At 68.4% G+C, this 42,306-nt stretch carries 35 protein-coding genes and 9 pseudogenes; 23 read left to right on the top strand and 21 right to left on the bottom strand.

Annotated features, from left to right (window positions below):
- A partial coding sequence (locus ACWDEN_RS43465; RefSeq protein ID WP_450863505.1) for a PhzF family phenazine biosynthesis protein occupies positions 1-502 on the bottom strand: 502 nt, incomplete at its 3' end.
- Between the two features lie 661 nt (positions 503-1,163).
- Between ACWDEN_RS43465 and ACWDEN_RS43460 the strand changes: the two genes are divergently transcribed.
- Complete coding sequence (locus ACWDEN_RS43460; RefSeq protein ID WP_450863503.1) at positions 1,164-1,958, top strand: PIG-L deacetylase family protein; 795 nt, start codon at positions 1,164-1,166, stop codon at positions 1,956-1,958.
- An 84-nt stretch (positions 1,959-2,042) separates the two neighbouring features.
- On the opposite strand, the gene ACWDEN_RS43455 is transcribed toward ACWDEN_RS43460, so the two are convergent.
- Complete coding sequence (locus ACWDEN_RS43455; RefSeq protein ID WP_450863502.1) at positions 2,043-2,405, bottom strand: transposase; 363 nt, start codon at positions 2,403-2,405, stop codon at positions 2,043-2,045.
- Positions 2,406-2,687: 282 nt separating this feature from the next.
- On the opposite strand from ACWDEN_RS43455, the gene ACWDEN_RS43450 reads away from it, so the two are divergent.
- Positions 2,688-3,527 (top strand): rRNA adenine N-6-methyltransferase family protein, encoded by an 840-nt coding sequence (locus tag ACWDEN_RS43450; protein WP_450863500.1) that lies wholly within the window; start codon positions 2,688-2,690, stop codon positions 3,525-3,527.
- 479 nt (positions 3,528-4,006) lie between these two features.
- On the opposite strand, the gene ACWDEN_RS43445 is transcribed toward ACWDEN_RS43450, so the two are convergent.
- The 4 genes from ACWDEN_RS43445 to ACWDEN_RS43430 all read right to left on the bottom strand — a co-directional run bounded on the left by ACWDEN_RS43445 (position 4,007) and on the right by ACWDEN_RS43430 (position 5,921).
- Positions 4,007-4,444 carry a VOC family protein gene (locus ACWDEN_RS43445; RefSeq protein WP_450863498.1) on the bottom strand — a complete coding sequence of 146 codons (438 nt, stop codon included), beginning with the start codon at positions 4,442-4,444 and terminating at the stop codon, positions 4,007-4,009.
- A gap of 372 nt (positions 4,445-4,816) precedes the next feature.
- Positions 4,817-5,089 carry a hypothetical protein gene (locus ACWDEN_RS43440; RefSeq protein ID WP_450863496.1) on the bottom strand — a complete coding sequence of 91 codons (273 nt, stop codon included), beginning with the start codon at positions 5,087-5,089 and terminating at the stop codon, positions 4,817-4,819.
- Positions 5,090-5,325: 236 nt separating this feature from the next.
- Positions 5,326-5,700, bottom strand: coding sequence for a fic family toxin-antitoxin system, toxin component (locus tag ACWDEN_RS43435; protein ID WP_351218044.1), 375 nt, complete (start codon positions 5,698-5,700; stop codon positions 5,326-5,328).
- A complete protein-coding gene (locus ACWDEN_RS43430) occupies positions 5,700-5,921 on the bottom strand; it encodes a hypothetical protein (protein WP_351613088.1) in 222 nt (73 codons plus the stop codon). The genes ACWDEN_RS43435 and ACWDEN_RS43430 overlap by 1 nt, the downstream gene beginning before the upstream one ends.
- Before the next feature lie 415 nt (positions 5,922-6,336).
- Between ACWDEN_RS43430 and ACWDEN_RS43425 the strand changes: the two genes are divergently transcribed.
- Positions 6,337-8,883 (top strand): Helicase associated domain protein, encoded by a 2,547-nt coding sequence (locus tag ACWDEN_RS43425; RefSeq protein WP_450863494.1) that lies wholly within the window; start codon positions 6,337-6,339, stop codon positions 8,881-8,883.
- Positions 8,884-9,123: 240 nt separating this feature from the next.
- Here the strand turns inward: ACWDEN_RS43425 and ACWDEN_RS43420 are convergent, their stop codons facing one another.
- The 3 genes and pseudogenes from ACWDEN_RS43420 to ACWDEN_RS43410 form a co-directional block, all read right to left on the bottom strand.
- Positions 9,124-9,456 carry a hypothetical protein gene (locus tag ACWDEN_RS43420; RefSeq protein ID WP_450863492.1) on the bottom strand — a complete coding sequence of 111 codons (333 nt, stop codon included), beginning with the start codon at positions 9,454-9,456 and terminating at the stop codon, positions 9,124-9,126.
- Positions 9,457-9,914: 458 nt separating this feature from the next.
- Positions 9,915-10,109: pseudogene (locus ACWDEN_RS43415) on the bottom strand (IS5 family transposase); the annotation flags it as partial.
- Positions 10,110-10,164: 55 nt separating this feature from the next.
- Positions 10,165-11,277 carry a glycosyltransferase family 4 protein gene (locus ACWDEN_RS43410; RefSeq protein WP_450863490.1) on the bottom strand — a complete coding sequence of 371 codons (1,113 nt, stop codon included), beginning with the start codon at positions 11,275-11,277 and terminating at the stop codon, positions 10,165-10,167.
- A gap of 66 nt (positions 11,278-11,343) precedes the next feature.
- Between ACWDEN_RS43410 and ACWDEN_RS43405 the strand changes: the two genes are divergently transcribed.
- Together ACWDEN_RS43405 and ACWDEN_RS43400 are read left to right on the top strand one after the other, a co-directional pair.
- Positions 11,344-12,147 carry a PIG-L family deacetylase gene (locus ACWDEN_RS43405; RefSeq protein WP_450863488.1) on the top strand — a complete coding sequence of 268 codons (804 nt, stop codon included), beginning with the start codon at positions 11,344-11,346 and terminating at the stop codon, positions 12,145-12,147.
- Entirely contained in the window at positions 12,141-13,202 is a 1,062-nt protein-coding gene (locus ACWDEN_RS43400; protein WP_450863487.1) for a lysylphosphatidylglycerol synthase transmembrane domain-containing protein, read from the top strand. The genes ACWDEN_RS43405 and ACWDEN_RS43400 overlap by 7 nt, the downstream gene beginning before the upstream one ends.
- Before the next feature lie 10 nt (positions 13,203-13,212).
- Here the strand turns inward: ACWDEN_RS43400 and mptB are convergent.
- A pseudogene (gene mptB / locus ACWDEN_RS43395) lies at positions 13,213-14,547 on the bottom strand (polyprenol phosphomannose-dependent alpha 1,6 mannosyltransferase MptB); the annotation flags it as partial.
- A gap of 88 nt (positions 14,548-14,635) precedes the next feature.
- Here mptB and ACWDEN_RS43390 point away from each other — a divergent pair.
- Both ACWDEN_RS43390 and ACWDEN_RS43385 read left to right on the top strand, forming a co-directional pair.
- Positions 14,636-14,905 (top strand): annotated as a pseudogene (locus tag ACWDEN_RS43390) (DUF3631 domain-containing protein); the annotation flags it as partial.
- A 421-nt stretch (positions 14,906-15,326) separates the two neighbouring features.
- Positions 15,327-15,858 (top strand): annotated as a pseudogene (locus ACWDEN_RS43385) (TetR/AcrR family transcriptional regulator).
- Between the two features lie 81 nt (positions 15,859-15,939).
- Here the strand turns inward: ACWDEN_RS43385 and ACWDEN_RS43380 are convergent.
- The 3 genes and pseudogenes from ACWDEN_RS43380 to ACWDEN_RS43370 form a co-directional block, all read right to left on the bottom strand.
- The gene (locus ACWDEN_RS43380) at positions 15,940-16,509 is read right to left on the bottom strand and encodes a TetR/AcrR family transcriptional regulator (protein ID WP_351601865.1); all 570 of its coding nucleotides are present in this window, start codon (positions 16,507-16,509) and stop codon (positions 15,940-15,942) included.
- Between the two features lie 245 nt (positions 16,510-16,754).
- Entirely contained in the window at positions 16,755-18,053 is a 1,299-nt protein-coding gene (locus ACWDEN_RS43375; protein WP_450863484.1) for a DUF3533 domain-containing protein, read from the bottom strand.
- A 230-nt stretch (positions 18,054-18,283) separates the two neighbouring features.
- Positions 18,284-18,553, bottom strand: a pseudogene (locus ACWDEN_RS43370) ((4Fe-4S)-binding protein); the annotation flags it as partial.
- A 220-nt stretch (positions 18,554-18,773) separates the two neighbouring features.
- On the opposite strand from ACWDEN_RS43370, the pseudogene ACWDEN_RS43365 reads away from it, so the two are divergent.
- From ACWDEN_RS43365 to ACWDEN_RS43355, 3 genes and pseudogenes are all read left to right on the top strand, one after another.
- A pseudogene (locus ACWDEN_RS43365) lies at positions 18,774-19,444 on the top strand (enoyl-CoA hydratase-related protein).
- 230 nt (positions 19,445-19,674) lie between these two features.
- Entirely contained in the window at positions 19,675-21,780 is a 2,106-nt protein-coding gene (locus ACWDEN_RS43360; protein WP_450863482.1) for a SpoIIE family protein phosphatase, read from the top strand.
- 160 nt (positions 21,781-21,940) lie between these two features.
- Positions 21,941-22,660: pseudogene (locus tag ACWDEN_RS43355) on the top strand (TrmB family transcriptional regulator); the annotation flags it as partial.
- A 139-nt stretch (positions 22,661-22,799) separates the two neighbouring features.
- On the opposite strand, the gene ACWDEN_RS43350 reads toward ACWDEN_RS43355, so the two are convergent.
- The 4 genes and pseudogenes from ACWDEN_RS43350 to ACWDEN_RS43335 all read right to left on the bottom strand — a co-directional run bounded on the left by ACWDEN_RS43350 (position 22,800) and on the right by ACWDEN_RS43335 (position 27,829).
- Positions 22,800-25,271 (bottom strand): SpoIIE family protein phosphatase, encoded by a 2,472-nt coding sequence (locus tag ACWDEN_RS43350; protein WP_450863481.1) that lies wholly within the window; start codon positions 25,269-25,271, stop codon positions 22,800-22,802.
- A gap of 44 nt (positions 25,272-25,315) precedes the next feature.
- Positions 25,316-26,011 carry an SDR family oxidoreductase gene (locus ACWDEN_RS43345; RefSeq protein WP_351601875.1) on the bottom strand — a complete coding sequence of 232 codons (696 nt, stop codon included), beginning with the start codon at positions 26,009-26,011 and terminating at the stop codon, positions 25,316-25,318.
- 364 nt (positions 26,012-26,375) lie between these two features.
- Positions 26,376-26,996, bottom strand: a complete 621-nt coding sequence (locus ACWDEN_RS43340; RefSeq protein ID WP_450863479.1) for a CocE/NonD family hydrolase — start codon at positions 26,994-26,996, stop codon at positions 26,376-26,378.
- A pseudogene (locus ACWDEN_RS43335) lies at positions 26,950-27,829 on the bottom strand (IS5 family transposase). Before ACWDEN_RS43335 ends, ACWDEN_RS43340 begins: the two are co-directional and overlap by 47 nt.
- On the opposite strand from ACWDEN_RS43335, the gene ACWDEN_RS43330 reads away from it, so the two are divergent.
- The 12 genes from ACWDEN_RS43330 (at position 27,789) to ACWDEN_RS43275 (ending at position 37,632) form a co-directional block, all read left to right on the top strand.
- Positions 27,789-28,421 (top strand): alpha/beta fold hydrolase, encoded by a 633-nt coding sequence (locus ACWDEN_RS43330; protein WP_351601877.1) that lies wholly within the window; start codon positions 27,789-27,791, stop codon positions 28,419-28,421. The pseudogene ACWDEN_RS43335 and the gene ACWDEN_RS43330 overlap by 41 nt on opposite strands.
- A 719-nt stretch (positions 28,422-29,140) precedes the next feature.
- On the top strand, positions 29,141-29,842 hold the full coding sequence (locus ACWDEN_RS43325) for an SDR family oxidoreductase (RefSeq protein WP_351601880.1): 702 nt from the start codon (positions 29,141-29,143) through the stop codon (positions 29,840-29,842).
- A gap of 30 nt (positions 29,843-29,872) precedes the next feature.
- Positions 29,873-30,904 (top strand): alpha/beta fold hydrolase, encoded by a 1,032-nt coding sequence (locus ACWDEN_RS43320; RefSeq protein WP_450863476.1) that lies wholly within the window; start codon positions 29,873-29,875, stop codon positions 30,902-30,904.
- 276 nt (positions 30,905-31,180) lie between these two features.
- Positions 31,181-32,203 (top strand): NmrA family NAD(P)-binding protein, encoded by a 1,023-nt coding sequence (locus ACWDEN_RS43315; protein ID WP_351601885.1) that lies wholly within the window; start codon positions 31,181-31,183, stop codon positions 32,201-32,203.
- A 92-nt stretch (positions 32,204-32,295) separates the two neighbouring features.
- A complete protein-coding gene (lipB, locus tag ACWDEN_RS43310; RefSeq protein ID WP_450863474.1) occupies positions 32,296-32,886 on the top strand; it encodes a lipoyl(octanoyl) transferase LipB in 591 nt (196 codons plus the stop codon).
- A gap of 19 nt (positions 32,887-32,905) precedes the next feature.
- Positions 32,906-34,255, top strand: coding sequence for an SCP2 sterol-binding domain-containing protein (locus ACWDEN_RS43305; protein ID WP_450863473.1), 1,350 nt, complete (start codon positions 32,906-32,908; stop codon positions 34,253-34,255).
- Between the two features lie 56 nt (positions 34,256-34,311).
- Positions 34,312-35,274, top strand: a complete 963-nt coding sequence (locus ACWDEN_RS43300; RefSeq protein WP_450863471.1) for a PDR/VanB family oxidoreductase — start codon at positions 34,312-34,314, stop codon at positions 35,272-35,274.
- 370 nt (positions 35,275-35,644) lie between these two features.
- Positions 35,645-36,223 carry a hypothetical protein gene (locus ACWDEN_RS43295; RefSeq protein ID WP_450863470.1) on the top strand — a complete coding sequence of 193 codons (579 nt, stop codon included), beginning with the start codon at positions 35,645-35,647 and terminating at the stop codon, positions 36,221-36,223.
- A 29-nt stretch (positions 36,224-36,252) separates the two neighbouring features.
- On the top strand, positions 36,253-36,435 hold the full coding sequence (locus tag ACWDEN_RS43290; protein ID WP_351601900.1) for a hypothetical protein: 183 nt from the start codon (positions 36,253-36,255) through the stop codon (positions 36,433-36,435).
- A gap of 101 nt (positions 36,436-36,536) precedes the next feature.
- The gene (locus tag ACWDEN_RS43285) at positions 36,537-36,863 is read left to right on the top strand and encodes an ArsR/SmtB family transcription factor (protein ID WP_351601903.1); all 327 of its coding nucleotides are present in this window, start codon (positions 36,537-36,539) and stop codon (positions 36,861-36,863) included.
- Positions 36,860-37,210, top strand: a complete 351-nt coding sequence (locus ACWDEN_RS43280) for a VOC family protein (protein ID WP_450863467.1) — start codon at positions 36,860-36,862, stop codon at positions 37,208-37,210. The genes ACWDEN_RS43285 and ACWDEN_RS43280 overlap by 4 nt, the downstream gene beginning before the upstream one ends.
- A complete protein-coding gene (locus tag ACWDEN_RS43275) occupies positions 37,207-37,632 on the top strand; it encodes a DUF3052 domain-containing protein (RefSeq protein ID WP_351601909.1) in 426 nt (141 codons plus the stop codon). Before ACWDEN_RS43280 ends, ACWDEN_RS43275 begins: the two co-directional genes overlap by 4 nt.
- Before the next feature lie 188 nt (positions 37,633-37,820).
- Here the strand turns inward: ACWDEN_RS43275 and ACWDEN_RS43270 are convergent, their stop codons facing one another.
- Positions 37,821-38,336: an EF-hand domain-containing protein gene (locus tag ACWDEN_RS43270; RefSeq protein ID WP_450863466.1), complete on the bottom strand. Its 516-nt coding sequence runs from the start codon at positions 38,334-38,336 to the stop codon at positions 37,821-37,823.
- Between the two features lie 216 nt (positions 38,337-38,552).
- On the opposite strand from ACWDEN_RS43270, the gene ACWDEN_RS43265 reads away from it, so the two are divergent.
- Positions 38,553-39,113, top strand: coding sequence for a hypothetical protein (locus tag ACWDEN_RS43265; protein WP_351601915.1), 561 nt, complete (start codon positions 38,553-38,555; stop codon positions 39,111-39,113).
- A gap of 718 nt (positions 39,114-39,831) precedes the next feature.
- On the opposite strand, the gene ACWDEN_RS43260 is transcribed toward ACWDEN_RS43265, so the two are convergent.
- The 3 genes and pseudogenes from ACWDEN_RS43260 to ACWDEN_RS43250 form a co-directional block, all read right to left on the bottom strand.
- Positions 39,832-40,224, bottom strand: coding sequence for a hypothetical protein (locus ACWDEN_RS43260; protein ID WP_351601917.1), 393 nt, complete (start codon positions 40,222-40,224; stop codon positions 39,832-39,834).
- 448 nt (positions 40,225-40,672) lie between these two features.
- Positions 40,673-41,274, bottom strand: a pseudogene (locus ACWDEN_RS43255) (transposase); the annotation flags it as partial.
- 82 nt (positions 41,275-41,356) lie between these two features.
- A protein-coding gene (locus tag ACWDEN_RS43250; protein WP_450863463.1) for an IS5 family transposase occupies positions 41,357-42,174 on the bottom strand; the annotation gives its coding sequence in 2 pieces (ribosomal slippage) (positions 41,357-41,823 and positions 41,823-42,174; 819 coding nt in all).
- Positions 42,175-42,306 lie beyond the last annotated feature (132 nt).

Raw genomic sequence — 42,306 nt, 5'->3', positions numbered from 1 at the left:
CGACACGGGGCGGGAAGGCCGGGTCGAGATCGGCGGCTGGCCAGCCGAGCGCGGCGAGCGCCTCTGTGAGGTCGGCGTCGGCGATCTCCTCGATGTGCGGCTCGACACTGGTGAGTGTGGCCCTGACAGTCCCGCTCTCCTGGGCCACCTCCACCTCCACCGGCACGGCGCCGGCGCGCGTCGCGAAGACCAGTTCTCCGGGGCCTATCCGCTCGGCGAGGGCGATGGCGGCCGCGACGGTGGCGTGCCCGCAGAACGGCACCTCGGCTCTGGGGCTGAAGTAACGGATGCTGTACGCCCGCCCCTCGTGGCCGCCGAGGCCCTGCGGAAGCGCTGTCAGGAATGCGGACTCCGAGTATCCAAGGTCGGCGGCGATGGCCAGCATGTCGCTGTCGTCCAGGGCGGTGGCGTCCAGAACAACACCAGCCGGGTTTCCGCCATCGGGGGCGCTGGAGAAGGCGGTGTATCGCAGCACCTCGGGCCGCGGCGCATTCGTCGTCATGCTCGTAGCAACGAGAGCCGGCCAGCGGCTATTTCACAGGAGCCGCCGAATCGAGGACCTGCGCGCGCGGCGGACTCCGGCCGGAATCAGTGACGGGCAGATCGGCCCTTCGCATCTACCGGGTCTGTCTCGCTCGCTCATACAGTCGGGCGCGAAGGAGGGCCTCAGCCCTCCGGTTCTCCCACGGCACGAGACGCGACAATGGGCGGGCAAGGCCTGTCGGCAAGCGCTCCTCCGCGGATAACCGGTGCCACGGCCGGCTCGGGGACCGGCCACAGCACCGCTACGACCAGAACACCACCAAGATGAAGTTCCCGCCCGGGCACGCAGCTGCGCATCACCGAATTGCCGCATCGCGACGCCGCCAGCCGGGTGCTGTCGACGGTCATGCAATTCCTCAGGTGGGTTCGGCGTCAGCTAATTCGGCTCTGTCGGAGATCTTGTGACGGAGTCGGTCTGAACTGGGCATCAACTGGGTTAGCGGTGCAGGGGATTTGGGGCGGTTGCTGCCGCATTTACCCGGTGTGGTGGTGGAGTCGGTGGAGCGGGCTGCTGGGGTGGTCACGTCTATATCGCTCCGCCTCCGCTGGGGCCTGGCCGGCGGATCATGTGCGAGGTGGGGTGGGAGACACCGATGAGTGCCGTGGTCCAGGATGGGTCCATGGCAACTGTCTTGGCCTTTCACGCCCACCCGGACGACGAGGTGTTCCTAACAGGTGGCACGCTCGCGCGGGTCGCTGCCGAGGGACACCGCGTGGTGATCGTGGTCGCCACGGATGGCCTCTTGGACGCCGCGCCGGAGGGCGGAGCGCCGCGCCTGAGTGAACTGCGGGCGAGCGCGGCCGTGCTGGGGGTGGCACGCGTCGTGCACCTGGGGTATGCGAGCAGCGGCCATGGTGCCGTGCTCTATCCGGATCCGCCGGATCGGGCACGCTTTGTAAGGGCAGACACGGAGGAGGCGGCCGAGCGGCTGGCCGCTGTCCTGCGCGAGGAAGACGTGGACCTGCTTATCAGCTACGACGCCAATGGCGGATACGGCCATCGCGATCACGTCAAGGTGCACGACGTCGGCAAGCGTGCCGCCGAGCTGGCCGGGGTGCATCGAGTGCTGGAGGCGACCATGCCGCGTGACGTCGTGGCTCGCCTGGTGAAGCTTGTCCGTCTGCTGAGGATCCCGTTTAGGTTCGACGCGGATGCGCTGCGCACCGCCTACAGTTCGCGCGCGGCCATCACCCACACCATCGATGTCCGACGGTTCGCTGGCCGGAAACAGGCGGCTCTTGCCGCCCACCGTTCGGAGGTGTCAGGGACGGGCCGGCTTGCTCCCGTGATGAGGGTGCTGGTTCGTCTTCCGGCCCCTGTCTTCGGTTGGTTGTTCGGTCGGGAATGGTTCGTCGAGGCCCGGGCAACAGCCCCGTCCAAGTCCTTCGCTGACATCTTCCAGCCGGCCCCATAGCGTCGTGTTCGCTCGATGGGGCCTGCCCGGGCGCATCGTGAGATGAGGCGACGCGTTGCCGGAGATCTTGTGACCGATGCACGGTCATGGGCTGTGAAGGATGCGTTTACGGAGAAGCGGGAGGTGTGCGCGACCGAAGCCCATGCGCTTGAGGAGCTTGGCTCTCGTGACGTGACCTTCGACCTGGCCCGAGCTCCAGGGCGTGGCGAAGGCAGCAGTGACGGCATCGAGGTCGCGGTGGAAGCCGTTGACCAGCGAGTGCAGGGCGGGCAGGTCGTCGGCCTTGACCCGGTCCATCCAGGCGGGAAGGGCCTCGGCGTTCTGGTCTCGCATCATCGCGGCGAAGTCGCGGACGTGCCGGACGGTGAGGTCCAGGTGCGGACAGCCGGTGCGGATCTCCTTGAGCTCTGCAGCGTCGGCCTCTGGGAGCCGGTCGGGGGCGGTCATGATCCAGCGGACCACGCGCCGGGGCTTGGGAGGGGTCCTGACCGGGGGCTGCGGCGCGGGCGGTGACTTCGGCAGCGGACTGTGCGGCTTCTCCCCGGCGGCTGGTGGCCCGTACCACGGAGCGCTACGAGGCCGTCCAGCAGCGCCTCTCCGAGGGGAAGTCCCGCCTGGACCCCGGTCCTGGAGGACGGGGACGGCTGGCTCGAGGCCTGCTACGCCGATGAGTCCCGGGTTACGCAGATCGCAGGCACGATCAAGCCGACGGACATCCGCGGCGAGATCATGCGGGAACCGACCAGCTCGAGCACGCTCCCCTCGCTCGTGCTGCGCATGCCCGAGGACCTCGAGGTGAAGCCGGACATGAAGGTGCTGGAGATCGGCACCGGCACCGGCTACTCGACCGCGGTGCTCTGCGCGCGCATCGGCGCCGGCCGCGTCACCTCGATCGAGTACGACGAACAGGTGGCTCTGCGGGCCCGGGAGGCTCTCGGCCGGCTGGGCACGTACCCCAACCTTCTGATCGGTGACGGCCTCCTGGGTGGCCAAGAGGGCGCACTGTACGACCGGGTTATCGCCACGTTCGCCGTACGCACCGTGCCCGCGGTCTGGCTCGAGCAGACGCGGCCGGGCGGGCAGATCCTGACGACCATCGGTGGCTGGCTGAACGCATCCGAGCTGGTGCGCCTGACGGTCCACGACGGCACAGCCTCCGGACCAGTACTGGGCGGACAGGTCAGCTTCATGCTCGCCCGGCCCCACCAGGCGCCGCCACTCGGCCTGCTTCCTGACCTCAGCCGGGGCACGCAACGCGAGGCCATCATCGACGCCGACGTCCTGAACGACTGGACAACCCGCTTCGTGACACAGTTCGCCGTGCCGAACGCGCAGCACCTGAAACTGCAGCACGACCAGCACGACAAGGACCTGCTCATCGACGTCGACAGCAGATCATTCGCCGCGCTCCACGAAGAAGACGGCCACTGGATCGTTCGGCAGGAGGGCCCTAACCTGCTCTGGGATGCCGTCGAGGAGCACCTCGGCCGCTGGCATACCGCAGGGACGCCAGCAGTGGAAGAGGCCACCATCCATGTCACTCCGGAGGGCCAGAGCATCCACTGGTAGACCTCACGACCGGCCCCGCTCGTCCGTCTCCCCCGTGGCGGACGGGCGGGGCCTTCCGCTGCGCGCGGCGCCCTTACGCCCAACTGCTGCGCGAGCGGACCGCCCGCCATCACCGCCTGGACGGCATCCTTCGTGGCGGCGACACCTACAGGCCCTACGTCGGCGAGTACCAATACACGAAGGCATTCATCCGCAACCGCAGCCACACCGAAGCAACGGAGCGCGCCCTGCTGTCGGTGCTGGCCGAACAAGCTCAGCACGCAGGATGGACAGCCTTTGGCACACGGTGCCCAGCAGATCCCCGCCAGCCTGGACGAGGCCACCACGCTGCCACCAAGCCGGAGATGCAGCGCTCGCCGGAAACGCCCTCTCCTACCAGACACGCAATCCGCAAGCCGGGATACGGACGGCAGCGGTGCCCGTGAACTCAACGGATCAGCAGCACACCGGCCACCGATACAGGCGGTCTCGGGCCGGCCTCACCCGGGGTGCTGGTCGTCCTGCACATCGTGCAAGCAAGGGGCGTAGGAGATCCCGACGATCAAGCCGTCCGCTGTGAGAAGTCTGGCCACCGTCTGGCCCCACGGCTCGGTGCGGGCCTGATGCACCAGCTCGAAGCCCGCGCGCTGCAGCTCGCCACCGGCAGCTGTGACGGCTTCCGCACTCGCCACCTCGAACTCGATCGATGCCTGCGGGACCACGCGGTCGGCGGGCCACTGGGTCGTGCCGAAGCATGCTTCGGCGGCCTGTGAGAGCGGCCACAGGCCGAAGTGCTTGCTGCCCGGGATGCTCCCGCTGGAGTAGTAACCGTTGCCTTCCCCCTCCAAGGGCAGACCGAGCGCGTCGATGAACAGCTTCCGGCTCAGCGGCGGGTCGGCGACGACCACCGCCACGCTCGTGATGAAGAGAACGTCCATGCCGGTGGAGACACTCCCTGCTGCGACTGGACTCTGCGGGCCACAGATGCGGCCTCCTCGGCACCGCTTTCAGCAGCCGGATCCCACTCAAACTATCCGCCTGCTCCCCAAGGGCCAAGACCCCGCGCCAACACGAAACTTGAGTCCCCCGATCAGTCCGGCTCATCTTCGCACTGCCGATCAAGACCGTGCCGTCGTGCCGCCGATCCCCGGACGGCCTACCGGGCGCGTTCTGGCAGCACCGTAAATCGGATCGTCCGCCACCGCGGCATTTTCCGGGTCGAGCAATCGAGCCGAGCCACTGGTTAGCGAAACCCCGCACAATGCCGCCGTGAGGACAGGCGCCAGGGCGCTCGGTCCCGCGCCCGCCCGTCAGGGCCGGTCCAGCCGCCGAGAGCCTTCCAGCGGCTCCGGCGCCAACGGCGCCAGGAGCTTGTACAAGTCGCGGTAGAGCCTGTGGGCGTCGAGGTCGTACGCCCGGCCGCGGCCGCACGCGAAGAACACGGTCAGCGCTCTCATCACCGGAGTCGCCACCAGGCCAATGACCAGCGGCGGAATGGTGACGGTCAGTGCCCCGGGAAGGAAGATGCCGAGCGTCACCAGCGTCACGAAGCCGAACAGCGACGCAAGCAGGATCCCGTCCATGGTCTCCACCGTCACCCCGCGCACTACCAGTGCGCCGCCGCCCCCGGCCGGCTCCGGCACCACATGAAGCCGACCATAGAAGTTGGCACTCTGATTACGACCGGGCGCGTTGAGCGCGATCCAGCCGCCCTAGCCGACACGACAGGTCGGCCAGACTCCGACCGATGAGCGCCGCTTACGCAGCACCGCCAACGCCACATCGTGATCCAAGCCGTCGGCATTGAGCCACCACCTGATCAGCCCCAGTTCTTCAGCACATCGGCGACCTGGCGCACGTCGCGGCGTCCCTCGACGGCGTCGACGACCAGCGCGATCGCCTCCTGGCTGCCGACCTTGACCTGGATGCCGCCGGCGTGGAGGTAGGCGTAGGCGACCTGCGCGGCGAACAGCTCGTTCGAGTGCTCGAGGGCAGGAATCCGTGCGAGGGCGTGCAGGAGGGCGGCGGCTCGGTGGTGCGCGGCCGGGTAAACCAGGGTGCCCATGACCTCGTGTCGGTGGCGGGCGACGGCGGCGGCCAGCGCGCCGTAGTCGGTGACGTCGGGGTCGCCCGGCACGAGGTTCTGCGCGATATCAAGCAGCCATCGCTCGTCGATGAGCACAATGGGCGGCATCAGGCGGCATGGCTGCTGGGGCCAGTCCCGAAGCGGTCGGCGAACGCCTGCCCATGCTCCTCAACGAAGGCCCTCGCGCCCTCAAAGAACCGCGTGCGCGCCAGGTCGTCGGTCAGCCGCCGGCTCGCGTACTGATCTGGATCCTCGTGGCCGTCGGCGGCGCGACGCTGCAGCTCCTCGTACGTCTCGTCGTCGACCTTGATGCGGATCTCCTTCGCCATGTCCCCACCGTAGCCGCGCTAGGCGCCGCGTGGGAGTGGATACCAGAACCGGGATCCCGGAACGCCATGGTCAAGGACTGAACGAGGCGCCATCGGAACCGTAATACTTGTTGCCGCTCGGCTGCACGTTTGGCTCACCGGGAACGCTTCATGGGCTGAGGAAGCTGTTGCCTCTGGTGCCTGGACGAGCCCGGACCAGACCAATGGCGTCGTGGGGATGCCCCGCGCGGTGCCAATCGACCAGCGGGAGAGGCGTGATCTTCACTGCGCCGGGCTTCCTCGATCTCTGCCCGGCTGTGCTGCGACCTGCCTACGGTGACTTCACCGTAGCCGCTCGCACGCCGTCTACATGCAGGTTTGCCGTTTCCTACCGCGTGAGACCTATCATCGGCCCGGCAGGAGAAGGCAGATCAAAATGGCAGCAAAGGAACTCCGTCCCCACCAGCGAGAAGCCGTGGACGCGGTACTGCGCGCGCTCGAATTGCCTGCTCACTCGACTGTGCCCGAGCGGGGGCTACGGACGCAGGTGATCATGGCAACCGGGACCGGGAAGACCCTCGTGGCCACCCGGAGCGCCGAGGAACTCCGCGCGGGCCGTGTGCTGGTCCTCGTGCCCTCGCTGGACCTGCTCGCCCAGTCCGAGGCCGCGTGGCGCGAGGGAGGCCGTACAGGCCCGATGATCGGAGTCTCGTCCCTGCGCGGGCAGGAGGCGGGCTTCCCGAACACCACGGACGTGGACGAGCTGGTCGCCTGGGTGCGTCCCTTCGACAAGGTGACCGTGTTCGCCACCTACGCCTCCCTCGGGCTGGGCACGCTGGAGCGCGCGCACGCCGCCGGCCTTCCCGGGTGGTCGCTGATCGTCGTGGACGAAGCCCACAGGGTTTCGGGCCGGATCGGCAAGCCCTGGGCCGTCGTCCACGACAACACCCGCATCCCCGCCCTGCGCCGCCTGTACATGACCGCCACACCACGGCTGTGGCAACTCGACGAGGACTCCGAGCAGGGCGCACCGGGCGAGCTGGTGGCGAGCATGGAGGACGACCCAAACGGCCCGTTCGGCGCCCGCTGCTACACCCTCACGCTGTCCGAGGCGATCGACCGGGGGATCTGCGCGCCGTACCAGGTGGTGTGCGTGGACATCACCGACATCCAGCTCCAGGCCGCCCAACTTCTCGGTATTGAGGGCCGCTCGGAGAAGGTGCGCGGGGCGCGGCTCGCCGCGCTGCAGACCGCTTTGGTGAAGGCGTCTGCGGAGGACGACTTCCGGCGCACGCTCGTCTTCCACCACATGGTGAAGGAGGCCGAAGCCTTCGCGGCCGGCCTTCCCGATGTCGCCAAGCGGCTGCACGCCACCGATCCGGAGCTGTACCCGCGCACGATCTGGGCCAACTGGCTGTGCGGCGAGCACAAACCGAATCACCGGCAGCGGGTACTCGGGGAGTTCGCCGACGGGATGGCCACCGACGGCACCGTGGTGGAGAAAAGCTTCCTGGGCTCGGTGAGGGTGCTGGGCGAGGGCGTCGACACCAAGAACTGCGACAGCGTCTACTTCGCCGACGTACGCGGCTCCATGCCCGACCTCGTCCAAGCCGTCGGCCGCGCCCTGCGCATCCACCCCGGCGAAGGCAAAACCGCCTCCCTCGTCGTCCCCGTCCTGCTCGGGCCTGGGGAGACGGCAGACAACATGCTCACCAGCCGCGCCTACGGCGGCCTCGCCAAGCTGCTGGAAGCGCTCAGGGCACACGATGCCCGCGTCGTAGAAGCACTGGCCCAACCTCAGGCACCAAGCCGTGTCAGAGGCGTACAGAGCCGCAGCGGGCCCGAAGACGAGGAAGCCGACAGCGACCGAAGCGACCGACTGTCCCTGCCGGCCCGCGCACTTCTGAAATTCAGCACCCCCCGCGACCCCGCGCAGCTGGCCGCGTTCATCAACCTGCGCGTCCTCAACCCCGAACACGCCCACTGGCGACGCGGCATCGAAGCCGCCGCCATCTACAACCGGCTCCACGGCGACCTCAAGGTCCCCTTCACGTACCGCGTCCCCGAGCGCGGCAACCAGGAGGCGCAGACCCAGGGGTGGCCAGCCTCGCTCGCCTCCTTCCCACTGGGGCAATGGATCGCCGACGCCAGGCGCGTCTACGCCCGCAGGGACATGGACGAAGACCGCATCCAGCAGCTGGAGAAGCTGGGCATGGTCTGGTCGCACTACGACGTCGCATGGGAAGAGGGCCTGGCGGCCGCACGCGGGTGGGCCGCCGAAAACGGGCACCTGTTGGCGCCGACGGACGCCACCCACCAGGGATACCGGGTGGGCATCTGGCTGAAGAACGCACGCGCCGCCGCCCGCAAGGCCGCCGAGATCGAGCAGCGTCGTGCCGAGGGACTGCCCATTCAGTCAGCCGCCGGAGCACTCTCGGAGGAACGGCGCGAACAACTCGCGGGCATCGACCCCGCATGGTGCCCCGCATGGCCCGTGGCATGGCAACGCTGCTTCCACCTCACCCGGCAGCACCTGGAAGCCAGCGGCACGCTGCCCATGGAACCGGGCGCGGTCGTGCACCAGGGCGAAGACCTCGGCCGGTGGGTACGCTCGGCCCGGCTCGACTGGGACAAGCTGACGACCGTGCAGCAGTGGATGTGCGAGCACATCCTCGGAATCGAACCCGCCGCCGAGGACGAGAAACCGAAGCCGCGCCGTAGCCAGGCCGACAAATGGGCAATGAACTACGCCGCCGCCAAACAGTTCTACCAGCGGGAAGGGCACCTTTGCGTGCCCAGGAAGCACATCGAACGGATCGCCGTCGCCAGCGGGGGCGACAGCCGCGACGGCGAGAGCGGCGGGGACCAGGAGGAACGAGAGATCAAGCTCGGGGCATGGGTCGGGAATCAGAGATCCAGGGCCGCGACCCTGGCCCCGGAACGGATCGAACAGCTCTCCGCCATCGGCATGCGCTGGACGTAGGCCGCGTACGGACGAGCCGCGGAGACGGGCTGGCCATGGAAGCGCCCGTATGGAAGCACCTCCTCGCACCACAAGGGCTGTGCCCATTACCCGATGAGCCGACAAGCCGTTGAGTTTGGTGTGCACAGTGCGGGGCGGGACACGGAGAGGGCCGGGCGGATCGATGTTGAGTCTGTGGACGCGCTTTTCCTGGCTGCCGACAGAACGAAGGAGTGTTCTAGGGCGTGTATCGGAAGTGGATCAAGTCGTGGTGGCGAGTTCGACGAGGTGCTGGGCGGTGCCAGCAGGATCGATGATCTGATGGAGGTGTGCGCCGGGCAGGTGTGCCACGGCCCAGCCGCGTTCGCGCGCCTCGGCGGCAAGGTCGTCATACGGAAGACCGAACAGCAAGTAGGAGCAGGGATGGTCGTCCCAGCCGTCGGGGACTGGGATGTGCTGCTCGTAGTAGGACAGTGGCAGGGTGGGTTGCTCCTCAACGACTGTCTGCCGCACCAGCGGATCGGAGAACATGGGTGCGACGTCTGCTTCGTCCCACCAGTCGGTCCAGCGCGGGAGCCTGCCGTTCACAGCCATCGGGCGTAGGAAATCGAGCAGTTTGGGTGTGGCGACGGGGGTCGGTCCGGGCCGGCAGCGCGGCATCGACGAAGATCGAGCTGGTCACCGGATGGTCGATGCCCGAGCGGATGGTCGGGAGGAACAAGCCTGCGTTGCTGTGTGCCACCAATGTGACGGGATTGCCGGCCGGAACCTGCCGCAGATCGTCGCGGACGGCGTCGACGATGCGGGGCCAGAAGGGCGGAGCAACGGCGCCTACGTGCAGCAGGGACGGCACCCGCACCTGGTATCCCGCCGCCGTCAAGTGTTCGGCCACAGGGTGCCAGGTCGCGGGACCTACGGACGGACTGTGCACGAGAACGAAGATCGGCTGCATGTGACGATCCTGTCGCCCATGCCTTCGGAGGCGCGACAGTCTTGGCTGACAGCAGAACGCTTCGCGTCGACGTAGCCGATGCGTCTTCACAACAGGGCGTTCACAACCATTCGTTGATTGCGGCGATGAGGACAGTGGCCTCGTAGCGGACCGCGAGCTTGTCGTACCTCGTGGCCACGGCCCGGTGCCTCTTGAGGCGATTGATGCCGCACTCGACCGCGTGCCGAGCCTTGTAGTCCTGCGGGTCGAACTTCGGCGGCCTGCCGCCGCGCGAGCCGCGTTTCTTGCGCGTTCTGCGCCCTCCTCACCTTGGCGGCTCTGGCGTTCCCCGCCGCATCCCGCAGCGGTCGTCAGCGGGCGACCGCGTCGTAGCAGTGGGCGAAGGTGTCGGTGACCACGGGCCAGGTGCAGGGTGTCGGCGGGGTCTCGCGGTTGTGGTCCGCCATGCGGCGCCGGGCTCCAGGAGTTCGGGCCAGCCAGACAAGCTCGTCGCAGAGCGCGAATGTCGACGGGCGGCACAGCGCCCCTTCGCGGTTGTGCCGGACGAAGTCAGCGACGCCCGTATGGGCGCGCGCCAGGACCGGCACCCCGCTGGTACGAGCCTCCAGGGCGGCGATGCCGAACGCCTCGTGGTTCGAGGCATTGACGAACAGGTCTGCCTCGGACAGCAGCCGCCGCACCTCGCTCGCGTCGATCCGGCCCGCGAGACGGACCCAACCGGCCATGTCGTGCCGGTGCACGTAGCGGCGCATGGCTGCCATGCACTGCCCGTCCCCGGCGACCGTGGCGCGCAACGCCACGTTGCGGGTCGCCAGCCGCGACTGCGCCGACCGCAGAGCCGCCAGCAGCTCCATCGGCTGCTTGCGAGGGACGAGGCGGCCGACGGAGACGACGTGGACGCGGCGGTCGTCGCGGCCGTTTCGTGCCGGGCCGCGCCACAGGACGGGATCGATGCCGTTGGGAACCACCAGCGGCGTCAGGTGCGGCAGGGCCTTGCCGATCAGCCCTGCGGCCGACCGGCTGACGGCCGTCACGGCGACCGGGGCGGACAGCCCGTAGGCCGGCCGCCCCAGGCAGCGGTAGAGAGTGCGCACCACGGAGCCCCAGGTGCTGTGCACCGTCACCACTGCCGGGATCTGCAGGCGTCGGACGCACGCCAGCGCCGACCAGGCGAACAGCGACACCGCACCCACGTGCACGTGGACAACGCGCGGCGCGAGGCCGGTGAGCAGCCGGTCCAGCTCCCGCCCCGCCCTCGGATGGACGGGCAGCTGATAGGGGATGCGTGCGGTGATCCTGTGCACGGGGTACGGCCACGAACCCTGGCTGTGGCCGACGGCTGGAGTGGCGGTCGTCACCGCAACGTCCTGCCCGGACCGGTACTGCGCTTCCGCCAAGGCGATGACCTGGCTCTCGATCCCACCAGTGCGCGGCGCAAAGCAGTCCGAAATGTGGAGAATCATGCCTGGGATATTCCGATGTGCCGAAATCTTTCGGTGGGAGAGCGCCTGGTGATGACTCATACGTGTGTGTTCTTTCACGCCCATCCGGACGACGAGGCGCTGCTGACCGCCGGAACGATGGCGAGGCTGGCCTCCGAGGGCCACCGGGTGGTGCTCGTGCTGGCGACCTCAGGGGAGGGGGGCCTCGCGGCACCGGAGTACCTGGCCCGGGGACTGGGCGGCCTGCGCCGCGCGGAGGCCCGTGCCTCGGCACGTCTCCTGGGCTGTGCCCGGGTCGCCTTCCTCGGCTACCGCGACTCCGGGCACACGTCCCCGCCCCCCGAGGGGTCGTTCGCCGCGGCGGACGCCGACGAAGCGGCAGGGTGCCTCGCGGACCTGCTGGCCTCCGAGCGCGCCGCCGTCCTGACGGTCTACGACCCGGCCGGCGGATACGGACACCCGGACCATGTGCAGGTCCATCGGGTCGGTTACCGGGCGGCCCGCCTCGCCGGGACCCCCGTGGTGCTGGAGGCGACCGTCGACCGCGACCTGCTGCTGCGCGGACTCCGCTGGGCCTCCTGGGCCCGCCGCCTCCCACCCGGCTTCGATCGCGACTCCTTCCACCGCGCCTACGCACCTCGTGCGCAGATCACGCACCGGGTGCGGGTCGCGCACCACTGGGTCGCCAAACGCGCCAGCATGGCCGCGCACGTGAGCCAGGCGGGCGGCGGCGACTCCGTGCGGACCCTGGCAGCGCTGCACCGTCTGCCCGCTCCGGTGTTCCGCCAGGTACTGGGCACGGAGTGGTACATCCAGCGGGGTCTCCCACCAGGCACCCGCCTGAGCCATCCCCTGGCGGCCTTCAACGGCTATGAGTGCCGGGCATGGTGAGGCCCCGTCGGCTCTTCGTGCCGCGGCTGCTGGGCCTCGCCTCGGCGGCTGCGGGGATCGCGCTGCTGGTGCTCGCGGTGCCGCGGGCCGCGGGCACACAGTGGTCGGCGGTCAGGGCCGGCCTCGGGCAGGTCGACGGCTTTCACCTCGCGATCCTAGCCACCCTGGCGGGCATGGGCTTGTGGGCCTACACGTACGTCCTCAGCGCCTCGCTGCCCGGCCTGACCCGCTCCCGGGCGCTGGTGCTGAACTGCACAGGGAGCGCCGTCAGCAACGTCCTGCCCGCTGGGGGCGCGGCCGGAGTGGCCGTCACTTACTCCATGACGCGTCGATGGGGGCACCCGCCGCGGGCAGTGGCCGCGTCCATCGTCGTGACCGGGGTCTGCAACGTCCTGACCCGGCTGGTGCTCTCCATCACCGGGATGGTGGTGCTGGCCGGGCTTTCCTCACCGGGCACCGGCTGGGCCGTCGGCACCGGCGCCGCGCTGCTGGTCGCGTGCCTGGCCTGCGGCGGCCTCTGGCTGCTCCGAGGGCCGCTCCGACGGGCCGTCAGGCGCCACGCCGGGACACGGCTGTTCCGGGGACCCGCGCCCGGAGTCGTAGTGCGGATGCGCAGGCTCGCAGGGAGATGCCGCCATGACTGCCATTCCGTGTGGCTGCGGTCGTGGCCGCGCCTGGTGGGCGGGATGGCAGGCACGGTGGCCGCGCAAGGTCTGCTCTTCCTCACTTGCCTGAGGGTGACCGGTGCCGGTACAGGACTCGGGCCGGCAGTGGCGGTCTTCGCGGCCAGCAGGCTGCTCACCCAGATCGGCATCACGCCCGGCGGCATCGGGGTCACCGAGAGCGCCGCCGCGTTCGCCCTCGTCGCCCTCGGCGGGGCGCCCGCCGCCGTGGCCTCGAGCATGCTGTTGTACACCGCCTTCACCTATCTGCTGGAGATCCTTCTGGGCTGTCTCGCCGGGGCATTCTTCCTGCTCTGCGAAGGGCGGCGCGCCCGCCGCCCCGCAGCAGCCACCACCACGCGAGACCCGTCAGAGCCGCCAGCCCGCCTGTGACGGCGGCGAGCGCGGACGGCCACGTGGGGCCCACTCCGATCGGCATCACGACCAGGAACGTCGCCGTGGTTGCGGCCTTGGCGACGGGGTGCCCCAGCATTCGCCATGCCACCGCAGCCAGCGGCACGAGACCCCACAGCAGGTACCACACCTGTACCACCGGCGCGCACACCACGACCGTCAGCAGTGCCATGCCCGCGGCATACTCGGCTCCCCTGCGAGGGGCTCGCAGCGCCCAGTAGACGACGGCAGCCGCACCGGCCAGCAGAGCCGCCGCCCGAGCGGCAACCATCAGAGTCCCCGTCCAGGCCCGCCAGCCAGCCGCCGAAGCCAGCCACTCCAGAAGCGTGCCCACGTCCGTACTCGGCGAGAGCAACGTCCGCACGGAGGCAGGGGTGCCGAGTGTACGCACCCATCCGAAGCCCTGTCCGCACAGGAGCCCTTCCAGCAGACCTGCACCAGCGGCCACCACGAGGATCCCGGCCGCCAGCCGAGCCCGGCGCACCCAGCCGGTCCGGCCCGCCACCGCCGCCACTGCGGCACACAGCAGTGCCGCCCCGGCCGGCGCCTTGATCAGCGCCGCCGTGGTCAGCAGGACGGCGCCCGCGACCCACCGGTCCCGGCGGAACGCCACGAGCCCCGTCATCATCGCGCCCAGTATCAGCGCGTCGTTGTGCGCACCCCCCACCATGTGCAACAGCACCAGCGGGCTGAGGGCAGTGGCCCATAGCGCCCCCGCCGCTTCGCGTGCCCCCGTCCCGCCGATGTCGGCCGCCAGCCGCAGCACCGCCACGACCGCCGCTGCCAGTCCGACCATCGCCAGCAGCCGCATCCCCAACGTCGCCGCCACCACGTGGCCCTCGCCCGTCACGGTCACCACGGCGCGTGCGGCGGCAAGGAAAACCGGCCCGTACGGAGCTGGGGTGTCATGCCACATCCCGGGCACATTGGCCGACAGCGCCCCGCCCAGCGCACCCGGGCCCAGCCGGTACGCGTCCCACCCGCGCGCCGCCAGCGCCCCCTCGGCGACATAGCTGTAGGCGTCACTGCTGAAGAGCAGCGGGCACGGAAGCAGCGGCAGTGACCAGCACAGGAGGGCGGTCCACTGTTGCCTGCGGGTCACCACGGCCCCGTCGAGCAGGAGGCGGCCCAGCCACCACCACCCGGTCACCAGCAGCACCAGGCCGGCGTACGAGAGGACGAAGCCCACCAGCATCTCCACCTGGCCGGGCTGTCCCCACACGCCGTCAGGAACCCCCAGTGGCAGCGCACCGGCTCCCCAGCTGCCGGCCGCGACCAGCGCAGAGCCCGCGGTGCCGAGCAGCAGCCAGCCCGGAGCCTTCATCGTCACGGAATGAGGGTACGGAAGACCGGCCGGGGATTTCACAGCCTTTCCTCCATGTTTGTCACTAATCTCTCTGGCATCGGCTCCTATGCATGCCGCGTGCTGTCCGTGCACCCGCATCCTCACCGACGTCCGCCGGGCCTTCGCCGCTGTCGGCGATCCGGCAACGCTGCGGACGAGCGGCCCGCTGGAGCCTCAACGGGGACACGAAGCCGCCGTGGGCGGAGTACGACGCCAACGGCCTGACCTCGCGCGGCCCGCGGCTGCCGCTGACGGACTACGGCATCGCTTGGCCAACCGCCGCTTCCTCGACGGTGTTCGGGCCAAGGGCTTCACCCGCAACCAGTTGTTCGACGCCTGGGCCCGCTACTGCCCCGGGCCAAAGCCTCCCGCCGAGCCCGCCCCGCCGGTGGCCCAGCCCCTCCCCCGGACCGCAACATGCTGGCACGGGGTCTGCGACAACGACGCCGAATTGCTGGCCGGCTTCCCGCCGGACCGGGCGATGCGCCTGTGGACGGACCGGTTCATCGACTACCTGGCCGCCAAGCAGGGAGGCACGCACGGCGGACGCCCTACGTGCCGCGTTCGCTTCCGGTGTGGACGTCTTCGCCGAAACCCTCGACAAGCTCAGCACCGCGATCGGCACCCTGCTGCATGTGTACTCATCATGGATTACCGACTCACTGAGAAACCGATCGGTTTCTACAACTGTAAAACGATCGGTTTCCGGCTGCAAGTCCAGGGAGCACCCCCGACCGGCGCGAGACAGGAATGGCGGCATGGGCAGGATCAGCGCGCAGGAGAGACGTCAGAGTGTCATCCGCGCAGCCGTCGCCGAGTTCGCCCTCAGGGGCTACTACGGCACCTCCACCGAGTCGATCGCCAAGCGCGCCGGTGTCGCGCAGCCGTACCTCTTCCGGCTCTTTCCGGGCAAGCGGGCGATCTTCGCCGCCGCCTTGACGCGGAGTATGGAAGGCACCCGGCTGGCTTTCGAGCGCGCCGCCGAAGGGGTGGAGGGCAGCGAGCAGGCCCTCCAGGCCATGGCGAACGCCTACGCGCGACTGATCTCCGAGCACCCGGAAACGCTGCTGATGCAGATGCAGGGATACGCCCTCGTGGCAGCCGCCGAGGCACGGGGTGATGACCAGATCGGTGAACTCGTCCGGGCCGGCTGGATCAGGCTGGGAAACCGTGCGCCTGCCGCTGGGCGCAGATGCCGAGGACGCCACGGCCTTCCTCGCGCACGGCATGCTGATCAATACCCTCACGGTCATCCGGCTTCCCCTCGACCGCCGGGAAGCAAAGCCGTAATCCGTCACAGTTGCTCGGATTGCCGGAGACCGGCGTCAGCCCTGCGCATCGGCCGCCGGGCCTGCTCGAAAAGGTGGTGCGTCAGCGCACGCCTGCCGCATCGAGCAGGGTGGCCACCGTGGGGGCGATGAGTCCGGTGAGGTTGTCGGCTCCGATCCCCGCGCGGGCGCTGGCGCCGTCGAAGACCAGGCTGAGCTGCCGGGCCAGCAGGTCCGGATCGCTCGCACCGCCCTGGTCGGCCTCGGCCCGGAAAAAGGCCCTCAGGTTTCCCTTGACCCGGTGGGCCACCCGGCTCGCAGGGTGACTCCGGTCCTTGAGCTCGATCTGCACCGCCAGATACCGGCAGCCCCGGAACTCGGGCGCACCCGCCTGCAGTTCCACCTGCTCGAAGACGTGCAGGATCCGCTCGCGGGGTGAACGGCCATCGTCCGCCGCGGGCAGGAGTGTCGCCACGAAGGCGGAAGCCCGTTCCTCCAGGCTCGCTGCCAGCAGCTCGTCCTTGCTCTCGAACAGCTGGTACATGGAGCGTTTCGACACCCCCGCTGCCTTGCACAGCGCCTCGATGCCGACGCTGACGCCGTCTCGGTAGGTGAGTGTGGCCGCCGCTTCCAGGAGTCGCTCTCGGGGACTTGCCTTTACTTCTGTGCTCATAGTGTGAGGTTAACTCGAGTCGGGTGAAATATAAACCGATCGGTTTCCGGGTTGGGCGGGGACGGCTGGCGCTGCCTACGCGACGTAGTGGACACCCGAAGGCCGTACAGAGGCTCGGCGACGGCACCCGGGGGAAAGGTACCGTCGCCGAGCCCTGATGGTGTGCGCGCCTGCCGTCCCGCAGGGTGACGCACACCGGGGCCACTCCGCACCGTGGCCCAGTCCGGGGGTGGGTTGGAGTTCCGCTACGCCAGGGTGGCGGTCTTCTCGGGCTTCGTTGCCGCGGGGATGCGGTGCAGCCCCCTGCGGTCGTACCAGCCCGTCACGCTGAAGCCGAACAGCGCGGCTGCCATGAGGCCGGCGGCCATCATCACCCAGCCCCGGGTCAGACCGGCGTCGGCCTGGGCGTCGTAGTAGAGGATCGAGCGGACGCCGCCGGTGATCTGCCGCAGCGGTTCGAACTCTGCCAGGAAGCGGTAGAAGCCGGGCAGCGCCTCGATGGGGGTGGTGGCGCCGGCCGTTGGCACCGCCATCCCGATGAAGACCAGCGTCACCACCAGCATGCCGGGCGTGCCGAAGACGGCGAGGAGGGTGAGCGCGCCGATCCCGGAGACCGCGATGGCACACACGGAGTACAGCCACAGCAGCGGCAGGTGGGAGGCGGCCATCCCCATGATGCCGACCGCGCCCACGGTGACCAGGGTGCCCATCAGCAGGGAGAGGCCGACCATGAGGGTGCTGCTGATGGCGAGGGTCTGCACCCGGGTCGCCCGGATCAGCGGGCGGTGCCGGCGCAGCGGGCCCATGTCGTTGTGGGTGTAACCGAGGGCGTGGTCCACCTGCCCGCTGATGACGTTGGCGGAGAGAATGCCGACGACCACCAGGGTGAGCGCGTAGTAGAACGCCGTCATGCCCAGTCCGCTGTGCGAGTCGAGCGGATGGCCGTCCTCGACCGTGACGGCGGCCGGGTCGGCAAGCAGGATGCGTGCCGCAGCGGGCAGCTTCGCATGCTGGGCGCCGGTCTGCGCGATCAGCTCCTTGCCCACCTGGTGCGAGGCGTTCTCGGCCGCCTGGGTCGTCGCCGTCCGGGCCAGGCCGGAGCCCAGGCTACCGGCGGACTGGTTGGTGAGCACCATCAGTATCGGGCGGGCCGGGGTTCCGGTGGGCGCGGTGCGGGTCAGTGCGGTGGTGGAGGAGGTGAAGTCGGCGGGCACGACGAGCGCGCCGTAAAGCTTGCCTTTGCCGAGTTCCTCCTTCATTTCCTTCTCGTCCATCGACTTCCAGTCGATCTTGTCCCCGCCCGCGGTCGACTTCTTGATGGAGTTGGTGATCTGCGCCCCGAGGTTGACCTGCTTGCCGCCGACCGCGGCTCCCTTGTCGGCGTTGACCAGGCCGGCAGGCAGCTTGGTCAGGTGATCGACCGGATCGATGTTCGCGCCGACGTAGAACACGGTGAACAGCAGCGCGAGTGCACCTGTGACGACGCCGTTGGCGACCCACAGAGGTTTGGCCCGCAGCACGCGGAAGGGATGAATGCCACTCATGACTTACTCCGGTCTCGACAGCACAGCCATATCGAGAGGAGACCGGACAGTGCCATCGCAGGCCGGCGCCCCTCGGAAACCTCGGCGCGCAGGGCCGACTCAGGCGGTGTGCGCCTGACCGTCTGCCGTGGGCGATGGCTCCTAGATCACGTTCAGGGCATCATCGACACGGGAAACCGGTCGGTTTCACTTTCATCGTAAACCGATCGGTTTCCTTATTCAAACTCGATGTCCCGGAGCGGTCGCAGCACGGTGTCCATGAAGGTCTTGCGGTCGTCCAGGTACGGGCCCAGGACGTCCTCGCCGGCAGGGCAGACGGCCACGCAGTAGCCGGACTTGTAGTCGGGAGGAGAGGCCAGGCTCTGCCACATGGAGGCGCTCTCTGAATCGGTGACCCGGGAGCGGTAGTCGGCGGCGTCCCGGCCGTCGGCCACGGTCTGTGCCCAGTCGGTGCGCCCGCTCATGAACTCACGGTGGCTGTGCGCGACGCAGGCCAGCGCAAACGTCAAGGCGGACAAGTTCCACGATGTGTTCGCCGCCGATCAGGATCAAGGCTGCCGCGTACCGCGCCCGCAAGAAGACCTCGCCCGCGACGGTGTGACCGCTGCGGTCATACCGATGGGAGCCAGTCGATCATTCCGTTCCCCGCCACGACCGCACAGGCTTGATACATCGACGTCCGACCCGGACGGGACATCGGCACAGCCCCCAGGAGCGCACATTCCCGCCCTCGACCGCCACGGCAACGTCTTCGTGCTCGATCTCGGAGACGGTGAGAACCGCTTCCATCCCGACTGGCTCGCGTCTGTCAACGCCGCGCTGGAAGAGGTGGAGAAGGCGGAGGGGCCGCGGGCGCTGGTGACCGCCGCGACGGGCAAGTTCTTCTCCAACGGCCTGGACCTGGAGTGGCTGTCCGCCCACGCCGACCAGCAGCAGAGCTACCGCGGCTCCGTCCACGAGCTCTTCGCCCGCGTGCTGTCCCAGCCGGTGATCACTGTGGCCGCCCTGCAGGGGCACACCTTCGCCGCCGGCGCGATGCTCTCCCTCGCATACGACTTCCGTGTCATGCGCGCCGACCGCGGCTTCTGGTGTCTGCCCGAGGCCGACATCAACATCCCCTTCACGCCCGGCATGGCCGCCCTGATCCGGTCCCGGCTGGCGCCGGGGACCGCGCACGAGGCCATGGTCACCGGCCGCCGCTACGGCGGGTCGGCTGCCACGGCCGCCGGCATCGTCGACCGGGCGGTGGACGAGGACGCCGTACGTTCCACCGCCGTGGAGATCGCCGAGTCCCAGCTGAGCAAGGCCGGCGAGACCCTCGGCACCATCAAGCACGCATGTACGCCTCGGTCCTCGACACACTGCGCAGCACGGCCGACCCGCTCGGCTGACACCGCGCGACCGGACACCGCTCGACTCGACCGGACACCGCTCGACCCTCTGTCCAACGCCGGCAGGCCCGGCAGTGTGGCCCGTAGTACCGTGAACGAAGGTGTTGCGAAGCACTGGGGCGAGTGACATGCGGTCTCCGGCATCCCCTTCTCAGCCGTCGTCCGGCGCCGGCACCACAACCGACGCGGCGGGCCGCGACGACCTGTTCGTGTCGGTGGCTCGCCGTTGCATGCGCGACCTGCACGCGTCGGCCGCCTCCGTCTATCTCGCGGCGCCCGGGGATCAGGTGTTGGCGGCCGCGGTGGTCGTCGCCTCGCCCTTGGGCCTGATCGCACCCGAGCGTCTGCCCCTCGACGACCTGACCCTCCCCTCCGTCCGGGCCCATCGAACGGGGCGGATCTGCACGGACCGCGCCTACGACATAGCGGCACAGCATCTCGATTTCGGGGTCTACGCGGCTGCTCCGCACCTCGTGGCCGCCGCACCGCTGGCGGCAGGAGCGCGGCGGTTCGGTGTGCTGGTGGTGTTCTTGCCGCGCGACGTTCAGGAGCCGTCGACGGAGGAGACGGACTACCTGCGCCGAGCAGCCCGACATCTTTCGTTCGAGTTGGACCGCCTTGCCCACCGCGGTGTCTCTCTGTCTCCTCCGAAGCTTCCGCTGGTCGTCTCTCCTGAGAGCGGTGCCGCTGCGGAGACCGGCCAGGCCGCCCCGATGGAAGGAGAGTGGAGCGCACCCTTCATCTTTCACCTGCACAAGCTGGCCGTTTCCCTGATGTCGGTCGTGCATACGAGGGACGCGGTGGCGCGGACGATCGAGCGCCTGATGTCCGGATTCGGCGCCCGAGCGGTGGCCATCAGCCTGATCGAGGGCGATCGGCTCCATGTGGTGGGCGCGTCGGGCTGCTCGAAGGAGTACCTGAAAGCCGTCAACGGAATCTCTGTCAGCACGAAGTCCCCGGAAACCGAGGCCATCGCGCACAAGCAGCAGATCATCCAAGAGGCCGGAGAGCGGGGCCGGCCGTCCGGGCAGGGCCGCCTGACAGGGGACGGCCGTGACGAATACGTGTGGGTCGTGCTCCCGCTGCTGGCGGGCGACCACGCACTGGGCACGTGCTCGATCGGGCTCGCACCGGAGCAGCGCCCGGTGGCCACGCACCTGTCGCCCCTGCCCACTCTGTCAACGCTGCTCGGCCAGACACTCGAACGCACCCAGCTGTACGACGCCGGCCACGCGTTGGCGCAGAAGTTGCAGCAGGCCCTGCTGCCTCGGATGCTTCCCCAGCTCGCGGGTGTGGTGACCACGAGCCGGTACGAGCCGCCCAGTGGCGCGATCGAGCTGGGCGGCGACTGGTACGACCTGATCACGCTCCCCTCCGGCGGTGTGGCCGCGGTGGTCGGCGACGTCGAGGGCCACAACACCGCGGCAGCCGTGGTGATGGGGCAGCTCAGCAGTGCGGTACGCAGCTATGCGCTGGAGGGCCACGAACCGAGCACGGTGCTGTATCGCGCGAATCGCCTGATGGTCGACTTGGAGACGGATCACTTCGCGACCTGCTGCTGCGTCTGGCTCGACCCCGACACCGGCACGGCCCAGATCGTCAGCGCCGGTCATCCGCGCCCGGTCATCCGAACCGCTGACGGCGCGTATCCGGCGGCCGTCGCCGACATCGGCGTCCCGCTAGGAGTCGAGGCGAGTCCGTCGTATCAGGCCGGCATCCTCACTCTGGAACCGGGGACGCTGCTGGTTCTGTACACGGACGGGCTGTCGGGCAGGGGTGGCGAGCTGACCCGGGAGACGCTGGAAGCGGCTGTCGCGGCCTCCGGGGACGAGCTGGAACTGCTCGGTGACCGGCTGATGGGCTCCGGTGTCGGGGGGACCCCGCGGGCGGACGACGCCGCGCTTCTGCTGCTGCGGTACGAAGGCCCCTCGGTGGAGGTGAAGGAGTACATCAGACGGCTGCACCTGCACCGCCACGACTACCAGGGCGTCCGGCGCGCCCGGCATTTCCTCACCGCGTCCCTGGACAACTGGCATCTGGCCGAACTGTCCGATTCCGCCGAGGTGCTGGCGTCGGAGGTCGTCACCAACGCGCTCGTCCACGGGGACAGCGACGTCGACCTGTGTCTGCGCAGGTACCCGGACCATCTCCGGGTGGAGGTACGGGACAGTGACTCCCACCCCGCCATGCTTGTGGATCTCGGTCCCGACGAGGACAAGGCGGAGGGAGGACGGGGGCTGGTGATCGTATCCGCCCTGGCTTCCTCCTGGGGGAACTCGCCGAGCGGCCGGGGGAAGACGGTGTGGTTCGAGATGGACACCGTGGAGGCGGCGTAGCCCCCGCTGCCTCATGGCCGCCGGCGCGGGCCCGCCGGGGCGGGGCGGCGCGCCGTCGCGGCATGTCCCGTCCGGGCCAGTCGCATCGACGGCCCCTTGTGCCACACCTCCCATGTAGTCCGGCATTCAACAGTTGAAGCCCAGGAACCGGGAGGCGTCGGTGGTGCTGGAGGTCGCCGGTGTCTCGCACGAGGAGGAGTCCGTCTACCGGCTGCTCGTCACGTCCGGCCGGGCCACCACGGAGGACCTGGCCCGGTGCGCGGGTCTGACCGACGCGGACGCGGCGCGCATTCTCGACTCACTGGCCCTCAAAGGCCTCGCAAGTCATACGGACGGCACGCCCCGGTTGTTCCGGGCCGCTCCCCCGGACGTGGCGCTGCTTCCCCGGCTCAAGCGCAGCGCCGACACGCTGGAGCTGGCCAGGCTCGAGGCCACTCGTCTGATCCAGGCCTACCAGGACACGATGCGCAGGCACGACGCCGGCCAGTTGCTCGAGGTCATCACCGGGGCGGAGGCCCTGCGCCAGCACCTGAGGCAGATCCAGACCTGCGCGCAGGACGAGATGCTCTGGTTCTGCAAGGCCCAGTACGTGGCCATGCCGTCGGGCAGCAACGCCGAGGAGTTCGAGGCACTGGCCCGGGGCGTGCGCTACCGGGTGCTGTACGAGAAGGCGTTCTTCGACGACGAAGGGGCCGTGGACAACGTGGTGGCGGGCGTGCGCGCCGGGGAGGTCGCCCGGGCCGTGCCGCACCTGCCGCTGCGCCTCGCGACCGCCGATCGGTCCGTCGCCGTCTTCCCCCTCGTGGCGGGCGGGCCGCACCGCAGCCCGGAGGAGCCCACCACCGCACTGGTCAGGGACAGCAATCTGCTCGCGGCCCTTACTCCACGGTCGTGGAGCGGGTCGGCCATGCGGCCACTGCCCTGGTCGAGCGTGCGATAGGAGACCGCGGCGTCCCCGGGACGGAGCGTGGCGCGACCCCGATGAGTTAGGGCGCTGCTCACCCTGTGGGATGCGGGGTTCATGCCAGATTCTCTCCATCGTGCCCGGGCAGATCTTGCTCGGCCCAGACGACCTTGCCGCCCGTTGTCCAGCGACAGCCCCACCTGCGCGACAGCTGGGAGACGAGGAGGATGCCGCGGCCGTACTCGTCGGTGCTGCGGGTGTGACAGAGGCGTGGGAAGGACCTGCTGGCGTCTGACACTTCGCAGGTCAGCTGACGGTGCTTGATCAGACGTAGGGAAACGGGCCCGGCGCCGTGCCGGATCGCGTTGGTGACCAGCTCGCTGGTGATCACCTCCGTGTCCGAGATCAGCCTGTGCAACTCCCACCGGGCCAGTTGCTGGGCTACTAGGTTGCGGGCACCGTGTACGACGGCCGGGTCCCGAGGCAGGTCCCAAGACACGGTCTGGCACGGACTGAGAGCGCGGGTCCGGGCCAGGAGGAGGGTGACGTCGTCGGACGGTGACTGGGTCGGCAGTGCCTCGATCACCGAGGAGCAGAGATCGTCCAGGGGCCGTTGGGGGTGGGCGGCCAGGGTGGCGCCCAGTTTCCGCATGCCGACGTCGATGTCGCGGTCGCGAGTCTCGACCAAGCCGTCCGTGTAGAGGGCGAGCAGGCTCCCCTCGGGCACTTCCATCTCCACGGCCTCGAAGGGGACCGAGCCGACGCCGAGTGGGGCTCCGGTGGGGAGGTCGGGGAACGTGACCTTTCCCTGCGGGCCGACGACAGCGGGCGGCGGATGCCCGGCCCGCGCCGTCGTGCACCGCCGGGTGACCGGATCGTAGACGGTGTAGAGACAGGTGGCGCCGATGACCACGGGGCGGCCGTCCCCGTCGTCGTCTTCATCTGTCTGGCGCCGGACCGTGTCATCGAGGTGGGACAGCAGTTCGTCGGGGGGCAAGTCCATGTCCGCCAGCGTGCGTACGGCCGTTCGGAGACTTCCCATGGTCGCTGCGGCGTTGATGCCGTGCCCGACCACATCTCCGACGACAAGCGCCACCCGGGCACCGGACAGTGGGATCACATCGAACCAGTCGCCGCCGACACCGTTGCCTACATCGGCCGGCAGGTAGCGCGAGGCCACCTCGATCGCCGCGCTGTCCCTCAAGCTCTGCGGAAGCAAGTTGCGTTGAAGCGCGAGGGCCGCTGTGCGCTCGCGGGTGTATCGGCGACCGTTGTCCAGGGACAGTGCGGCCCGGGTGACCAGTTCCTCGGCGAGGAGCAGGTCGTCCTCCTGGAACGGCATCGGTTCCTGAGTGCGGACGAACAAGGCCACACCCAGCGTGGTGTGCCTCGCGCGGATGGGGACAAGCATCATGGAGTGCATCCCGTTTTCACGGATGGTCCGCGCCCGCGCGGGGTCGTTGTCGACCCACGTGCCAGGAGAGGTGTCCAGGGTGGGTTCCAGGTGAGAGGCGCCCGAAGCCAGCACACTGATCCAGGGTGAGGTCGGCGGGACGAAAATGGATTCGCCACGCGTCCAGGGCGACTCGGGAGTCCCCGGATGGATCGAGGCCAGGCCGGTTCGGCGCAACGCCTGACCGCGCTGCCCCGTCGGGCCGATGCGGGCGGCAGGTTCTCCGCCGAGCGGGACGAACTCCGCCAGGTCGACGACGGCGTAGTCGGCCAGGAGGGGCACGACGAGGTCGGCCATTTCCTGGCTGGTCTGCATCACGTCCAGGGTGCCGCCTATCCGGGTGCTGGCCTCGCTGAGGATGGCAAGCCGCTCGCGGGTCCGTTGGTTGCCGGTGACATCCACGCTGATGGAGCACACACCCAGTGGTCGGCCGTCGGCGTCGCTCAGTCGGAAATGGTAGGCCGCGAAGGCGTGTTCCCGGCGCCGATCCGTCGGCGGCCGTGCCCGGTATTCATGGACCGCGGTCTTGCCGCTCCTGAGCACCTGGCGCATCACCGCTTCCAGCGCCTCGGATTCGGCGCCGGGCAGCGAGTCCGCGAGGCGCCGTCCGAGCCGCTGGCCACGAGGGATGCTGTCCTGGCGTTCGATGACGTCGTTGACCCAGACGCAGCGCAGTTCCAAGTCACGAACCACGATGCCGATCGGTGTGCGGGTGAGAAGCGACTCCCGCACCGATCCGGAGGTCTCCACCGCGGAGAGCGCGGCGATATCGGTGCCCGAGACGAGCCAGTGGACTGCCCCGTCGAGCCCCCACAACAGCGAGAGACGCAGGCTTACATGGAGTGTGTGGCCGTCGCGGTGATGGGTCGTCACTGTGCCGGACCAGCCGCCGCGGGCATGGTGCTGCTCGCTGGCCGCCCATACGTGCAGTACGTTCTGGAGAAACGGCAGCACGAACCAGGCTGGCCGGCCCACCATCTCTCCGGCTGCGTAACCGAACAGCCTCTGCGCGGTGTTCGTCCAACCGACCACCGTCCCCTCGTCGTCGATCAGCGCAATCGCAGAGTCGGGCACTTCTCTGGGGCCCAGCGCCTCTTTGAGGCCGTATCGCAGAATATCAACCAATGCGCTCACCTCTTTGTGTTCTCGAGGAAAGGGTTGAAGGCGAGACGAGACCCTCAGGTCGCGCGTCCCATCATTGATCTGAGGCTAGGTGTGGACTGCACGACAGCCACTGAGATGTCGCCGGCGAGCACCTCGTACGCTCCGGCCTCGATGCCGTCCAGGGCGAGTGCGGCGACCTTTCGGGGGTCCGCCTTGGGTGCGTCGACGCCGGCCGCGAGGTCCGTGTCCACGTATCCCTCGTGCAGGCCGGTGACAGCGATGCCGCGCGGCTGCAGCTCCAGACGCAGGGAGTTCGTCTGAGACCACAGCGCGGCCTTGGAAGCACTGTAGGAGCCGCCGAGGGCCAGCCAGGAGAGCACGGAGTGCACGTTGAGGATGTGCCCCCCGCCATTGCGCTCGATGACCGGCATGAACGCCCGGGCGAGAAGCAGCGGGCCGTAGAAGTTCGTCTCGAACTCCCGGCGTACGTCGTCGACCGGGGAGTCGAGGAAGGACGCACCGACCGAGGCACCGGCGTTGTTGATCAGCACGGTGACGTCTTCGGCCTGCGTGGCGGCGGCCGCCACGGAGACCGGGTCGGTGACCTCCAGCGCCACTGGAACGGCGTCGGGAAGCGTCACGCTGCGCGGGTCGCGGGCCGTGGCGTAGACCTTTCCGGCCCCGCGCCCGTAGAGCTCCTCGACCAGCATCTTGCCGATGCCCCGGCCGCCCCCGGTGACAAGGACAGTGGCGCCTTCGATTGCTGTCACCACTACCTCCAGGAGTTAGGAAACCGATCGGTTTCATCCACCGTAAACCGATCGGTTTTCCTGCGCAAGTCAGGTCATAGTTGTTTGAAACGCCTCAGCAGTCATGTGGAGGGCTCGGGCGTCGCCGGGATGCCCGACGGCGGCCTTACGGGCCCAGCCGTGATCGGCGTTCAGGGCGGCCCGCCTTCGGGCGGCGCAGGGGAGAAGCCGTGTGTCCCAGGCTGTCGTCCAGTCCGCAGGGGGCCAACGGGCAGGACATGCGCACAGGCCGCACCCTCCGTCCACGAAAGAGGCCGCGGCCTGGGGAAGGCCCGTCTGGGCAAGATGACGTCGACCATGTCGCCCATGGGGCCTTCGGCATTTGTTACCGGACGGGAACCACCGGCAGGACAATGCGGGACGGCCGGTCGGGGTCGCGGAAGATCTGCTGCCGGGCCACTCGGGCCGTGGTCGCACTCTGCTCGGGCTCGCCCGTGTTGAGGTTGCGGTCCCAGCGGGGGAAGTTGCTCGAGGTGACCGCGACCCGGATGCGGTGCCCTGCCCGGAAGACGATGCTGGTCGACCACAGGTCCACGACGCGCTCGGCCGGCTCACCCGGTATCGCCCGCACCCGCACGATGCCGTCGGCCACATTGCGGGAGACGCCGTGCTCGTCCACGTCGCACAGGCGCGCCACCCAGTCGGTCGAGGGCCCGTCCGTGGCGGCGAAGAGAACCGCCCGAATGCGACCGGTCACCTCGACGTCCTCGGCGAGCGGTTCGGTGGTGAAGACCAGGACGTCCTCGCGCGCCTCCACGGCCGCCTGGTCGAGCGGCCCGGGGCGGAACTCGTCGGTCATGAGGAGCCCACCGCCCATGAGGAGCGCGCCGCCGCTGGTGGGTACCGGATCCATGGGGTCGTAGGTGAACTCCTCGGCCTGTTCGGCGGTGGACGGCGGCTCAAGGGTCAGGCGTCCGTCCGCGCGCAGGTGAAAAACCGTGTCCACGGCCCGCGACAGGGGCCATTCCGTCTCCTCGCGCCACTGGTTGATGCCTATGGTGGATGTCGGCGCGGATCTCCCAGCGGATGCATAGGCGGCGGAACCAGTGGAGCAGGGCGAAGGCGGCTTCCACGACCCAGCGGTTCTTGCCCAGTCCGCTGCCGTGCTCGGTGCCGCGTCGGGCGATGAGCGGGCGGATACCCAGGTCGCGGACCTAGCGGCGGTAGATGTCATGGTCGTAGCCGCGGTCGGCCAGAAGCACGTCGGGGCGCCGGCGCGGGCGTCCGCGCTTGCCCTTGATAGGCGGCACAGCCTGGATCAGAGGTAGGAGCTGGGTGACGTCGTTGCGGTTGCCGCCGGTCACGGTGGCGGCCAGCGGGATGCCGTGGGCGTCGACGATGACGTGGTGCTTGCTGCCTGTCTTACCCCAGTCCACCGGAGAGCGCCCGGTGGCATCCCCGCCCCTTCAACGCCCGCAGGTGGGAGCCATCGAGCAAGGCACGGGACAGGTCGAGCACGTCGCCGGCGCGCAGTTCGGCGAGCAGGAGCTCGTGCAGTTGCTGCCACACTCCGGCCTCGTTCCAGTCCCGCAGCCGCCACCAGCAGGTCATCCCGGAACCGAAGCCGAGCTCCTGCGGCAGGAACTCCCACCGGATCCCGGTGTACAGCACGAACAAGATCCCGCACAGCACTTTGCGCTGGTCAAGCCGCCTACGACCGGGATACCGGTAGCGCCGCTCCACAACCGGCAGCAGCGGCTCGATCCGCTCCCACAACGCGTCCTCGATCTCCCACGGCTTGCGCGTACCCGCCCCAGTAGCCGTCGCACACCCCCGCATCAACCAAGTCAACGCAAGAGGAACCCCAGCTGACGCTCAGTCATTCCATACTTTCTTTCTGCTACCAGTCCTTACCGAACTCGACCTCCAGGACGTGACGTTGGTCGGTGAGTCCATGGGGGCGGTGCTCGCCCTGACCACCGCAGCCGATCTGCCGGAGCGGGTACGGCGCGTCGTCGCGGTGAACGCCTACGACTTCCGGGGTGGAATCGCCCGGTCCGGTGATCGCCGGGGTAGAGCCGAAGACCGCCCCCAGCAAGATCCGTCAGGGCGGCCTCGGCGACAAGAGCGCGCTGCGGGCGGACTACGTAGACGAGCTCCTCCAAGTGGGCCGCCGCCCCGGATACCCAGCCGTCGCCCGGCGGTGTACCAGAACCTGCCCAGCCTCATCGCGGCCCGCTCGCGCTATCCCGAGGTCAAGGCCCCCGTCCGCCTCGTCTATGGCGAGAAGGACTGGTCCCGGCCCTCGGACCGGGAAGCCAACAAGGAGCTGCTGTCGGCCGCCGACTTCACGCAGGTGCCGAGGGCCGGCTACTTCATCGCCCTGGAACGGCCCGACGTACTGGCCGACCTGTTGAACGCGGTGGCGTGACTGCCCCGAGACAAGTCTGGCCGACCTAAGGAGAGGTACATGACGATGCCGGTGGTTCCGGCCCGGTAACAAGCGCCGAAGGGCCCATGGGCGACATGGCCGACGTCATCTCACCCAGACGGGCCTGCGCCAGGCCGCGGCCTTTTTCGTGGACGGAGCCGCACGGGGACCTCGACGCGACCGAGTGGCTACCACCGTCGAGCCGCAGCATGTGGGCTGACCGTCTCCCAGCAGCTCCCAGGGTGCGGGATCAGACAGACGGAGGGTGGGGCCTGTCCGTACCTGTCTTGCCGTTGGCCCCCGTACGGACTGGACGACGGCCTGGGACACGCAGCTACTTCACCGATCAGTCACCTGAGGCGGTGGGCCAACCGGTGAACCGATCCCTGCAGTCGTGACCTCGTGCCGTGAGTCCCCGTCGCTGCCGGGGCCGTCACGGCGGCCCGAGTGGCTGCCGCCCCTGATTTCCCTGTGCCGCCGGAAGGTGGTCGCCCCTGATCGCCGACTCGGGTGGGCCCGTAAAGCCGCCGGCGGGGCATCCCGGCGACGCCGAGCCGTACGACAGGGCACCCCTCAGTCTCTCCGCCGGACTCCGGGTGTGGTCATCGCTCCCTCATGGCTGCTGACGCGTTTCATACGACTATGACCTGACTTGCACGAAGAAACCGATCGGTTTACGGTAAGAGAAACCGATCGGTTTCCAGCTTGTGGAGGTAGTCGTGACAGCAATCGAAGGCGCCACTGTCCTTGTCACCGGGGGCGGCCGGGGCATCGGCAAGATGCTGGTCGAGGAGCTCTACGGGCGCGGGGCCGGAAAGGTCTACGCCACGGCCCGTGACCCGCGCACGGTGACGCACCCCGGTGCCGTTCCGCTGGCTCTTGAGGTCACCGACCCCGCATCCGTGACGGCCGCCGCCGAGCAGGCCGAGGACGTCACCATCCTGATCAACAACGCCGGCGCCTCGGTCCGCGCCTCGTACCTCGACTCCCCGATGGAGGAGGTGCGCCGTGACTTGGAGACGAACTTCTACGGGCCGCTGCTGGTCACCCGGGCCTTCGTGCCGATCATCGAGCGCAATGGCGGGGGGCACATCCTCAACGTCCATTCCGCCCTGTCCTGGCTGGCCGACGGCACGCCCTACGGCGCCTCCAAGGCCGCCCTGTGGTCGCAGACGAACTCCCTGCGTCTTAAGTTGCAGCCGCGCGGCATCGCGGTGACCGGACTTCACGTGGCCTACGTGGACACCGACATGACCTCGGGTGTCGACGCTCCCAAGGCCGACCCCCGCGACGTCGCCGTAGCCGCCCTCGACGGCATCGAGGCGGGGGCGCACGAGGTGCTGGCCGACGACACCACCCGCTGGGTCAAGTCGCAGCTGTCCGCCGGTCTGGAGGCCCTCTACCCGCAGTTGAACAAGTAGCACGCCCTCACCGAATCCGAGGAAATTCTCATGGAAAGTTCGCTCACCCACCGCTTCGTCGACGTGAACGGGATCAGGCTGCACATCGCCGAGCAGGGGCAGGGGCCGCTGGTCCTGCTGCTGCACGGCTGGCCGGAGAGCTGGTACTCCTGGCGTCACCAGTTCGGGGCGCTGGCAGCGGCCGGGTACCGGGTCGTCGCCCCGGACCAGCGCGGCTATGCCCGCAGTGAGCAGCCGCCGGACGTCACCTCGTACACCCTGCTTCACCTCGTCGGCGACGTGATCGCCCTGATCGAGGAACTCGGCGAGGAACAGGCGGTCGTCGTGGGACACGACTGGGGCGCACCGGTTGCCTGGACCGCGGCGATGCTGCGCCCCGACAAGGTCCGTGCGGTGGCCGGGCTCAGTGTCCCGCCGATCCTGCCCGGCGGAATGGTCCCGCCCTCCATCACCCGCACCCAGTACGGCGAGGGCTTCTACCAGGTCTACTTCCAGCAGCCGGGAGTCGCCGACGCCGAGTTCGCCAAGGACATCCCGGAATCCTTCCGCCGCCTCCTGGTCGGTGCCTCGGGCGACAACCCGCTCGGCAGGGAGCCCCGCCCGCTGGTCATACCCGACGGTCTGGGCCTGCTGGACACCATGCCGGCTTCACCCGACCTGCCGGCCTGGCTGACCGAGGAGGACATCCAGGCGTACGCCGAGGACTTTGCCCTCCACGGCGAGCGGGCGTTCACCGGAGCCTTCAACTGGTACCGGAACATCGAGCGCAACAACGAACTGCTCGCCGCATTCCGGGGGCGGGGGATCGACGTTCCCGCGCTGTACGTGGTGGGAGACCGCGACATGGTCACCTCGTTTCGCAGCCCGGACGGGGGCCCCTCGATGGGCGAGATTCTCCGAGGCGAGGGCGGGCCGGACAACCCGCTGAGCGCTGTCCCGCACCTGCACGACGTGGTGGTGCTTGAGGGCTGTGGGCACTGGACGCAGCAGGAGCGTCCCGCGGAGACCAACGCAGCACTCCTGGACTTCCTCGCCCACATCGACGGCCCCGTACCCCGATGACACTGCGCAGAATCCGCCTGGCCGGCACAGTCCGGTGGGCAGAGGGCCCAAGGCACGCGTGGAGGCGGCCATCGAGCCAGGCGGCTTCACCGTCATCGACCGCTTCCGACGGGCCCGGTCACCTCCACGAGTCCGACCGAGACCCCGGCCCGCCACCTCGCCGAGCGACGGCATAGACGCCCCAGGCGACCGAAGCGACCCAAAACGATCGCCGGCCACATCTCGTGGCCTTCCCATCCAGCTGACTCACACCCCAATCAGACAGAGGAATCACCAATGTCAGAGCGCCATCCCATCCTGATCACCGGAGCCGCCGGTCATATCGGCGGAGTGAGCCGAACGATCGTCGACATGCTGCTCGACCAAGGACATCCGGTGCGGGCGTTCGTACGGCAGGACGACGAACGCGCGCAGTCGCTCCGCCAGGCCGGGGCCGAGGTCTTCGTCGGAGACCTGCTCACCATCGCCGACGTGACAGCCGCGCTGAAGGGCGTCCGGCGCATCTACTTCAGCATGAGCCTGTCGCCGTACTACACCGACGCCGTCAGCCTGATGGCCGCGGCGGCGCGGGCCCAGGGCGACATCGAGGTCTTCGTCAACATGTCCGAGTACGAGCAGTCGTTCATGACGTTCGAGAAGATGACCGCGCCGGTCGAGGAACGGCGTGCATGGCTCGGCGGACTCGTCGCCAACTGGTCGCCGCAGCAGCGCGCCCACTGGGTCGCCGAGCGGGTGCTGGAGTGGTCCGGCCTCCCGACCGTCAACATACGGGCGGCCATATTCGTCGAGAACCCCTTGATGACCTGGCTGGCCCTGGCCCCGCTGAGCAACGGTGAACTGCGCCTGCCCTTCGGCCACCACCGCTTCCCGCCCGTCGCGGGCTACGACGTGGCAGAGGCGTGCGCGAAGATCCTGGCCGACCCGGCGCCGCACATCTCGAAGATCTACGAGCTCACCGGTCCGGAACTGAAGGACATGCACGGGTTCGCGGAGGACTTCGGGGCCGTGCTGGGACGCCAAGTCACCTCCGTGCCCGAAGAGGTCGAAACCTGGAACGAGACCTACGTGGACCCCGCCCTGGCCGAGTTTCCGCACACCGCGGAGCACATAAAGACCCTCGCCCGGCTGATCGGCGGCGGCGGATACCGCGGCGTCACCGACCAATTGGAAACCCTGCTCGGGCGCCCGCCGAAGACCGTGCGCTGGGCGCTGCAGAACCATCCGCGCATCCAGAAGCTGGCGACTGGCCGAGTCGCCGAGCGGTCGAACCGCGGTCATGAGGGAGGGGACGAGGGGTGATGGCGCCGAGATCCGTGGGTGAACAACCGTCACACCGGCAGTTGGAACGCGTCGACCTGGGAGAAATACCCTACGCGGCGGCGCAGACGGACATGGCCCGCTGGGTTGAGGAACGCAAACAGGAACTCGCCGCCAACCGGCTCTTCCTGCTCACGCACCCTGCGGTGATCACCTACACCGCCCGGACGCCGAACGACCAACTGCCCGACGCGGCTTCACCCATCGACCTGGTGCAGACAGACCGCGGCGGACATGCCACCTACCACGGCCCCGGCCAGCTCATCGGCTACCTCGTGCTCAACGTGCGCGAGCTCGGCCCCCGTGGCCTGATCCGCCGTGTCGAGCAGGCACTGATCGACGCACTGGACAGCCTCGGTTTCCCAGCGGTCCGCCGCGAGACGCCGCCGGGGTCCGAGAGCCTGGCGGGCGTATGGACCCCCGATCACCGCAAACTCGCCTCGATCGGCATGCGCATCAGCGGGAGCGTCTCCAGCCACGGCTTCGCCCTCAATATCGACCCCGACCTGAGCGTCTACACCACCTTCACCGCCTGTGCCCTACCCGGCGTCCGGATGACCTCCCTGGCCGAACTCGCCGCCGAACGCGGCCTGCCGACCCCCACCCATACCGAGGTGCGCGACACCGTCGCACGAGCGGTCACCGCACACCTGACACCAGGTTAGAAACAGGAAAGGATGCACGATGGCCAGCAAGAACAAGCTCGACGACCATCCCACCGTCGTCAAAGTCCGCCAGCAGCACGACCGCGGCGTCACCCGGCCCGCCGAGCCACTGGACGCGTCCTGGCTGCGGCAGCTCTGTCTCGACGCGGGTGCGGACGACGTCGGTTTCGTCGAGATCGACCGACCGGAAGTCGCCGACCAGCGAGCAGACCTGGAAGCCGCGCTGCCGGGTGTCCGAGTGCTGGTCAGCTTCGTGACCCGAATGAACCGGGAGAACATCCGCACTCCCTCGCGCTCGGTCGCCAACCTGGAATTCCATCACACCGGCGACCACTCCAACGAGGTCGGCCGGCAAGTGGTGGGCAAGCTGGAGGCGATGGGCGTGCGCGCCCTCAACCCCGCGATGGGTTTTCCGATGGAGATGGACAAGTTCCCCAGGAAAACATGGGTCGTCTCGCACAAGCCGGTTGCCGTGGCTGCCGGGCTCGGCAAGATGGGAATCCACCGCAACGTCATCCACCCCAAATTCGGCAACTTCATCCTGCTGGGCACCATCCTCATCGACGCCGAGGTCAGCGAATACACCCAGCCCATCGAGTACAACCCCTGCCTGGAATGCAAGCTGTGCGTGACGGCCTGCCCGACCGGGGCGATCGCCTCCGACGGTCACTTCAACTTCTCCGCCTGCTACACACACAACTACCGCGAGTTCATGGGTGGCTTCGGCGACTGGGCCGAACAGGTCGCCGAAAGCCGTAACGCCCACGACTACCGTTCGCGAGTGAGCGACAGCGAGAGCGCGTCCATGTGGCAAAGCCTCTCCTTCGGCGCCAATTACAAAGCCGCCTACTGCATGTCAGTCTGCCCGGCCGGCGAGGACGTCATCGGCCCCTGGCTGGACGATCGCAAGGCACATCTGACCCAGGTCGTACGCCCACTGCTGGACAAAGAAGAGACCGTCTACGTCGTCCCGGGTTCCGACGCCGAGCAGCACGTGGCCGACCGGTTCCCCAACAAGCGCACGAAGCATGTCGCGATGAGCCTGCGCGCGAACAGCATCGACGGTCTGGTGGAAGGCCTGCCGCTGATCTTTCAGCGCGAACAGGCCAAGGACATGTCCGCCACCTATCACTTCACCTTCACCGGCGACGAGTCCAGGCAGATCACCGTGACCATCCGCGACCGCGCACTCGATGTCACCGACGGACACCACGGTGAGCCGGATCTCAGGATCACCGCCGACACGCGCACCTGGCTGCGATTCCTCAGCAAGCCATCACTGCTGGCGTGGGCACTGGTGCGCCGGCAGATCAAGCTGCGGGGCTCACCCCGACTCCTGCGCGACTTCGGCCGCTGCTTCCCGTCCTGATCGCTCAGAAAAGGACGCATCACCGAATCATCACCGCAAGAAATGGAAGGCCGATCATGAGCACACTTAGCACCGAAGCCGAACTCGACCTCGTGTTGGAACGTAAGGAAACGATAGCCGAAGGTGTCGTGCTGCTGACCTTGCGCGACCCGCAGGGACGTCCACTGCCGGAATGGCAGCCGGGAGCCCACATCGATCTGGTACTGCGAGCCGACCTGGTCCGGCAGTATTCACTGTGCGGGGACCCGGGGGACCGGACCTGTCTTCAGGTCGCGGTGCTGCGTGAACCGGAAAGTCGCGGCGGGTCGAGCTACGTGCACGACGTGCTCACCGAAGGTGAGTCGGTACGAATCCGCGGGCCACGCAACCACTTTCCGCTCGTGAAAGCCAAAAACTACCTGTTCATCGCAGGCGGAATCGGGATCACCCCCATCCTGCCCATGGTCGCAGCCGTCAACGCCACCCGCGCCGACTGGCGCCTCGTCTACGGGGGCCGCACCCGAGCGTCGATGGCATTCGGTGAGACTTTGCAGCGGGCCTACGGAGACCGGATCAGCCTGCGGCCCCAGGACGAATACGGGCTGCTGGACCTTCCCTCGCTGCTCGGCAAGCCGCAACGGAAGACAGCCGTCTACAGCTGCGGCCCGGACCCGCTGCTCGCGGCGGTCGAGGCCGGCTGCGAGAAGTGGCCGAGCGGATCTCTGCACCTGGAGCGCTTCGCCCCGAAACGGGATGTCACGGCCGGGCCGCAGGGCAGCTTCGAGGTCGAGCTGGCCCAGTCCGGCAAGAAACTGCTCGTCTCTGAGGACATGTCCATTCTTGAGGCCGTCGAAGCTGCCGGTGTGCCGGTGATGACCTCCTGCGAGGAGGGAATCTGCGGAACCTGCGAGACGAAGGTGCTGTCCGGACAGATCGACCACCGCGACTCGGTCCTGGACGACCAGGAGCGCGCCGCAGGCGACACCATGATGATCTGCGTCTCCCGAGCCAAAGGCGACCGCCTGGTCCTCGACCTCTGATCCACTGGAGAACCATTCCGGATGCTGCGTCAGCTGCTTCTCCGATCGTTGAAGGCCGCTACGCCAGGGCGTCAGCCCCCTTGGGCAGTCGCCACCGGAGGGCAGGCACGGGGCGCGAGCCCGCTCCCTGTGGACTGATCCGCCGCATCGAACAGTGGCGAGCCTCCGGAAGCGGAGATTTTCCTAACCAGGACACGGCGCTGTCTTCCTGAATGCACTGGGCTGAGCATCCACTGAAGGCAGCGCCTGTACCCCTCGGTGGGACGAGGCAGGTGGACTACCGTGCCAGTTCCTCCACCGAGCCTGAACACACTGACTTGACAGGGAAGGTCATTCCCTGCACCACCATGGAATCGGAAACCGCGCACGCATGCTCACCGAGCGGCAGCCCGGCGACCTGCTGCGTGTCATCGGCCACCTCACGCTCCCGGACACCGCCGACGAGTTCATGCGGCTGCACGCCGAAACGGTCGAAGTGCTCTGGGAAGCGCCGTTGCTGGACGCGGAGCGGGATGACGCAGGAACTGCGACCGCAGATGCGGACGCGGACCGCAACAGTGCCATCACGGCTCTCGCTGAAGCGCTCACCGGCTTCGGACAGGCCGCCCCAGGCTCCGGGCAGAGCATCCGCATCCACATCAGCCCGACCGGGGCCCTCGGTCCGTGCCTGGAGCATTGCCGCAGCTTCGACGTCACCCCGGCCATGGCCCACCGGCTCGCCGACTACGTCGACGCCATGAGCTGCTACCTGGACAGCGAACGCCCCGACGGCGTCGTCCTGGACCCGGAGACCATCGCGGACCTCACCGAGCTCTTCGAGGACATCGACCTGATCAGCCTCACCAACACGGTCCTCAACGCGACCCGGCCCGAGAAGCGGCCCGCCGTCACACAGGCGATGGACGACATGTTCGGCGACGTCCCCGCCCCCGAAGACACCGACCCGTGACCACCAGCTGCTCCCGGAGGGAGGCCGCCTTGAAGGCAACCCAGACCCGGCGCACCGTCCTGGAGCGGTTCCCGGCCGGAGGACCCCGCGGCTCCTGGTCGGCGGAAGAGTACGCCGCCGCTCAGCGCGTCCAAGTCAGGCCGGGCGCCCAGGTCGTGATGGACCTCGGAAGCGACCAGTTCCTCGTGGTCACCGAAACCACCACCCAGTAGCAGCGTCCTGGAGCGCCGCGCCGGGCCCTTCCTGGCCGGGTGCGGCGCTCCGCGCGGATTGAGGGTTGTATTTCGGATTATTACGAAGTAGCGTCATCCTTGTGGTTGAGCCAGATGATCTCGATGAGCTCTTGCGCGCGGTCGCAAGCAGGCACCGGCGGCGGATCCTCTTCGAGGTGTGGGAGCACGAGCGGGAAGCGGGTGAGGTGACCGAACAACTCGGCCTGGCCCCGGCCACCGTGTCGGAGCACCTGAAATCGCTGCGCAAGACCGGCTTGGTCACGATGAGGATCGACCGCACGTACCGGCTATACCGGGCCTGTCCCGAACGGCTGCACCAGCTCGCCGAGATGCTCATGGAAGCCTTCCCGGCCGCCATCCAGACCCAGGACAGCAACGCGCCCCACCAGGAAGAGAACCTGACATGAGTGAGCAGAGTCCGCGCCCAGCGAGCGCGGTGGTGCACTTCGACATCAGCGGACCCAACGACGAAGAGCTGAACCGTTTCTACGGCGATCTGCTGGACTGGCGGATCGATCGCAAGGGCCCGGGCTATGCGCTGGTCCACACGCCCGGCGGGTTTGGCGGGGCAATCGTGGAAGCCGAACACGCGAGTGTCGTCCTTGGCGTGGCGGTCCCCGACCTCGAGCAGGCCGTCGCTCACGCCAGGAAGCTGGGAGCTGTCGTCGTGATGCCGCCGACCGATAACGGTTGGGTGACCAAGGCGCAGGTCAAAGACCCTGCCGGCAACGTTCTCACCCTTATCCAGACATGAGCGCTGCCATGGCGAGTGGTGGCTACTCCAGCACGCCTCTTGCCCAGAAGATCGGTATCAAGCCGGGCTACAAGGTTCGCCTGTTCCATGGGCCGATCCCCTGGGAGATTCCCGGTCTCCCCGAACGCTGCACGGTTACCGACGGCGGCCCCGCCGGTGCCGATGCCACTATCGCCTTCTACCGGTCCTTCAGCGAGCTGTCCGCCGAGGCTTCCGGACTGGTCGAGGCCCTGGCCGATCAGGCGATGCTGTGGATCGCCTGGCCCCGCCGCGCAGCCGGTCACCACAGCGACATCACCGAAAGCGCCCTGCGCGACCTTTTCCTTCCCTTCGGTATCGTCGATGTGAAGGTTGCCGCGCTCGGTGAGGACTGGTCAGGACTCAAGTTCGTCTGGCGCAAGGAAAACCGACGGCGGTCCTGACTCCGCGTGACGTGAATCCAGACAGTGCCCAGTTGATGCAAACGGTTCCTGAGCCAATGCTGTGGGCAGGCTGTCGGGCAAGTCTCACCCTGGGCAGCCCGCACACGGTTAGCGAACGATGCCCGGACCCCAGCCGCCGACATGAACACCGCCAACCGCTTCTCAGCGCGTAACGCACCAGGCAGTGCCTAGTACAGGGCCTCGCCCATCGGGGAGGCGTCGCCGATGACGTAGGCACGGATCGCCGCCAGGTACTCGTCACGGCCGACTCGTCCGTCGCCATCGGCGTCCAGCGCCTCGAACGCGGCACCAGTGTTTCCGGGCGCATTGTTCAGCGCGGTGCGCAGAGCCGTGAATTGGGCCTTGTCCAGGGCACCGTCCCCGTCGGCGTCGGCGAGGTCGAACAGTGAGCCGAGGGCGAACCGGCAGATGTTGTCGAATTTGTCGGCGCCGACCCATGCGTCGTACTCGTTGAAGGTCAGCTGCCCGTCGCCGTTCGCATCCATTGCCCCCCACGCCTTGTGGGCTTCCTCGCGGGCCGCGACGACGAGCGGGTCGTCCTCCGTACGTCCCGTGGCATGGACGGCACGGCCGACCCGGGAGAGGTAGTCGTGCGCCGAGATGATCCCGTCCCCGTCCGGGTCCATCATGGCGAAGATACGCCTGCGGGCGAGGGTAGCGACGGTGAGGGTGGTACGGCCCACGGGAGATCTCCTCCTGCTCGTTTCCTGCTCGACGAGGACTCGTCCGGCACTTGCTACCCGCTGTGTGCCAGGTCCGATGCGGCCGGAGCCGACCGGATGGAATCCAGCGGGAGGCCAGGCGCGCGCGACCGCGCGCCGAGCGGTTCGTGCGCGGGCTGTGCACTTCCAGGCGCTGGGGCAGGGGGTGTTCCCCTGGGTAGACCAGGGTCATTAGCGGTGCAGGACGTGCTGGAGGGGAATATGTTCGGTAAGCGTGGCATGCCGGTGACACTGTGTTCATTGGTGCTGGCGGCGTCGTCATTGGCGTGGGCGCCGGCTGGTCAGGCCACAACGCGCGAAGGGGGCAGCGTCGGCTGCACGGGCCACAGTGTCAGCCGTTACGACCCACCGCTCGCCCTCCTGCCCCGGCCGACCCATGTGTACGCGGACATCACGTACACCTGCACGGTCAGCCCCGGCCGTATCGCTGCCGCCACCGGGTCCTTCTCCTCAGACGCACCGGCGGCTTCCTGCGTCGCCGTGTCCGGCGGAAGTGGGCAGGAAACGGTCCGATACGCCGACGGCAGCAGGTCGCTGATCGTGTACGACAGTGCCAGCACAGTCCGCGTCGCGGGCGTCCTGGTCGTCATCCAGCGGGGCCACGTCATCCAAGGACGAGGCCAAGGCCATCCCGTTCAGCGGACCGTCGCCGGGCTGCCCGAGGAACTACCCACCGATTGCCTCACGTCCGGCCTCCGAGGCGGCAGCAACGTAGTTCAGCTTGAGATCCAGCCATAACGCTCCAGTCATGGGCCGTCGCACGAGCCCTGATTGTCAGGCGAAGGGTCAACAGGCGGTAGCCGATCGGCGTGCGCCTCGCACCCTGATGCCGCTTCGGTCAGGCTCACAGATGTCTACCGCTGGGCGAATGCGCGAACTCCCTGCCGACGGCAGTTTCTAGGGATCCTCTGGCTTCGTCGATGTGACGCGAGAACGGTTGATGCCGAGTTAAGGCAACAGATGTTGATCAAGCGGATCCAGAATGTTGTCGAGTTCCGAGAACGGCTGCCGAGAAACGGCGTTGTTATGAGGCACCCTGCACCGTCTGCGGCTGTACGTAGCTGCCACCCGGAAGATCAACGCACCTTTCAACTCTATCGCCCGACCGGCCGCGATGCGGTGCATTCAGGCGATGCCCGGAAGTCGGCAATGCGCTCGGGCAGCCTTCGGCTTCGACGGACGGCCTCACTGCGTACACGGCTTTGACGTGCCCGGCTGACCAGGGCGCGCGGAGTTCGGCTTCCCGATGTACAGCCTGGTAGGCCGTGGGGGCGTCGACCCTCTCCTGCTGGCTGATCAAGAGCAGGTCGGCCAGGTGTCGGTAGCGGCTGGAGCCCCCGTCTCCGTGTCGTTCGTACAGGGCGCAGTTGTACCAGCCCAGGCCCCAGTGCCCGGAATGGCTGCAGGCCTGCGACGGAGGGGTGAAACTGAGGTTGTAGTTCCACACGGCGGTGAATCAGTTCTCCACCCTGGACGAGTCGTCGTTGTTGACCGTGATCTTCTGGCCGTCCTGGTGGACCTCGTTCCACTTGTCGGCAAGGATCTTCAGGGAGGCCGCGACGTTCGTCGCGTAGTCGATCGCGACGAGCTTCTGCAGGCGCGGATCCAGGCTGGTCTCGCCCGGCTTTTCGTGACCGGCCAGCCGCATGCCGTCGGTCACCTGGCCGACGCCGTAGCCGCAGTCGGACTCGTCCCAGTTGATCTGCCAGTAGGCGGCCGGGTCGCTGGGGTTGGCTTTGTGGCCGTAGTAGCCGTCGACGGCGGCCAGCGGGTTGCCCATCTGCCCGGGGATCGATCCGCCCTCGGCCTGCCACAGGTTGGACTCCTGGGCCATGATGCCGAGGACCACGTTGGCCGGGATCCTGCCCCGCCGGCGAGTTGGAGCAGGGGGAACAGTGCCCCATTTGGCGGTATTGCGGTTACGGACAATGCGATGGGACGTTGAACGTGTATGAGCGGAAGTCATAAGCGGAAGCGGTCAGGGTCGCGAGCATTCGAGCAGGTGCAAGCGCAGTTGGCTCGTGCGGCTGCTGCGATGGCTGTGAGGAAGAAGTCGCCGCGGCGGGGAGCGGAAGAAACGGTTTGCCCGGGTGAGGAGCCGGACAACGGCCGTGACAAGGCCGCACCGCCCGGCTTGAGCTGAGGTCATTCCCCCTGCCGCCTCGTCGCCTCACCAGCGGCGGACGGCGGCGGCTGCCTCGGTGAGGATCAGTCCGTTGTCGAACCCGGCGAACGTGGCCAGGACTTCCTCGAGGTCTGCCTCGGCCTTCTCGCGCTTCCGGTCCCGCCCCCAGTCCGTCGTTCCAGGCGATCCTCGGCTTGCCCGGGTCGTTGTAGTCGTACGCGGTGCACTGCACCGCGGCCACCTCGCCGACCCCGGGGACCTCGCGGATCACCGCGCGGACGGCGGCGATCAGCTGCGTGACGGTGTCCTGGGTGGCGACCGCGTCGTCCAGCACGGTGGAGTCCAGTGCCCGCCGGTGCTTGCCCTTCAGCACGCCGGTGGCCTTCACCACCTCCCGCACCGCCTCGAACACCCGGTTGGGCCGGGCCGAACGGGATAGCCGGCGCCGGAAGTAGGCCGGCAACGACGGATCGGACGCCATGTCATGCAAACCGATCCCGCAGGCGGCCTTCCATCGCAGGTCACACTGCAGTTCCTGGACCGTCTCGAAGTCCGACAGCCCGTGCAGGGCCTGCAGCGTGATCGCCGCGGCCAGGAGCTGCGGCGGCATGCTCGGCGCCCGTTCGCCGACGGGTACATGTCCGCGAACATCTCCGCCGGGAACAGAGCACCACGGTGCTCGGCCAGAAACGCGAACACACTCCCCGCCGGAATCAACTCCCGGCAGGTCTCCCACACATCCGGCCCGACCGTCTCCCCGGCCCATTCCCCCATCACCACGAAACGAGTCTGGCCCCGCCGCTCACGCGGCGGGGCCAGAACCCCAAGATCTTCATGAGCCTTCTAAGACGGTGTCCTATGTGGTGAGGCGGAGGAGTCGCTTGTAGCAGCACAGTGCTGCGGCTAGGGCGAGAAAGGCGAGGTAGTTGCGGGGGTGGCGTTCGTAGCGGGGGCTGAGTCGGCGGTGGCCGGACAGCCACGAGATCGTCCGCTCGATCACCCACCTTCGGCGGCCCAGCCGTTCGCTGGACTCGATGCCTTTACGGGCGATGCGCACGCCGATGCGCTTGCCGCGTAACCATTTCCGCAGGTGGGGGATGTCATACGCCTTGTCAGCGTGCAAGCGTTGGGGCTTGAAGTGGCGGCCGCGGCGGGGGTCGTGTCTCGTTTGGTGACCCTCGACCATGGGCTTCAGCGCCTCGCTGTCGTGGGTGTTGGCGGCCGAGACGCCGACGACCAGGGGCAGTCCGTTCGCGTCCGACAGGACGTGCATCTTGGAACCCGGCTTGCCCCGGTCCACGGGGCTCGGACCTGTGAGTTCGCACCCTTTTTAGCCCGCACGTGAGCGGAGTCGAGGACCACCCGCGAGACGTCGATGAGGCCGGCGTTATCGAGTCGGTGCAGCACCGCCTCATGCAGCCGGCCCCACACCCCGGCCCGCGACCAGATCAGGAACCGGCGGTGCGCGGTCGACTTCGATATCCCGAAACACGGCGGCAGAGCCCGCCAGGCACAACCACTGACCAGCACATAGATGATCGCCGTAAATAGCGTCTCATCAGGCGTGTCCTGCGTTCCGCCGCCCTGCGGCCGCACCTTCGACGGCGGGATCAGCGGCTTCGCGATCTCCCACAACCCGTCCGGAACAATCCAACTCCACGTACCCCGCCCCATAGACAGCCCAACGAGCGATCACCACATAGGACACCGTCTAAGAGGTCCTAACAAAGGCGTCGGACGTGTCTGTAGGTGATGAGACATGTAGCGAGCCCGAGGAAGGCTTCATGGATGTCGTCCCGTCGCTCC

It is taken from the genome of Streptomyces sp. NPDC001153, assembly GCF_053598315.1.
The sequence above is the reverse complement of the archived record's forward strand: the minus strand, read 5'-3'. Positions and strand labels throughout refer to the sequence as shown.

Bases quoted from the DNA above. Each gene is read 5' to 3' on its own strand.
- ACWDEN_RS43320 (WP_450863476.1), top strand. From the start codon at position 29,873: ATGGAAAGTTCGCTCACCCACCGCTTCGTCGACGTGAACGGGATCAGG.
- ACWDEN_RS43400 (WP_450863487.1), top strand. From the start codon at position 12,141: ATGGTGAGGCCCCGTCGGCTCTTCGTGCCGCGGCTGCTGGGCCTCGCC.
- ACWDEN_RS43420 (WP_450863492.1), bottom strand. From the start codon at position 9,456: ATGGCTGTGAACGGCAGGCTCCCGCGCTGGACCGACTGGTGGGACGAA.
- ACWDEN_RS43375 (WP_450863484.1), bottom strand. From the start codon at position 18,053: ATGAGTGGCATTCATCCCTTCCGCGTGCTGCGGGCCAAACCTCTGTGG.
- ACWDEN_RS43410 (WP_450863490.1), bottom strand. From the start codon at position 11,277: ATGATTCTCCACATTTCGGACTGCTTTGCGCCGCGCACTGGTGGGATC.
- ACWDEN_RS43455 (WP_450863502.1), bottom strand. From the start codon at position 2,405: ATGACCGCCCCCGACCGGCTCCCAGAGGCCGACGCTGCAGAGCTCAAG.
- ACWDEN_RS43380 (WP_351601865.1), bottom strand. From the start codon at position 16,509: ATGAGCACAGAAGTAAAGGCAAGTCCCCGAGAGCGACTCCTGGAAGCG.
- lipB (WP_450863474.1), top strand. From the start codon at position 32,296: ATGGCCCGCTGGGTTGAGGAACGCAAACAGGAACTCGCCGCCAACCGG.
- ACWDEN_RS43275 (WP_351601909.1), top strand. From the start codon at position 37,207: ATGAGCGCTGCCATGGCGAGTGGTGGCTACTCCAGCACGCCTCTTGCC.
- ACWDEN_RS43425 (WP_450863494.1), top strand. From the start codon at position 6,337: ATGGCAGCAAAGGAACTCCGTCCCCACCAGCGAGAAGCCGTGGACGCG.
- ACWDEN_RS43280 (WP_450863467.1), top strand. From the start codon at position 36,860: ATGAGTGAGCAGAGTCCGCGCCCAGCGAGCGCGGTGGTGCACTTCGAC.
- ACWDEN_RS43430 (WP_351613088.1), bottom strand. From the start codon at position 5,921: ATGGCGAAGGAGATCCGCATCAAGGTCGACGACGAGACGTACGAGGAG.
- ACWDEN_RS43295 (WP_450863470.1), top strand. From the start codon at position 35,645: ATGCTCACCGAGCGGCAGCCCGGCGACCTGCTGCGTGTCATCGGCCAC.
- ACWDEN_RS43300 (WP_450863471.1), top strand. From the start codon at position 34,312: ATGAGCACACTTAGCACCGAAGCCGAACTCGACCTCGTGTTGGAACGT.
- ACWDEN_RS43440 (WP_450863496.1), bottom strand. From the start codon at position 5,089: ATGGACGGGATCCTGCTTGCGTCGCTGTTCGGCTTCGTGACGCTGGTG.
- ACWDEN_RS43445 (WP_450863498.1), bottom strand. From the start codon at position 4,444: ATGGACGTTCTCTTCATCACGAGCGTGGCGGTGGTCGTCGCCGACCCG.
- ACWDEN_RS43435 (WP_351218044.1), bottom strand. From the start codon at position 5,700: ATGCCGCCCATTGTGCTCATCGACGAGCGATGGCTGCTTGATATCGCG.
- ACWDEN_RS43360 (WP_450863482.1), top strand. From the start codon at position 19,675: ATGCGCGACCTGCACGCGTCGGCCGCCTCCGTCTATCTCGCGGCGCCC.
- ACWDEN_RS43460 (WP_450863503.1), top strand. From the start codon at position 1,164: ATGGCAACTGTCTTGGCCTTTCACGCCCACCCGGACGACGAGGTGTTC.
- ACWDEN_RS43305 (WP_450863473.1), top strand. From the start codon at position 32,906: ATGGCCAGCAAGAACAAGCTCGACGACCATCCCACCGTCGTCAAAGTC.
- ACWDEN_RS43315 (WP_351601885.1), top strand. From the start codon at position 31,181: ATGTCAGAGCGCCATCCCATCCTGATCACCGGAGCCGCCGGTCATATC.
- ACWDEN_RS43450 (WP_450863500.1), top strand. From the start codon at position 2,688: ATGCGGGAACCGACCAGCTCGAGCACGCTCCCCTCGCTCGTGCTGCGC.